Below are 57,671 nucleotides of genomic sequence, written 5' to 3' on the forward strand. Positions count from 1 at the left end.
TATTTGTTATGGCATGCAATTAACAACTAAATTGTTAGGCGGGAAAGTTGAACGTGCCAATGAAAGAGAATACGGTAAAGCCGTGATTAATGCTAAAACTGACGAATTATTCTTCGGACTACCTGAAGAACAAAATGTTTGGATGAGTCATTCAGATAAAGTTATTGAAATCCCAGAAGGTTTTGAAGTGATTGCAGACAGTCCAAGTACGAACTATGCAGCAATTGAAGATAAATCACGCCGTATCTACGGTGTCCAATTCCATCCTGAAGTACGTCACACTGAATTTGGTAACGACTTATTACGTAACTTTGTACGTCGCGTGTGTGAATGTACAGGCGAATGGTCAATGGAAAACTTTATAGATATCGAAGTTGAAAAAATTCGCGAACTAGTTGGTGATCGCAGGGTGCTATGTGCAATGAGCGGTGGTGTAGACTCATCTGTTGTTGCAGTATTATTACACAAAGCGATTGGCGACCAATTAACATGTATCTTCGTAGACCATGGCTTACTACGTAAAGGTGAAGGCGACATGGTCATGGAACAATTTGGTGAAGGTTTCAACATGAACATCATTCGTGTCGATGCTCAAGAACGTTTTATGAATAAACTGCAAGGTGTGTCAGATCCGGAACAAAAACGTAAAATCATTGGTAATGAATTCGTTTATGTCTTTGATGATGAAGCATCTAAGCTAAAAGGTGTTGATTTCTTAGCGCAGGGCACATTGTATACAGACGTTATTGAATCAGGTACAAAAACAGCACAAACGATTAAATCACACCATAATGTAGGCGGATTACCTGAAGATATGGAATTCCAATTAATTGAACCTATTAATACATTATTCAAAGATGAGGTGCGTGAATTAGGTATCGAATTAGGTATTCCAGAACACTTAGTATGGAGACAGCCTTTCCCAGGTCCAGGTTTAGGTATTCGTGTGCTGGGTGAAATTACAGAAGATAAACTTGAAATCGTACGCGAATCAGATGCGATTTTAAGACAAGTCATTCGTGAAGAAGGTCTTGAACGTGATATATGGCAGTACTTCACAGTGTTACCTGGTATTCAATCCGTAGGTGTCATGGGAGACTACCGGACATATGACCACACTGTAGGTATTCGCGCAGTGACATCTATTGATGGTATGACAAGTGACTTTGCACGTATTGATTGGGAAGTCTTACAAAAAATTTCAAGCAGAATTGTTAATGAAGTAGACCACGTGAACCGTGTTGTTTATGATATTACATCTAAGCCCCCAAGTACCATAGAGTGGGAATAATAGAATAGAATGATGAACACCCCCTTGAGCATAGGCTTAAGGGGGTGTTTTGTGGGTTTGAGAATTTGAGGGAATGGTTAAACTGGCAGTCTTACGGGTGAGTTAAATTAATTGAAAGTATTTTAGCCAAATAGGACATTTACTTATGTACTTGTCCTATTTTTTTTATGAGTAGACATAAATGACAATTTAACACTTATGATTTTAAATATCTAAAAACTAATGATAAAATACAATTAGATTAAGCTTAATTTGATATGTAAAACGATTAATTAATCATTATTATTGAATTTCAAAAATTATTGGAGTGATTTTCATGGCAAAACCATTATTTGAAACAACTGTAATAAGTAATGGCGGAAGAGATGGAAAAGTTTTTAGTGAAGATAATACATTTTATCAAGACTTAGCTGTTCCAAAAGAAATGGGTGGCAACGGCGTTACTGAGTCAAACCCTGAACAGTTATTTGCAGCTGGTTACAGCGCTTGTTTTAACAATGCACTAATGCATATTTTGAAAGGTGCAGACAAGGGTATGATTGAGCCAGAAGTCCGTGCGACTGCTTACTTATTGCCAGATAAATCTGATGGCGGTGTAAAATTGGCTGCTGAATTAGATGTAACACTTAAAGATCTCAGCCAAGAAGAAGCGGAGATGTTCGTTGAAAAAGCGCATAATTATTGCCCGTACTCGAAAGCACTTAAACACAGTATTGATATTGAAATTACTGTTAACGTTAATTAAAGTGATGCAAAAAGCTAAATAGAATTTTTTGGAATTTTATCAAGCAGTCATATATCTATATAACCGTATCTTAATTAGTGCGGTTATTTTTATAAAACAATATAATCCAACTAAATGTATAAGTACTTTCATTAAGAAAAAAGTATCAATTTGATCATAAACACATTGGTATAAATCAGAAAATATTTTATGGAATTTAGTGCTGTATTTTTAGTGATGGTGATATTGTTACATCATTAAATAATGGGCCACCCTCAGTGGAAGCATCAACATTTGTAACTATAACTTTATAAATTGGAGTGCTTAATATGCCTAAATCACAACAAGTATTGGTTGGTATATGTCTAATATTATTTATTTTTAATTTCATTGCACCTATTATTGGAACAATGATGCATATTGAAATATTAGAATTTAGCTCACCTTTAATTAAAACAGTACAATTCGCATTTGTCATAATTTTTGGTATTTTTACATATAGACAAATTAAACGTAAAGGTTTCTAGCAGTGCAAGAAAAAAACTATACGATCGGAGTTTTAATATGTCTATGTCAAACATAGTCATGCTGATACTTACTATAATAATGCTGTTATTTGTATTTGTTTTTGGTCTATTACTTGATAAACCAGTTATATACATGTTTATTGCATTGTTTGTTCATTCAACGTTTTTATTCATCATTCGTTACTTCTGGCAAGATAAAGAATTTGGAGAAGCTTTTACACATTCTTTTGATTTCATTACCATAACAATAGTTATTATATTTACAATTTTGAAAGTTCAAAAAGCAAAATCAAGTGAATAATACGTTTGAATATACGTATACCTACTATTGATAAAACGAAGAGTAGAACTTTTGTTTAAAAAAACAATTAGAATATACTAATAAAATTTGAAAATCAATGTTATGAAAAATTATAAACACCTGAAATGACATTTTAAAATAATATCGAATAATATTTAATCATATAAAAAGAGTTGGAAAGATTGCTAAGGTGCAGTTTCCAGCTCTTTTTATTTTGATTTGAACATTTTGACAGATTCTATATTACCAATATTTAAATTTAAAACTTGCATATTATTACTATTTTCTATCTATATTTTTACTTAAACGGAAATATTCCCCTAATAAATGACTCCTTGCAATATTATGGTAATTAGTAATGAATCCATAAATATTAATTTTATTTTATTACTTATTTATGATATATCATAAATTATTTTGTAGGGAGTGAATAATGTTGAGGAGTATAAATAAAATAGTGACAAGCATGCTAGTTTTTACTTTATTATTTAGTCATAGTGTGAGTGCGAATGTTTCAGAAAAAGACAATGAAACAGCAGTAACTGATGTAGATTCAGTAGAAGAGCCATCTTCTGGAACTTTAGATTTAAATCAAGACAATTTGCTGCCCATTGAATATACATTAGATAATAAAATTGAAAGAGTAATTGGAACAGATCAACGTATAAAAGTTTCAAACTTTAAGAGTACTCCTTATAAACAAGTGGTGTTATTGAATATGACGTTTCCTAATGGTAAAACTTATACAGGATCAGGAACAATGGTTGGAAGAGACTCAGTACTTACAGCAGGGCACAATATTTATTCAAAAAGCGCAGGTGGTTGGGCAAGCAAGATTGTTGTATATGCAGGAGTAGAAGGCCAAAAGTTTCATATTGGAAAGGCACAATCTAAGAAAATACACACCTTAAATCAATGGATAAATAAAAGGGATTTTCAATATGATTTAGCTATTATTAAATTAAATAATAATTTGGGAGATAAGACTGGAATTTTACCAATAACTTCTAAGGTGAGATTAAATGAGTCAATCGAGACGTCAGGCTTTCCAGCGGATAAGGGGAGTAGTATCCAGTTTAAGTCGAAAGGATTTTTAAATAAAATAGAGGCCAATAATTTGTATTACGATATGGATACAAATCCAGGACAAAGCGGTAGTAGTGTTAGGAATGCTAATAACCAAATAATTGGTGTACATACATTCGGTGGGGAAGATTACAATGGGGCAACCCGACTAAATGAACTTTATATTGATTATATTTTGCATTGGATGGGAAAACCTAAGGCGCACAATTATTATAAAAAAGTAGAAGTCATTCGTTCGAACACTAATTTGTGGAATGATTTGAATTTTAATAGTAAACGAAGCGGAAAAAGTATAAAAATTGGAAGTATATATCATGCAAAATATATGTATAATCATCCAAATGGACAAAAGTATCTATCATTATATGATTCAAAAGATAAATGGATAGGATACTTAAATAAAAATGATTCAAAGGATGTAAAAAATAAGTTAACAGGCGATAAGTATAATAAAAAGGTCTCTATATCGAAAAATAAAATTTGTGTATGGAACGATTTAGATTTTAATAGTAAACGAAGCGTAAAAAATTTAAAAATTGGAAATGTATATCACGCAAAATATAAGTATAATCATCCAAATGGGCAAAAGTACTTATCATTATATGATTCAAATAATAAATGGATAGGATATTTTAACATTAAAGATGTCAAAATATTACAATAACTTGCTTAGAAAGGAAGTTTCGAAATGAAAAAGTTACTATTATCTACAGCTTTATTAATGACAATTGTACAATTTAGCAGTCAAGAGGTAAATGGTGAAGAGATTCCTCATGGTATTTTGCATAAGGATGGAAGCTTTACAGAACCAAATGTGTTTCCGCACAAAGATATAGCAGAGGTTGAAAAACCGATAGAGTTAAAGGATGGTACGAAGAAAATTCCTCATGGTATTTTGCATAAGGATGGAAGTTTTACAGAACCAAATGTGTTTCCGCACAAGGATATAGCAGAGGTTGAAGAGCCGAAAGAATTAGAAGATGCTACGAAAGAATTTAATCATAAATCTAATAGTGAGACGTCATTGCACAATAATGCAGTAAATGAAAAATTAAAAGATGAAGGTGTATTAAACTCTAAAAACCCAGGAGGAGAAAGTGATCGGTTTAATAAAAATCAGAACTTAGATATTTCAAAAAATAATGATTTCTCAAAATTTGAGACTGAAGTAAAAAATTCAAAAAATAGCGTTAATCACAATGCAATAAAAGAATTACCTAATACAGGCATGACTTCAGATAATAGAACACTAATCATTTTTTTAGCGAGTATCTCATTGATTGTGGGTAGTTTATTATTATGTAAACGTGTTAATTTTAAAGTTTTTCAAAAATAAGACATTTTAGGTATTGCTATTGTCGTAATCTTACAGTGATGTCATTCTGAATAAGATTAACAAAAATTTAAATATTATGATGTGGATGAAGTCACAAGCATTTACTTTCCATAAGATATTCAAAGCTGAAACATTATTATGTTTCAGCTTTTGTTTTTATTACAAGTATAGTTGAATTGGGGTATTTTCAATTACAATAAGTTGGATTATTTACAAACAATTCACGTTTTAAAATGTATGATATTATATAAATATAAGTCGAAGTATCTTTTGAACTTGAGCGAATAATAATAAGTTATACAGTACATTTTAGGAGAGGTAAAATGAAAACGGTTGGCATTATTTTAGGGATTTTAGTTATTCTTTCTTGGCTATTTGTAATGAAAGAATACAAAAATGGAAATCAGGGCACTCATAAAGCTCAAAATGTTATGTTATTAGCTTGTTTGTTAACTATAATTATGACCGTTTTACAATTATTTTATTAGTCATTCGTGAATTAAGTTTGTAAATGAACAAATAAGTAATGTTATATAGAAGTCTCAACATATTTCCTTTGATTTTAAACTTAGGACTGAGACTTAACTTTATTGTAAAGAATACCTACGCCACAGTTGCTATATCCTAATTGGTAATCAAATTTAATGATTTCGATATAAGGATTTTCTTCTAAGAATTCATTAACTTTCTTGTTTAAGCCTTTTTCTGTCATAGCTGTTAAATTTACAAATTTCATATGATGACTCCTTTACTATTTTTATTATATTATACAGTATTTTAGAAACATACTTTTTACAGTTCGAGTTTTAATTCAACTATATCATTTCTCATTTATGGTAAAAAGTCACCTTATTTTAAAATGTTTTAGTTGAGATGAATTTTATGTCACTTTTTAATAGTAATGAGGATAAAAGAAAGTAGGAAATTGAACGATGGAAATTATATTAAAAAAAGATTATGAAAAATGGGAAGCGCAATTTGTTAAAGAAAAAGATCTATTGTTAAAAGTAGTTGGTAAAGAAATCATAGAAATGCATCACATTGGCAGTACAGCTATAAAAGATATTTATGCTAAGCCTGTTATTGATATCATGGTAGTCGTAAAAAACATAATGTTTATGGATCGTTACAATAATGCGATGCGACAATTAGGCTATGAACCTCAAGGAGAAAGTGGTATCAGTGGTAGAAGGTTTTATATAAAAGGCGCGGATACTAGAACTTATCATGTCCATATATTTCAATTTGATAACTATGAAAATATTGATAGACATTTAGCGTTTAGAGATTATTTAAATGCTAATAAAGCTATTGCGAAAGAATATGAAAATTTAAAAATCACACTCGCTAACAAGTATTCAAATAATAGAAGTGCGTATTCAAATGGCAAATCGCCTTTTATCAAACGCATAGAGCATCAAGCATTAAAGTGGTATCAAAAGAATCAGGATGGATAGGCTACCTACTGTCTTATTTACATAATAATTAAATCTTTCATCTTATTTTGATTATTACTCAATTCAAATTTATTAAAACAAATTTGAATTGAGTAATAGTAGATAAAAGCCTGTTGCCATAACTGCAAACAAACACCACATAAAGCGGCATTGTTTACCATTCATTGCTGCCGTGCCCTCATTTTCAGCCCGTTTAATAAGCTTGATATGTAAAAGTATTGTTGAATTTGAAGCATATACAAAAACAAAAATAATACCCAAAAGGGTAAGTAAAAATAGTTGCACATTACCCCTCCAACTTTATGATATTTAATCCATAGAATTTTAAAAAAATAACCATATACAATGTTAATTATAAAATAACACATATGTTTTTAGGTTGTAATAAAAATTAAAATTTATTTCAATATTTATTCTTTAAAAAACTTGTGGTACGATGTGGAATAAATCAGATGATATCTTGGAGGGCGAACCATGGCTATTATATTGTTGAGCATTGTTTTAATCGTTAATTTTGTTGAAGCGTTGTATTTAGGAATCAAATTTATTCGGTTGAAAATGCGTAATGCACCAGATCAAGCGTATAAAGATTTAGTGAGTTCTCCGTTTTGGTTAATGTCACTCATTATTTCGATTATATTATTTGTGATTGCATACATATTGAGTTGAAAAATTCTAAGATGTGCTTAAGTGGAATTTTCCATATTTTATAAATAAAAAGTTATTGTATTTGTGACGTCAAATTTTTTAAAACTCTACAACAGACTGTTTTTATTTCTTTTTAAATGAATTTCAGTATAGGAATAATGTAAATTAATATAGCGAAAAGGGAGCAATCCAATGAAACTTTCATCTATATTAATCAGTATTATAACTGGTTTACTTATGTTTTTAGTAACGTTTTATACTAGTAATCATGCTTTGATACCGTCATTAGTTATGGGTGTTGTCGGTTTAGTAACAAATATATGGATTGGCATCGAAGCAAAAAAGCGATTATGAGCGTTTAAATGATAGAAAATATTAGAAGTATTAAAGACTGAGGCAAATGTTGTCTCAGTCTTTACTTTATCATTCAGCGATTTTTATATTTATGGATGCTATTGTTGTGATATTGCTCTCAAAACTTATGAATCTGTTTCATGCATAGTCAATTCAATATGAAATAATGCACTGTTAGTCAATATCATCTTATACCCAAAGAATATAATGCATTATAATAGTATAAAATAATGAAATGTTTTGAAAAATTTTTAAAAGGATAGATATAAAAGAGATTCATTATAAGGGGATGAGGTATATGGTTTCGGTGTTTTTAGAGGCGATATAGAAAATCGGTGTCATATTATCGATTTTCTATATCGTTTTATTAAATTATAAGTATAAATAAGAATTATCTAAATCAAAGTTTAAAATATAATTTCAGGGTATAGATGTAATATATAACTTTTGGAGTAATTTTATTTTATTGTAGGTGGTACGACTTGATTTATTGTATTAAGTTTAGTGTCAAAAAGTTAACTTGTTAGCATGTAGTCTTAATTTGAGATGGATTTGGTGAATGAAATGGGGGATCAGAATGGTTAATAATTACAATAAAGATATAAAAATAGATAGAACTGATGAAATGCGTTCAGATGAAATTTCTAAAATGATTGAAGAGGGTGGACTTGGTGCTGACCAGTATTATGTTATAGATAAATATCAGCCCAACCATAAGAGATTAGTAGAAAATATTGATCAATTTCGACAAGAATTAGTTCAAATGAATAATGATGATTTAGTAGACATTTTGATTATTAACACTCAAGAAAATACAAGTTCTAAGTACAGCCAAGCATTAATGATTATTAAGCATGAAATAGTCAAAAGAATGAATAACTAAGTCGTAGTTGCAGAATCATTACAAACAAAGCGCGCAAGTTAGAAAGTTATATTTTGCAAATAAATATTTCTAACTTGCGCGTTTATTATATTATTAGCACATTAAAATAACATTGTTATTAAGTGGATTATTTTAAATAATCAGGTGATTATTGAAGTTGATTTAATGCTTTTTTGGGTACTTTATTTTTAGCTACTTCTTCATAACTTTGTACATGACCAAGTTCGGTATCTAATTTTAAGAAATAATCTGTTTTTAAGGGTTTTTCACCAAAACCATTGAAATCTAAGTGTTTTTTTTCACCTTTTTTATTATATCCATCTTGCTTATAATTATATGTGACAAAGGCTTCTCCATTATCATCTTTATTGTGCTCAACTTTTGTTGGCTTTTGAGTTTTTACGTAATATGTTTCATTAGTAATGAGTGGGTTTAATTTGGCAAAACTAACGATATCAGTATTGTCTGAGTTTTTTTCTGCGTAAACTTTCCAGCCAAAAAGGCCGATAAGAACAATGATAATGATAATAAAGATGCTTAGAAGTACTTTTATTAATCTGTTCATATTTATTACCTCCTTAAAGTAACTATCTATAATGTAAAAGTTATTTGATTCGTTTGCTATATTTTTAAGTTACAAAAAAGCATTTTAATATAACGATTTTGTCATTTTTTCAAATGTGATTAAATGATATATATTCACCAATGGATTATATTACTAAAAATAAAGTGCAAAATATATTTTTTTGAAAATAGGGGTATACAAAAGTCGAATTATTCGTTATACTAGGTATTAAGTAATTTAGTTCGTGAAATTGATTTGTAGTTTTATTCTTTTGAATTTACTCCTTTTGATTTTTTAGACAGATTACAAATTTTTGTGCAAAAGCACTTGGAGGATTTTTATTATGAATAACGGTACAGTTAAATGGTTTAACTCAGAAAAAGGTTTTGGTTTTATCGAAGTAGAAGGCGGAAACGATGTATTCGTACACTTCTCAGCAATTAACCAAGACGGCTACAAATCATTAGAAGAAGGACAAGCTGTTGAATTCGAAATCGTTGAAGGCGATCGCGGACCTCAAGCAGCTAACGTTATTAAATTATAATAACGCATAAAAAAGACGAGCAACGCTCGTCTTTTTTTATTTGTCTTAAAATCAATAATTGAAATTATATGTGTGTATTCACTTTTAAAGGTGCAAATTCAAAGTCAGCTTGCTAGTTATGACTCGGGATTTGCACCTATTTTTTTGTTTTTTATTACCAATAAAATATTAACGACCTGTGAAAGGTTGTTTAGCATTAATACATCATTTGAAGCTAAGCTTATAAAAGAATGGTAATAGCCACTAACAGCAACATAAAAATTAATTTTGGGTGTATGCATGTAGAATAATTTTTAACATCATTTTGGGTTGAAATAGAGCCTTGTTTTAAAGTGCTTCAATGAGAAATTACATATGAATACGTTGTATTTTGGCGAGACGCTTGAGGGAACAGGACAAGCTGAAGACTATAGACTGAAGCTGTCCCCTAAGAAAGTGAGCCAACAATACGAAATATTGAATAATAAAATAGCTATGAAGAAATCTATCGCCATAGATTTCTTCATAGCTAATCTTAAGTATGTTCTTTACACCGTTCAAGTTGTTGAAGCGTTGCTACTTTCACTTAAATAGATTTAATATTATACTTCACGCGTATTTTCCGCTTTATTTTTTGTTTTTATCAGTAGTGTTAATATAAAACCAATAATTAATAAAAGCGTAGTGAATGCAAATGCTGCGTCAACACCTTGTACGGTCGCTTGTTGTGCAATGTCTGTTTTGGATTGATTTTCACTTGGAACATAATTTGTACGAACAATTGCCATAATTGTAATCATAATGGCGGTACCAATCGCGCCTGCAATAATTCTTAAAGAGTTAATAATCGCAGTACCGTGTGAAATATTTTTGCTTTCTAATGCGTTAATACCAATTGTATTCAGTGGCATTATAATCAATGCTACAGCAAACATTCTTATTGCGTAAATGATGACAATATACCAATAAGGCGTTTCTGATGTTAAGAAACAATGTAGTATTGTCATAAAAATTAACAGTACAAATCCAGGAATCGCCAATACTTTCAAGCCATATTTATCATATATTTTCCCTGTATAGACGGACATGAATGCGTTGACTACTGCACCTGGTAAGATAACAAGACCTGACAGAATTGCAGATAGACCTAAGCCTGATTGGACATAAATTGGAATCAATAATGCTGGGCCTACAATTCCGATAAATAATACCATAGATGCAAATGCAGATAGTGAAAATGTACGATTTGTAAATACGCGCATATTTAATAGCGGATTATCGATTCTAATTTGTCTTGTTACGAAAATGGTAACAATTAAGATTCCCACAATAAGTGAAATAATAACGATTGGTGATGTGAAACCTAAGTTGCCTGCGCTACTAAAGCCGTAAAGCATTAAACCAAAGCCTAATGTTGAATATATAACAGAGGTTTTGTCTAATTGTGTATGTTTGGTTTCGTTATTACTTTCTACAAATATCGCACCTACAATAAATGCGATAATCGCAATAAAAGCTACCACAATAAATGGTGCTCGCCAGCTAAATGTATCAATTAAAAACCCAGTTAAGGTTGGTCCGATTGCTGGTGCTGATTGTGCTACTATACCGGTAAGTCCCATTGCAAATCCACGTTTCTCAGAAGGGAACAGTGTGAAAACAGTGAATTGCATAAGCGGTAAGAGTATACCTGCGCCAATAGCTTGAATCACACGTGCAAACATGAGTAAGCCAAATGTAGGCGAAAGTGCTGCGATGATCGAACCAATTAGGAACGCACTCATAGAAAAAATATAGAGTGGTCTTGTATGAAATCGATCCATGAGAAAGGCTGTTAGTGGAATCATGATGCCATTCACTAACATAAAACCTGTAATTAACCATTGAGCAGTTGTATCAGTTATTTCTAATCCCGTAATAATTGCTGGTAGTGCGGTATTAAGCAATGTTTGATTTAGCATTGCTACAAAAGCACTACTTAGCATAACTAATATAATCGTATTTCTTTTTTTATTAGATATAACATTCTCCGACATTATAAACGCATCTCCTTTTTATAACATCCCATCGATAAATTTTAATTATTTTAAGTTAGCAAAGCAAACCATTCGGTTTAAAAAATTAATATTTTTTACAAAGGATTTCTAGAAAAAAATAATGGATAGATGATATAGGTCGGAATACATCGTTTTAAAGGTGGCACAAGTCAGTGTTGTTCAATTAATGAAAAAGCTACGCTGCTTGCACAACCATGCAAACAACGTAGCTTTTTGAAATAGATTGAGCACTTAATCGAAACTAATCATTTCAGATACATATAAAGCAATACGTATATTTAAAGAATGAACAGGATCTTCAATATTTGTGCCAATCATATTACTACATTTATTGATTCTATATTTCACTGTATTTCTGTGTATAAATATTTTATCTGCCGTTTTAGTTATATCGCATTGATTATCCATGTACACTTTTAAAGTTTGTTTTAATTCTAAATCTTTTTTTTGTTTTGGATAACTCAGCGGGCCCAAAGTATGTTTAACGAAAGGTAATAACTTTTCTTGAGGGATAAGCTGTAATAATTCTTGGATATCTTTGGAATGATATTGTGAGATAAATGCTTTTGCGTTATTTAACAATTCATTTTCAAAGGCTTCATTTGCTTCAAAAAAGGAAGATGGTAACTGTGTGAATTCTGTTACTTCATTTCCAATGCCAAATGAAATCGTATCATCAAAGTACTCGCTATAACTTTGCTGTATTTTTTTAAGGTATTCAAAGTAATATTCGTGACGATTTTGGATGAGTATCGCAAAACGATTGTTACTAGGTAATTTATAAACACTTATATAAGAATCAATATCAGTTAATTTATGCTTTAACCAAAGGAATGTGAGATGGTGCCGTTCATTTAGGTAATAACTATTTTCTAAATTATTTTTAGTATCAATACCGCAAATGATAATTTGATAATAGTCAGAAGGATAAATATAATATTGTCTTAATAAATCAGCATGCTTTTTAATCGAAAGGGTTTGATCATTTTGATTATTGACCAATGATTCGAAAAATCGATTAATATCATTTTCTTCGGCCTCTTGTATTTTGGTGTTTTTGTATAAGGCGAAACTCAACACACTGACTACTTGTTCCAGTGTTAATAAGCTAAATGGATAGGAAAGCTTATTAACTTGAGAAACCATTAAATAGTAAGGGAAGTATGTGTAGCCTAATACTTTGAAGATTACATGGTCTTTATTTTCAAAGACGAGGTTATTTTTATCATATGTTAGCGCATCTTGATAATGGTTCATGAAATATTTGGTGTGTTCAGTCATTAAGGCATTACCTTGTCTATAATGACGACTGTATGCTTCAGGTGCCTTGAATGGGTCAAATAGGATGATAGGTACGCCTAGTAACTTGCTCATGCGATCAATCATTGTATCAATACTGAAACCTTTGATTAATAATTGGTTTAATTCTTGTTGTACTTGTAATGCGTAATTTAGCTTTCCTGTTTCAGAATCTGAAATAAATGAAGAAATCTCATGTGTAATTTCACCTAGATTCCAACTTTCTGGTATTTCAATTAAAGGGAATTCAATAGCATCCGCAAAATCAATGACATCTTGATTGATTTCATGTAAAAATCTTGAAACTTTGATGCCAAGTCCAGCAGTGTGTATATCATTCAAATCTTTAATTAACTTTTTCAAGTTATCTTGATTATCTTGAAATAAGACACCAGTTGTTAAGATAAATGAATTATTTGAAGTGAAATGCTTAATATCATTATTCTCAGTAATGTCCAAATTTGTCACTTCTGCTGATAAATCTCCGTTGCTGTTTAATAATTTTAAGCCTTTAAATTGGGGAACGGATAAAATTTCGTTTAGAGTAGTCATAATTATGTCCTCCGCTTCTAATTTACACAATCACTCGTTATGAAAATGCATAAAAATATATATAATAATAAATTCTATTTGTCTGTATTTATCTTAAAAAGTAGTGTTTTTGTCGATTTGTGATAACGATTGTTCAAAGTGCTCAAAAAATTTAATGTATATCGTTAATTATACACTTATTTTGTCCGATTCCTATAATTTTATCGTATAGAAATGTCATTAATAACAAAGAAAAACGCTTACACTCATACTACACTTATAACTGAGGATTATACATTTAGTTATTAGCTTATTAAAGTAAAGGAGATATAAATAGAATGGGAAGACAGGAAAACAATGCGGCATTATCACAAGCGGTTTTCGAAAAGCGCGGTTATAATAAAGATATAATGCCAAAGACACCGGCACAAAGAAATAACTCCGCATTCAACTTTTTTACACTATGGATGGGCGCTGTACATAATATACCTAACTATACTGCAGTTGGGGGATTTTTATTAATAGGACTATCGCCATTACAAGTAATATTTGCATTAATATTAAGTTCTTTTGTAATCGCTTTATTATTGGTAGGTAATGGTTATGCTGGCTCGAAATATGGTATTCCATTTGCCATGCAATTACGTCATACATATGGTGATGTAGGAGCGAAGCTACCTGGTATCCTACGTGGTGTTGTAGCAGGTATTGCTTGGTTTGGTCTACAAACATTTGCTGGATCACAAGCATTATTAATATTATTAAATAAAATATTCCCAGGCTTTGCTGACATTGGACAAGGTATATCAATACTTGGTATCTCTGTTCCAGGTCTCATTGCATTTTTAATATTTTGGGCTATTAGTTTTGCGATTGGATTTGGCGGTGGCGATATTTTAAATAAATTCACAGCTATATTAAATCCACTTATTTATATTGTATTTGGTGGTATGGCTATCTGGGGCGTTATGGCTGCTGGTGGCGTTGGAAATATATTAAATTATGAAATTTCTACAAAATCAAATGGTATCATTTACCCAGCGATTTTATCCTTTATTTTAATATTCAACTCGCTTTTAGGCGTGTGGGCAGGGCCAGGTGCAAGTGTCTCTGATTTTACACAAAACGCAAAATCTACTAAAACACAGGTGATTGGTCAAATTTCAGGTATCGTTGTTGCGCACATTTTATTCGCGATTGCGAGTGTGTTTATCATTATTGGTGGTTCGATTTATCTCGGGCATCAAGAATGGAACATCTTAACAATTATTAATGAGTGGAGCAACTTCTGGGCGATTCTGATATCTACTGGTGTGTTATTGATGACGACGATTTCTACAAATGCGACAAGTAATATCATTCCAGCAGCATATCAACTCACTGCACTTTTACCCAAATGGATTAATTACCGTCGCGGTGTAATTATTGCCTCAGTATTGAGTGTAGTCATTATGCCGTGGAAGATGATGGAAGAGGAGGACAGTATTTTCTTATTCCTAAACGCGATTGGTGCTATACTTGGCCCGGTAGCAGGTGTAATGATTGTTCATTTCTATATTGTGTCTAAATGTCACATTGATATAGATAAGTTGTATTTTGACTTAAAAGATAAAGAACAAAAAATACCACGTATTAATGTTTCTGCATACATCGGAACGATTGCTGGTGTCATTGTTTCAATATTAGGCTTTTTACCAGCATTCACAGTGATATCAGACTTTTCTTGGTTTATAGGCTTTATCATTGCCGGTGGTGTTTACTTAATTTTACATTATGTATTCCATGCAGATAAAAGTAAAAAAGGAGGAGCAGAATATAATGAAGTATGATTTGATTATTAAAAATGGTTTAGTCATTTTAGAAGATGGGGAGCAACAAGTTGAAGTTGGTGTTAAAAACGGTAAAATTGCCGCAATTGGTCAAACATTGGTAGAGGCTGAGCAAGTCATTGACGCACAAAATCAAATTGTTTCACCTGGAATGGTGGATGCACATGTGCATATTACTGAACCAGGTGGTGGTTATCGTGACGGTTGGGAAGGTTATGTTACAGGAACAAATGCTGCTGCTAAAGGTGGCGTAACTTCATTTGTGGAAATGCCATTAAACCAAGTTCCAGCTACAACTGACAAAGCGTCTATCCAAGCTAAATTTGACGCTGGGAAAGATGAATTATCAGTGGATGTCGCAAGTTATGGTGGTTTAGTACCATATAACTTAAACGGCGGTATTCAAGAATTAGATGAAGCGGGTGTTGTGGCTTATAAAGCTTTCTTAGCTACTTGTGGTGACCGTTCTATCGAAGGTGACTTTGAAAATGTTGACGATTATTCATTATATGAAGGTATGAAGCAAATTGCTAAGACTGGTAAAATTTTATCAATTCATTCTGAAAATGCGACAATCACTGATCGATTAGGTGAAATCGCAAAAGAAAATGGTGAAACGACATTAAGCGCTTACGTGGATAGTCGTCCAGTATTTACAGAAGTTGAACCAATTCGCAAAATTATTTTATTTGCTAAAGAAACGGGTTGTCGTGTGCACATCGTACACGTGGCTTGTGAAGAAGGCGTTGATGAAGTCATCAAAGCACAACAAGAAGGCGTAGACATTACTTGTGAGACATGTACACACTACTTGTACTTCTACAAAGAAGAATTAGATGACATTGGACCAGTTGTTAAATGTTCTCCACCAATCCGTGAACAATCTCGCTTAGAAGGAATGTGGGATCGTGTATTAAACGGTGATATTAGTTTTGTAACATCTGATCATTCACCTTGTACGCCAGACTTAAAAGATACTGACAATGCATTTGAAGCATGGGGAGGTATCGCTGGATTACAAAACAACGTAGATATTTTATTCGATGAAGGTGTTCAAAAACGCCAAATGTCATTAACAAAATTTGCTGACATTATTGCGACAGCACCTGCTAAACGCTTTGGCTTAGATACAAAAGGCAGTATTGCAATTGGTAAAGATGCTGACTTCGTATTTATTAAACCTGACGCACCGTATACATTAAAAGCTGAAGATTTAGCTTATCGTAACAAAATGAGTCCATATATTGGGCGTGAAATTGGTGCCCAAGTAACACGTACAATTTTAAGAGGGCAAGAAATTTATAGTGATGAAGCAGGTATTTCAGATAAACGTATTGGACGCTTTATCTAAAAATTTCTTGAAAAAGCTTGAAGTTAAGGATATTGGGACATAAAAACAAGATCAAAAAGGACTAATCCATTTATTAAATGAATTAGTCTAGACTGTCGACAGAGTCTCCGACTTTGTTGGCAGTTTTTTTATGCACGCTTTCCGCGGGCATTGCTTTAGCCTGTAGTCTTCGGCTAGTGCTATTCCCGCAGGAGTCGGCATAAACCGCTGATAACATTACTGCCAAAATATTATAATATATAAATTAAATAGCAGTGGTGTTTGTTATATTGAATAAATCAATTGATAAAAGAGATCAATATGAAATAATTTCTATCTCTGAATTAGTTCCTAATAATCATTTATTGCGTAAAGTTGTTGCGGTATTAGATTTAAATTTTGTATATGAGTTTGTTGAAGGAAAATATTGACTTGATAACGGTAGACCATCAATAGATCCAGTTGTTTTAGTGAAAATATTGCTTGTTCAAAGACTATTTGTGATCAAATCAATGAGGCAAACGATTAAAGAAATAGAAACAAATGTAGCATACCATTATATTTAGAATATAGCTGAAGATTTAAGGTTTGTTAATACTGTAAAGAAACAAAAAAACTAATCCATTTATTAACTGGATTAGTTTTTTTGTTTTCATAAGCTCTAAACTCGGTTTGAGTGAGCAACTCTAGGGAATAATATTACATATTACATTTATTTAGTGTCTACATAGCTCATTTTTATAGCGTTTTGTGATTAAAGACATAAGATTTTTATCACAACAGATGGTTAGATGCTTTAAAAACAAAGGGGTTGTAATATTTGGAAAAATTAATTTCTTTTTCGGATTGGTTATGGGGGTATCCACTTGTACTTCTACTTTTGTTTGCAAGTGTATTTTTGACAGTCTATTTAAATTTTATTCAATTTCGTCATTTTTTCTATATGCTCAAACAAACATTTGGAAGTGTTAATAAAAAACCTAAAGGGGAAGGGACGATTACACCTCGTCAGGCTTTGACTTCTGCACTATCTTCAACTGTAGGTGCAGCTAATATTGTTGGGGTGCCTACAGCGATTATGATGGGTGGACCTGGCGCGGTATTTTGGATGATGGTTATTGCTTTTTTAGGCATGGCTTTAAAATTTAGTGAGAATGTCTTAGGTGTCCACTATCGTGAGAAAAATAAAAAAGGTGAGTTTGTGGGCGGCCCGACTTATTACATGAAAAAAGGTTTTAAAAATAAGAAGTTAGGTACAATTTTTTCTTTGATATTTGCCTTTGCATTGATGATTGAAATTATTCCAAGTATTATGGTTCAAGGTCATTCTGCAGCGAGCACTATGAAAGATACGTTTAATGTACCTATGGCAGTTTCTGGCATTATATTAGCTTTTCTTGCTGCGCTCGTCGTTTTTGGTGGTGTGAAACGTATCGCATCATTTGCTGAAAAAATTGTGCCAATCATGGTTGGTCTTTACTGTTTTTTTGGTTTTTTAATCATTTTGATGAATATTGGACATGTGCCTAACGTTATTTGGTTAGTGGTAGAACAGGCATTTAATCCTACGGCAGCTGTTGGAGGTACATTTGGTGCAGCGTTAGCTACCACAATTCGTTGGGGCTTTGCTAGAGGGATTTATTCTAATGAAGCTGGTCTCGGTACATCATCTATCGCGCACGCAGCCGCAAAAACGGATCATCCAGTTCGCCAAGCATTCTGGGGTATCAGTGAAATCGTAGTAGATACGTTAATTATTTGTAGCACGACTGGTTTTGTGGTCTTAGTTTCAGGTGTTTGGAAGGCGGGTGATGCGAAAACGCAGTCTGCAGCACTAACAGCCAGAGCGTTTGAAAATTCTTTTGGTCAATTTGGAAGTATGATGGTCTCTATTTCAATGATGTTTTTTGTATTTTCGACCGTTGTGGTAGTTATTTTCTACGGATCGAGAATGGCAGAGTTTTTATTTGGACTTACGGCAGGTTGGGTGATGAAAACAATATATGTGCTTTCAATGATAGTGGGTGCGTTAGGTGCTGCACAACAATTGTGGGACTTGCTTGATTTGGCACTTGCTGCCGTATTGATTCCAAACGTTATCGCAGTGATAATGTTATCGCCAAAAGTGAAATCGTTAACTACAGATTTCTTTAAAAATTATAAGTAAAGTTAGTGAATATAAAAAGTACCAAACCTCATACTTGTCATTACTAAAAGGAAAATATTGAGTTTAACTTTTAGTATGATGAATCATGGATGAGTGTTATGGTACTTTTATTTGTTAGTAAATAGTTATGATTTCGGGTTCTGGGCTGGTAAGTGATGTGTCGTATTATAGTCTAGGATATGCGTGTGGTTGTTGTTAATTTCTAAAGTGCTGAAACTACCATTAGTAAGTCTAGTAACACCTGTGCCGACTGTCCCATTAGAAAAATAGTGAAATATAGCATTAATTAAAGCACCATGAGAGACAATCAAAATATTTTTATTTGTGTAATTCTGATGTACAGTACGAATCCCCTTTAAAAAACGTTCAGTAACCATTGCTTCAGTTTCTTTGTTTGGATAATCGCGATTAGGAAAACGCACATCTCGTTCGTAATAAGTAAGACCTTCTGCATCTCCAAATGCAACTTCAATAAACGACGTCATTTCATGAAGCGGTATGTTTAATTTTTGTTGAATAATTTTTCCAGTTTCTTTAGCTCTTAATAAAGGGCTTGTAATAATAAGATCCCATTCATTTTGAAGTAAGGAAACGCCACAGGATTGTGCTTGTTTTATGCCAGATTCATTCAGTGGGATGTCTGTTCTACCCTGTAATTTACCAGCAATATTCCAGTCTGTTTCTCCATGTCTAATAAAGCATATTTTTGTCATTATATATCAACCTTTACAGTGATGTAGTGATGTGTATTCAGTAACATCTCTATTATATCGCTAACAATTTTCGATTCATATAGTATTGCATAATTTGACTTGGCATCTATCTAAAGATGAAAGTTACACACATGTTGGTGTTAAATAATAAAACGCATATCATTAAGCATTGGTCCCGAAAGCAAGTGCTTATGAAATGATAATAATGGATGTGACTATGCTAAAAGTTTCACCTTCATAATAGCAATTGATTGGTCAAAAGCTAATGTGCATTATGTGTCCAATACTGTGTCAACTTTTGCTAATTCAATCGTCGTTGCTATCATCACATTAATACCTTTTTCGATTTGGCTTTCAGTTACAGATTCTTTTGGGGAGTGACTAATGCCATTTTTACACGGGATAAAAATCATACTCGTAGGGCAAATGGGTGCGAAATTCATAGCATCATGACCAGCACCACTATACATATAGCGATATTGGTATGCTAGTGTCTTACAACTGTGTTCAGAAATCTCAGCAATTGTTTGATTGAATTTACGTGGTTGATCCTGACCTAAATCTTCTAATTCATAATCTGCTTGACGATTTGTTGTAATAGTTTCGATGTGTGCTTTTATCTCTTCGACTACTTTTTCACGAATAGCTTCATCTTTACCTCGAATATCGATGAGTAGTGTGACCTCACCAGGGATTGCATTCATTGTATTAGGATAAACGTTAGCATAACCCACAGTCGTTACTATCCCCTTATCATGGTAAGCCTGGCCTAAGGCTTCGATTTTTAAAATGATTTCAGCAGCAGTAGTCAATGCATCTGTGCGCATCGGCATAGGTGTTGACCCTGAGTGACTTGTAACGCCAGCTATTTGTAACTTGAAACGGTGTGGTGCAGCAATGTCTGTGACGATGCCAATATCCTTTTGATTATTTTCAAGAATAGGCCCCTGTTCAATATGTAACTCTAAAAATGCTTTGATTTTGTTTCTTTCAAATAATGCTATTTTACCGTTCATATCTTGAGCTAAAGGTGCAACGATATCATAAAGTACGTTGCCATCATTATCTTTGATGAATTTCATATCGTCTTTTGTCATTTTGCCAGTAAGATATTTACTACCTAAAGTTGCTTCGTTGAAACGTGTAGATTCTTCACAAGCAAAAGCAATAATAATAATTGGATGATCTGTTTCTATTTGATGTGCGTTTAAATGTTCGACAACTTCAAGTGCACCAAGGACACCTAAAAGACCATCATATTGTCCACCATCTTTTACTGTATCGATATGTGACCCCAACACAATTGGCTTTAAAGAAGGCTGCTTTCCCTCTCTACGTGCGATAACGTTACCAAAGAAATCAAAGTAAACATCTAGACCTGCCTTTTGACATAACATTGAAAATTTTAAAGCCGCGACACGTTCTGGATGACTAAAAGCAATACGGTTAATACCGCCATTCTTAGGATTTCGGGCAAAATTATTAAACGTTTGAAAATTTTCTATTACATTTTGTAAGTTCATCATTTATCCCCTTCAATATTTAGTGTAATTTGATTCAAGAATTGAATCGCTTGTTCATATATTGCTTTACTAGTGGGGCTAACCTCACGATCAAAATCATGGCTGTTCTGGTCTAGACATTCAAAGTGACTCGTTTCAACTAATCTATCAATATATTCACTTTCACTATAAGGTACATCAGGGTCTCCTGTACAGTGTACAATGAACATAGGAGGGAAACATTTCAATTCTTTTGGCGAAATATTATAAGCACTTTGTGTTGATGATTCAATGCCTAAATATGATAGCCAATGCGCTTGGCCACGAGCATATAGGTAAATAGGATATCTTGTTTGCAATGGCCCAGATGTTAGTGGTTTAGGTTGAATAAGTTGATTTAATATCTTCGGCGTGATTTGTGTAGATAATGCTTGATATTGCTTATTTGGTTTCAAAAATGAAGGTACATGTACACGGGAATAACCATAGAAATCAATGATACCATCAACTTTACGATGACGTGCGACAAGCATCGCTAAAAATGAACCGGCTGAGCGTCCAAAAGTAATCAAAGGTAACGAAGGATAAAGCGATTTTAAATGATCATAATTACTAAGTGCATCCTCAATAATCGTATCAATATGACTTTCTGGAGCAAGTCGATAGGAAACCATTATTAAATGATATGATTCCGATAAAATATCAATATAATCTTGTGGTAAATCGTTTGGCTGACCAAAAATTAGCCCACCACCATGAAAATATATAATGATGCCTTTGGGGTTTTGATTTTTAGCTTTTATCATTGAATAAGGTAATGGAAATCCATCTTTTGATAGACAAGTAGCTTTTTGTTGAGTCAAAATGACCTAGCCTCCTGTTAGATATATTTTGCTAAATATAGTATCTCAAATAAAAAATACCGCGTATTTGTATAAATCGAATAAAAGTAAAGTGCATTATTGTTAGAATTGTGAATGATAAGTAATATGTAAACGCTTATAATTGTATGTGAAATGAAAAAGGAGTTGAATTACATGGACATCCGATCTTCTTTTGAGGCTCTAGACAAAAAATTCACTGCGTTTGGCGGTTTGGCAGGTGGGGGCATTACGCGTCTACTTTATTCTAAAGAATGGTCAAATGCTGTTCAAGCGTTGAAAGAAACACTAGAAAAAGATGGATTTGAAACAGAATTCGATAGCATCGGCAACTTGAAAGGACGTATTGAAGGTAGCAAATACCCTGAAGAAACAATTATGTCCGGTTCTCATATTGACACAGTTGTTGAAGGTGGTCATTTAGATGGTCAATTTGGTGTGTTAGCAGCTGTCGTTGCGATGCAGTCACTTAAGGCTGAATATGGTCAACCATTGCGTTCATTAGAAATTTTAGCTTTAGCGGAAGAGGAAGGTAGCCGTTTCCCATTTGCTTTCTGGGGAAGCAAAAACTTCTTCAACTTAGCCGATAAAGCTGATGTAGATTCAATAGCTGATGGTGAGGGTGTTGCTTTTAAAGAAGCAATGCGTGAATGTGGTTTTGATTATCGAACAGCAGATAATGATTATAGCTACATAAAATCATTTATCGAAGTGCATATTGAACAGGGTAAAGTATTAGAAACTGAAAACAAATCAATTGGTGTCGTTAACGGTATCGTGGGTCAAAAGCGTTATACAATCAACTTAAAAGGTGAAGCAAACCATGCAGGTACAACACCGATGGGCTTGAGAAATGATGCAGTTGTAGCTTTCAGCAAAATTGCTAACCAATTAACAGATCGTGCGCGAGAAATAGGGGATCCATTAGTCATTACATTTGGCCGCGTAGATCCAGTGCCAAATACAGTTAATGTGGTTCCAGGAGAAGTTACGTTCTCTATTGATTGTCGTCATATTAATCAAGAAGAGTTAAATCAATTCGCAGAAGAAATTGATGCATGTATTAAACGTGTATCTGAAGAAGAGGGCGTTCAATGTGACATCGATCTATGGATGGATGAAGCACCAACATTGATGGATGAACGCTTGGTTAAAGAAGTTCAGAATGCTGCTGAAACTGTAGTGGGTGAATCAGAGTGGAAATTAATGCCTTCTGGTGCAGGTCACGATTCTCAAATTTTTGCTAAATATGTACCAACATCAATGTTGTTTGTACCATCCATTAACGGTGTGAGTCACAACGTTGAAGAAGAGACAAATGTAGAAGATTTAGTTAAAGGTATAGAAGTGTTAAAACAAGTATTATATAAACTTGCTTATAAAGAATAATACTTGGACATAGACAACTAGAACAACATTATTGAGCTATATAAATAAACATGGTTCAACAAACTTTTTATAGAGATAAGCATAAAAGATTTTAAATACAGATAAAGAAAAGGAGCATTTTATTTATGGGTTATATTAATCATAATCAAGGATATAGAGAAGGTTTATTAGAAACACGTTCAGTAATTAAAAAAGATAACTACGCAGTCATCACACCAGACGGTTTAGTAAATAACGTTGTACCTGGTTTTGAAGATTGTGACGTAACGATTCTAGGTTCACCGAGACTTGGTGCACGCTTTGTAGACTACCTTGTAACATTGAAAAATCAAGGTGGTAATAGACAAGGATTTGGTGGAGATGGTGTTCAGACATTCATCTATGTTGAATACGGAAACATCAATGCGTATGCAGATGATAAAAAATATGAATTGAGCGCAGGTGGTTATTTATATGTACCATCTCATCAAGTAATGACATTTGAAAATAACAACCAAAATAAAGACAGTCGCGTGTTCTTATATAAAAAACGTTACCAACCTTTAGAAGGTTATACGCCAGAAGTTGTAACTGGAAATGTTAATGATATGGTACAAGAACCATACGAAGGCATGGAAGAAGTGAAAATTCTTGATTTGCTACCAAAAGAATTAGCATATGATATGAATATTCATATCTTGTCATTTAAACCAGGTGCTTCACACGGTTATATTGAAACACACGTTCAAGAACATGGGGCTTATGTATTAAGTGGACGTGGCATGTACAACTTAGACAACGAATGGCAACCAGTTGATAAAGGTGATTACATCTTTATGGGTGCTTATGCGCCACAAGCAACTTATGCTGTTGGTTTAGACGAACCATTCGCTTACATCTATTCCAAGGATGCAAATAGAGATATAGAAATTTAAGGAAGGTTGTTAGTCATGGAAGAGGGAGCATTAATATACGTCGAACGTGGTAAACTACGCCAATTATTTAAAGAGAAATTAACACATGCAGGTTTACCTGACGCGCAAGCTGAAAAAACAGCAGATCTCATGATATTTGCTGACGAGCGAGGCATTCATTCACATGGCTCAGTTCGAATGCAGTATTATGCAGAACGAATTGCTAAAAAAGGCTTTAATTTGGAACCAGATTTGAAATTTACGAAGACTGGTCCTTCAGCAGGCACATATTTCGGCGATAATGCTGTTGGCCATTATGTTGCATATCAAGCGATGGAAGAAGCGATTAATTTAGCAAAATCCAGTGGTATCGGCATGGTAGGTATTCAAGAGATGGGTCATAGTGGTGCCATTGGTTATTTTGCAGAACAAGCTGCAAAACAAGGCATGGTTGCATTAACAGTATGCCAATCTGACCCAATGGTCGTACCATTTGGTGGTACAGAGCCTTATTTTGGTACGAATCCAATCGCCTTTGCATCACCACAAAAAAATGGTGAGCCCATATTGTTTGATATGGCAACAACGGTACAAGCGTGGGGGAAAATATTAGATGCACGCTCAAAACACAAATCGATACCTAATACATGGGCAGTGGACAAACAGGGTGAACCTACTACAAATCCTTTTGAAGTAGCTGCTTTATTACCTGTAGCCGGACCAAAAGGTTACGGCTTGATGATGATGGTAGATACATTAGCAGGCAGCTTATTAGGTTTGCCATTTGGTAAGCATGTCACTTCGATGTATGAAGATTTAAGTCAATATCGTAGATTAGGACAATTTCATATCGTGATTAATCCAGCATATTTTGGTGATGAAACACAGTTTTTAACACAAGTTTCTGACATGGTAGATGAGTTACACGGTGTTAAACCAACCAAAGGTTTTGATCAAGTGTATTACCCAGGTGAGATTCAAGAAGAAGTTAAAAAGCAATATGCAGAGCATGGTATTCCAGTTGCTCAAGAAATTTATGATTATTTAATATCTAATGACATATATTAGGAAGTAATAAAAAGAAGTGAACGAGATAATTTAATGTAATAAATGGTGACTTACGACATTTAGCATGGTGCGTCTTTAGTAACTTCTTTTTTTACTGCTTGAAAACACATTTTTTAGTGAAATAAAACACAATAATAGTAATAAGGAGGTTGTAATATGCGCGTTTCTAAAAATGATTTGTTTGATTTAATGAAAAATAAACTTGTTAAAGCTGGATTAAATGAAGATGCTGCAAAGGATGTCGCTGATGTTTTGACTTTTGCAGACCATCGCGGTATTCATTCTCATGGTGCAGTCAGAGTAGAATATTATGCGGAACGTATTGCTAAGGGAGGTATTACTGCTAACCCTGAGTATCAATTTGAGCAAACGGGTCCTTCGACAGGTGTTTTTGAAGGGGATAATGGCCCTGGACATCAAGCTGCAAAACAAGCAATGGAAAAAGCTATTGAAATGGCCAAAATAAATGGCGTGGCGGTTGTAGGTGTGAAACATATTTCTCATAGTGGTGCCTTAGGTTATTTCGTGGAAATGGCATCTAAAGCAAATATGGTTGGTTTAAGTATGTGTCAATCTGATCCAATGGTTGTACCTTTTGGTGGTACAGAGCCTTATTTCGGTACAAACCCAATTGCATTTAGTGCACCGTCAAATGATGAGCGTATCATTACATTTGATATGGCTACAACAGTACAAGCGTGGGGGAAAGTACTTGATGCTAGAGCTAAACATCAATCTATTCCAGATACATGGTCAGTAGATGCAAATGGTGAGCCAACAACAAATGCCAGAGATGTTCATGCACTTGTTCCAGTGGCGGGGCCGAAAGGTTACGGTTTGATGATGATGGTAGATATCTTGTCAGGAAGTCTGCTAGGTGTGCCACATGGTGTGCATGTTTCATCTATGTACAAAGATTTAACCAAAGGCCGTGATCTTGGACAATTACACATTGTCATTAACCCTGCATTCTTTACAGACTTAGATCAATTTAAATCACGTATTTCAACGATGTTGGATGAATTGAAAGCTCAACCAGCTGCTGAAGGATATGGAGAGATATTCTATCCAGGTGAACGTGGACGCTTACGTAGTGAAAAATACGATGAAAAAGGCATTGAAATTGTTGATGAAATTTACGATTACTTAGTGTCAGAAGACGTACACTTTGATCGTTATCACGGAAAAAATAGATTTGCAGAATAATAACGGAGGAATAGTATGTTATACACAATAATTAAAGAAAACACGTACCAAGATTCGATTGTCTTAATGTTATTATCGAATAAATTATCTGCTATTGATGGTGTGAACCAAGTATCTATTATGATGGGGACGCCTGCCAATAAAGATATTTTCAAATCATCAGGATTTGATACTGCAGAATTAGACAACGCTAAACCTAACGATATTGTAGTCATCATAGATACAGATGATGAATCAAAAGTTGATGAAGTTAATGAACAAGTAGATGCAGAACTTAAAGGTAAAGGTGAAGAGGATGACAAGTCTAAAAAACAAGACGAAGCTTCAAACTGGAATCGTGCTTTAGAGTTAGCAAACAATCCAAACTTGGCATTAATTTCAATCCCTGGTCAATATGCGGCAATGGAAGCTGAAACTGCTTTAAAAAATAATTTAAACGTATTTATGTTTAGTGATAACGTTGCTAAATCAGACGAAGTGCGTTTAAAACAAATGGCGCATGAAAAAGGATTATTAGTGATGGGACCTGACTGTGGTACAGGTATTATCCATAGCTTACCACTTGCTTTCACTAACACAGTGAACGAAGGTGACATTGGTGTTATTGGTGCTTCTGGTACAGGTATCCAAGAAGTGACAACAATCATTGACCGTGAAGGCAAAGGCGTGACTAACGCAATCGGTACTGGTGGACGTGACCTATCAACTGAAGTTGGTGCAATCACGATGTTAGATAGTATTAAAGCGTTAAATGCAGATCCTAAGGTTAAAGTCATTACTGTTATTTCTAAACCACCAGCTAAAGAAGTCGAAGAAAAAGTATTAAATCTTCTACGTAATATTGAAAAACCTGTTGTTACCTTATTCTTAGGTTCTAAACCAACTTACACTGAAGAAAATATTTACCATGCATATACATTAGAAGAAGCGGCACGCGTATCTGTTCAATTGTCTAATGATGAAACGCCACAATTCAAACCAACATTTAAAGAAAATCTTGGTATTGAATTTGCTGACAATCAAGATGGCATCAAAGGATATTATTCAGGTGGTACTTTAGCTTCAGAAGCAGCTATGTTAGTTAAAGATACTTTAGGTGACGCTTCAGGCGAAGTAACACCAGAAGGTTTCTCATATAAAGGTGGAAACCATGAAATCATCGACTTGGGCGATGACATTTATACACAAGGTAGACCGCATCCAATGATTGATCCATCCAAACGTATTGAAATGTTAGAAACTTCTTCTGATGATCCGTCAACTGCTGTAATTATGTTAGATAATGTCATAGGTTATGGTAGTCATGATGATATGGCTAGCGAACTTGCACCAACAATCAAAACGATTTTAGAAAAAGTTAAAGCTAACGGTCGTTCATTAGCGGTTCTTGCTACAGTTGTTGGTACGCAACATGACCACCAAGGATATGATAGACAAGTTAAAACGTTAATAGAAGCTGGCGCAATTGTTTGTGAAACAAACGATCAAATGGTGCGTACTGCACTTAACTTAGTTGGTAGCAATGTAGCTCAACCAAAATTAACAACGAAATCATTTGAATCAGAACCGGTTGATTTAACTGTCGATGAAAAAGTAATGAATTTAATAAATATGAAACCAAGTGTGATTAACATTGGATTGAAGAGCTTTACTGAAGCAATTCAAGCAAGTGATGCACCAGTCGTTCAATTCAACTGGCGCCCAATTGCAGGTGGAGATGAAAAATTAATGAAAGTACTGCAATTCTTAAACAATTATGAAGGAGAGACGGTATAAAATGGCTTATAAAACAATAGATGAAGCTAACCAAGCAGTCATTGATAAGATGATTGCAGCAGCACCATTTTTAGTAGATGTAGTGCCAGCCAAATCTAAAATTCCTGAACTCAAAGAAAATGTATTATTACATGCTGGTCCACCAATTAAATATGAAAATATGACAGATCCTATGCAAGGTTCTTGTGTCGGTGCGATCCTTTTTGAAGGATGGGCAGATAATGAACAAGATGCACGTAAATTGTTAGAAGAAGGTCAAATTACTTTCATCCCTTGTCACCATGTTAATGCAGTTGGTCCAATGGGTGGTATTACTTCAGCTAACATGCCTGTACTTGTTGTGGAAAACAGAGAGACAGGTAACGAAGCATATTGCCAAATGAACGAAGGTATCGGCGCAGTATTACGTTTCGGTGCTTATAATGATACAGTAGTCAATCGTCTACACTGGATGAAAGATGTTTTAGGACCAGTATTAAGCAAAGCATTACACAAAATGAACGATGGCTTAAATGTTAATGTATTAATCGCTAAAGCAATTGCAATGGGTGATGAATTCCACCAACGTAATATTGCAGCTTCATTAGCTTTCTTAAAAGAAGTTACGCCTATCATCTCCTCATTAGACGATGTTGAAGCAGAAAAACGTACTGAGGTGTTACAATTCTTAGCTGATACAGATCAATTCTTCTTAAACGTAGCGATGGCTACAGGTAAAGCGATGATGGATGCCGCACGTACAATCGAACACGGTACAGTTGTAACAGCTATGTGTCGTAACGGTGAAAACTTCGGTATTCGCATCGCTGGTATGGGTGATGAATGGTTTACTGCACCAGTCAATACGCCTCATGGCTTATTCTTCACAGGCTATTCTGCTGAAGATGCTAATACTGATATCGGTGACTCTGCCATCACTGAAACAATCGGTGTTGGTGGTATGGCAATGATCGCTGCGCCAGCAGTAACTAGATTCGTTGGTACTGGTGGCTTTGATGATGCATTAGATATCAGTAATGAAATGACTGAAATTTGTATCGGTGAGAATCCAAACTTTGCTATTCCTACGTGGAACTTCAAAGGTGCTTGCTTAGGCATTGATGCACGTAAAGTCGTTGAAACAGGTATTACTCCAGTTATTAATACAGGTATTGCACATAAAATTGCTGGTTATGGTCAAATTGGTGCAGGTACAGTTCACCCACCGATTGAATGTTTCGAAAAAGCAATTACTGCATATGCAGAGAAATTAGGCTTTAAAGCGTGATTTTCCACGCAACAGCTATAGGCAATATTGCCAAGGAAATATTAGCAAATCATCAAACTTTTTATGTGCATAGCATATTTAATAAAGGATTCAATATTGTTAACGATGCGCAAGAACTTATATTTATAGGTACCGATGAAAATGGCATGTTTCCATTTGGTATATTAATAGACCAACAGACGAAACGTAGTTTGTTAAATGAGATTTCCTTAAACCAACAAATCACTATAGGTCCTAACACTATTTATATGAGTAAAACATGCCAACTTGTGTGGCATGTTGCATCATTGCCATTTAAAGACTTCGCTGAAAAGGTAAATAATGATGAACTAAAGCAAAATATATCGACATATGACTTTACGATGTACGATGAAGGTGACTTTGACCGCCAAACAATGAGCCGAATTATACATGCACTTAAATATGAAGATGTTGAAACCGTAGAACAATATTACCGCTACCTAATTGGTAGAGGACAAGGGCTTACGCCTTCTGGTGATGACATTCTAACTGGTATGTTGTTTATTCATTTTACTGATCCATATATTAGAAAACCAAATTTAGAAAAATTAAAATACCTACTTAATGAACCATTAACAACACTAGTAGGAGAAACCTTTTTAAAATGCGCACAACAAGGGTTGTTTAGTTCGAAAATATCAGAGTTACAACATGAACCGTCACTGGCAAACATTGATCGACTGCTTAAAGTAGGTTCGTCATCAGGAAGAGACACAGTATATGGCATGTTTGTAGCATTAACTTGAAGGAGTGAAACGTATGAGTAAGCGTGTTGTACTTGCTTTAGGCGGTAACGCTATTTTACAACCTAAACAAGAAGCGTCATACGACAATCAATATAAAAATGTGTTTGCTGCTACACGTAAAATGGCAGAGTTGAAAAAAATTGGACATAACGTTGTCATTACACATGGTAATGGACCACAAGTCGGAAATATTATTGCACAAAATGAAGCAGCAAAAGACGTTGTTGATCCACTTCCAATTAACGCTTGTAATGCTGAATCGCAAGGTTTCATCGGTTATATGATGGAAGAATCTTTGAAAAACCATTTGCATGCGTTAGACATCCAAAGTGATGTGGTAACATTATTAACAATGGTAGAAGTGGATAAAGATGATAAAGCATTTGATAATCCAACAAAACCGATTGGCGTATTTTTTGACGAAATTGAAGCAAAACGCCTAGAAGAAACGCATGGTTTTGTGATGGTAGAAGATGCAGGTAGAGGTTACCGTCGTGTTGTTCCTTCACCAGAACCACTCGTGATTCACGGCGTAAATCAAATCAAAGCATTGATTGACCAAGCAATCGTTATTTCGTCTGGTGGTGGTGGTATACCAGTTTACCGTGATGAAAACGGAAGTATTCAAGGTGTTGAAGCGGTTATCGATAAAGACCGCTCTGGTTTGAAACTTGCCCAACAAGTTGAAGCAGATACATTCATGATGTTAACAGACGTCTCAAATGTTTGTGTGAACTTTGGTAAACCGAACGAAGAGAAATTAGCAACGATTTCAGTTGAACAAGCAAAAGCTTATGTTGCAGAAGGACAATTCCCTGCAGGAAGTATGTTACCTAAGATTGAAGCTGCGATTCAATTTTCTGAAATGGGTAAAGAAGCGATTATCTGTTCATTAGATGATGCAGTCGAAGCATTAGAGGGTAAAGCAGGTACACGTATTTTATTAAATGTTGATCAATCATAGATGAGTTCCTTAGAATCAATTATTTGCGAATCGTTCAAATGGCTTTCATTTGTTCGATTCGTTGTATTATTATATTAAAGACTTGGAAGAAAGGTGGTATAAGATGACTGAACCCTATCGCATACATAGAATCAAAGAAAATTGGGGCGTAATTTTGGCAATTGTGTTTATTGCTTCTACCTTACGTGCACCACTCACATCAGTAGGGCCTGTAGTTGATGAGATTAAGCATGTAATGGAAATTAATAACAGTGTTGCTGGCATCTTAACTACTATACCGCTCATTATTTTTGCGATTGTGTCTCCATTAGTATCGAGAGTAACATCACGTATAACAATGTCTCGTACAATTTTGTACTCTACAATATTACTGATTATTGGATTGTACTTGCGTGTAGCTGGAGATTTTAGTTTATTCATTATTGGTACATTAATATTAGGTATAGCAATTGCATTTGGTAACGTTGTATTACCAAGTTATGTGAAATGGTATTTCCCGATGCAAATTGGTATAGCTACTGGTATTTATAGTGGGACTATGAACTTTACAGCAGGCTTAGGTGGTGGGTTGAGTTTCCCATTATCTCAAACGCCGCTTGGTTTTAGGTTGTCATTGTCATTTTGGATTATTCTAGGGATTATCGCAATTATTTTATGGATACCGAAAGCACGTAAAGGTGCAAAATTAGAAAAACAAACAATTGATGAAACACAAGTCAAACAACACAAAAAAGTTAATATTGTCAAATCTAAATTAGCTTGGATGGTAGCTTTGACGATGGGCTTCCAATCCATGGTGTTCTATACCGTTGTAGCATGGGTACCATCGATATTAGTGGATAGAGGTGTGGATCCATCTACAGCAGGCTATTTATTAATGCTCAATCAATTTTCTCAAGTACCTATGACATTTTCATTTCCAATAATAGCATCTAAATTGAAAGACCAACGAATATTGGTCGTTATTATCACAATCTTATTCTTGACTGGTTTTGGCTTGTTCTTTACACAGTCATTAGTATTACTTGTTATCGGTATGGTCATTGCTGGTTTAGCAATGGGCGCATGTTTTAGTTTATGTATGACATTCTTTTCCATTCGCGCACGGACAAGTGATGGTAGTATTTCGTTATCAGGGTTTGGCCAATCAGTAGGCTATTTAATCGCAGCAATTGGACCATTTTTAATTGGATACTTACATGATTACACGGGAAATTGGATATCAGGTATTATTGCATTATTGTTAATGTCATTACTATTCTTTATTTTTGGTTACCCAGCAGCTAAAAATAGAGTTGTAGAAGATGAATAGTAGAAAAGACTTAAATTTAAAAAGTAAAATTAAAAAAGGTACGACACCAACGGTTTAGGTTTGGAGTTGTACCTTTTTGATTTATCTAATTAAAAGATGTGTTAAAAAGTTTATGATATTTCATTGTTATCATAGTGATCCACAAGTGTTTTAATCGCAGTTTCTAGATCAAGGTTTTTTATGTGACCTTGGGAAATAAGGTGAGTTGCAAATGCAGCTAAAAACGTTAAGATGTTTTGTTTTTGGACAGCATAACCCATGATTCCGATTCTCCATATTTTACCTTTTAACTCTCCAAAGGAACCTGCAATTTCTATGCCATAATTTTTTAATAAACCATCTCTGAATGCTATATCATCTATACCATCAGGGATATTAACGCATATCACCATTTTCATTTCGTTTGATTCATCGCCATAAATTTCTAGCCCTAGTGCTTTCAAGGCTGATTTTAAACCTTCTTGATGGAATGTATGACGTTGAGCACGTGCTTTTAGACCTTCAGATAGTGCTAACCTTAGACCAGTATGAAGCGCATATATTGAAGTTGTTGCTTCAGTGTGATGATTTAAACTTTTTGGACTCCAATAGTCTTGTAACTGTGTTAAATCTAAATAATTGCTTCTGATAAAATGATTTTGTTCCGTTGTTTCAGTAGAACGAATACCAAGTTCTACACGTTTGCGCGCATTGATGGCATCACTAAATCTATCATTGAAAGTGATTGGGGTAATACCTGAAGGAATAGATAAACATTTTTGAGCGCCACCAATGACTGCGTCTAATTCCCATTCATCTACTGGGATAACCATCCCTTGGTATGTGGCAACAGCATCTACAACAGAATATATCCCTCTTTCTTTACATGCACGACCAAGTTGATCAATTGGTTGCAATCTACCAGTCGACGTTTCACCGTGGACAATAGCAAGTACTTTCGGTTGATATTGATCTAGGGCTTCAATGATTTCTGACTGTTCAAACACCTCTCCCATTGGCTTATAAATGCTGTGGACGATACCACCAGCACGCGTAACCAGTTCAGCGAATAAATAGCCAAAACGTCCAATGACTGGAACTAAAACATCATCACCAGGCTTAACAATACTAGATATTACAGCTTCTAAGCCAGCACGACTTGTGCCATCAATAGGAAATGACCACTGGTTTTTTGTTAAGAATGATTTGCGAATTAGCTCCATCGTTTGATTCATAATGTCTACAAATTCATAGTCAAATTGACCTAAGATAGAGTTTGACATTGCTTGTGAAACGCGGGGGTCTACGCTAACAGGGCCGGGTGTCATAATTAATCTTTTGTTGATTTTTAAATCATCCATATTTATTACCTCGTTTTCTTTAAATTCCTTCATTATATATTATACTTTATTAAAGCTGATATATATTCGTCAAAATCGATAATTATTTAACGATAATTTATCTGAATATTACAAAAATAAAGAAATTTAATAGAAATTATCTTATATACTTGCATGTAGATAAAATGAATTTCCATAACTTCATTATTTATAAATGTTTGAAAGAAGATACATAAAATTGTACACTATATAAGCATGCCAAGGGCATGCACACACTATGGGTCGCTGTGAGCATGCGCTTAGGCATGTTTCCAGACTTCCTCATAGAAGCAAGCTACTTCCTTTAAGGAAGTGGCTTGTATTTTTTTACGATAATCACTTGAACGGTCTTGGTTTTTTATTAATCATATCTCTTTGTATCGTAACGATTTTCTATTACAATGTTTATGGATGTTAAAAGTTGGAGTGACAATGGATGATAAATGTAAAAGAACCTAATCCAATATTTTTGGAAAATGAATCTTCTGAACGTGCTGTATTGTTATTACATTCGTTTACAGGGACGATCAGAGATGTGAAATTATTAGCAACAAAATTAAATAAAGCGGGTTTTACCTGTTATGTTCCTGCTTATAAAGGACATGGTTTATTACTCGAATCATTGATGGCTTATGACGCAGAGGATTGGTGGCAAGATGCGTTAGAAGGGTATCAATTTTTAGAAGATAAGGGCTATTCGAATATAAGTGTATGTGGCATATCTTTAGGTGGTATTTTGTCTTTAAAATTGGCAGAAGAAAAACAAGTTAGTTCTGTTGCAGTCATGTCGACACCATTTAGTAAAGATGATGCAGGACTTGCGAGCAGGCTGGAATTTTATGGCGGACGCATGGGTAATTTAGTAGGTTTGTCTCAAGAAACAATTCAACAACAAATTGACCAAATTGAAACCTATACCACTGGGTTTGATAAATTCAAACAACTTGTTGATAATGTGATGGCGAATTTAAACCGGATTTCTGCTCCTATCGCTATAAAATTTGGCGAACAGGATGAAAAAGCTTATGAAGTTAGTGCAAATTATATTTATGATCAAATTGCACATGAGGATAAAGAAATTCAAGGTTATGCTACCTGTAAACATTTAATGACGTATGGTGAAGGTCATTTAGAAGTAGAACAAGATATTATCGCGTTTTTTGAAGATTATACATAAGCCATGAAAATATTAAAAAGGATGGTTTCTACTAAATGGAGTAGAAGTCATCCTTTTTTGTTTCAATATATTTAAAATTAAGTTCTCCAAAATGTTGTACAATCCGCTTTGTCTTCGATATTGAATTGAATAATGGACTTCAATAATGCATAGTTAACGTCTTGAGTCCATTTAATACGAAATAAATTATTGGTTTGCGAATATCCAGCTGCTTCAATTTGTTCCGTAAATTCAGCCATTCCTTTAGCTTCGGGTGCTACTGAGAAATGCTGTTTGGACTTACTAAAGGCGATTATAAACGTACCGTGATGCGTGTACATCGGTTGATTCCATTTTACAGTTGTTTCGAGTTCAGGAAAAGTTTCAGAAATCCAATTAAAGATAGCTTCCATCGTGGCTGTTTGTTTGTCATTTTCCAGTGACTGTAAAAAGTCATTAAATTCAGTCATACAATATCTCCATCCTTAAAGTGTGAATTTTATTATATAGCGTAAGCGTATTATATCAATTACATGCAAATATATCACTTTATAGGCGAGTGAATTTAATCTAAATTTCCAATTTGAGTGTATAAACAGTTTATGATAATTTCAGAAATCCCTTTTGGCATTTTGCTATTTTACATATAAAAAATACACCCCATATTTGAAGGGATGTATTGATGAGAATAGATATGTGTTGGCATATCGTTTGATTAACAGTACGCACTAACTTAAGTCATTTCAGTTTGCGATTTAGCGTAAAAGAAATCGATAATGATACCGATTAGCAGACATACCATAAATGGTATCAACCATGCTAGTTGGATATTCGCTAATGGGAAATGCGCATATACAACATTAAGTACTTTAATTAAATTAAAATCATTTAATATTTGTAATAAAGAAATAATCAATGTTGCAATCGTTGGTATGATAAAGCTATATTTCATTTCAAATGAGATAAATATACTCAATAACGAAATAAGCACTAATACGATAGATGTTGGATAAATAAATGTAAGTAATGGTACAGCAATTTCCAAAATAAGCTCTAATCCTAATGTAGAAACAATAAAACCTAATATTGAAAAGATAAGTACAAATAATTTATAAGAAATTTTTGGTAATTTTTTCATTGCAAATGCTGAACAAGCATTCACAAGTCCAATACATGTTGTTAAACAAGCTAATATCACAATTATCCCAAAAATTAAGTTTCCTAAAGCACCAAACACACGTAATGAGTTAAAAGTTAAAATATCTGTGCCATCTTTAAAGCCTGTCTGATCGGTTGTTGCGCCAACATAGGCTAAAGCAAAATAAATGATAAATAACAGTACAGCCGAAATAAAACCAGCTTTCACAACATTTTTAACTAATAATTTTGGCTCATTAACACCATGTAATTTAAAACTTTGTACAATTACTACTGAAAAAGCGAGTGCAGCAACGAGATCCATTGTGAAATAACCTTCTAAGATACCTGACACAAGTGGAGTTTGCGCAAAGTCGCCACCAGATTTACCAATTGAACCTTCAGGATTGATAATCACTAAAATACATAAAATAGCGATAATGCATATTAAAATAGGTGTTAGGTATTTACCTAAATTATCTATGATTCGATTTGGATAAAGTGCAATCAAGTAAACAACTAAGAAAAAGACTGCTGAAAATATAATTAAAGTTAATTGATTATGTACAGGTAAAACATTTTTTGTACCAATTTCATAAGCGACATTTGCAGCACGTGGAATCCCGTATAATGCGCCAATAGACGCGTAAATACAGATTGCAAAAATCGTACCGAATACTGGATGGACTTTGTTACCAATACTTTCAACGCCACCATTCATATAAGCTACTACGATGACTGTTAAATATGGCAATAAAATACCGGTGATTGAAAATCCTATCATTGAAACCCACATATTTTCTTGAGCTGTATATCCTAACATAGGTGGAAATATTAGATTTCCGGCTCCAAAGAAAAATGAGAATAACATAAGACCGGAAATCAGTATGAGTCTATTCATTTTAATACCTCTATTATTTTTAAAGTTATTTGTTGCAAAACATACATTAATATAACACAAAAGTTATATGAATTCAATGAAATTTCAGAAAATTAAACCATGTAAGATGTTTAATTAAATTGATTTATTAATGTCATAATAGTAAAGAAAACTGTAATATCAAGTGTTTTAAACAATTAACTATTGAGCTCAATTCAAAAAAATGTTATAGTAGTTTTCTATGTTACATGAACGCTTTAACGTAATGAAGAATAATAGGGTGTAAAGGATGTATGAACGATGCACAATGAATCACAATGGAAGTCCTCGCTCGGTTTCATATTGGCAAGTGCTGGATCCGCAATAGGACTAGGCGCAATGTGGAAATTCCCATATATGGCAGGTATATATGGTGGTGGTGCTTTCTTATTAATGTTTTTAATATTCACACTGCTTGTAGGATTGCCATTATTAATGATGGAATTTACAGTAGGTAAAATGGGCAAAACGTATACTACTAAAATATATGAAAAATTAACAAATAAAAAATGGTTAAATATTATAGGTTGGAATGGTAATTTAGCTGTATTTATCTTATTTGGATTTTATAGTGTTATCGGTGGTTGGATTATCATATATATATTCAATGTATTACTTCAAATATTCTCGCTTAATGGTGATAAATTAGGCCACATAGCATTTGAATCAATTATTAGTAATCCATGGTTGACCATTACAGGTCAAGGAATATTCATCTTGTTAACGATGTTCATCGTAATGATGGGGGTTGAAAAAGGATTAGAAAAAGCATCTAAATTTATGATGCCGTTACTATTTATCTTCCTTATTATTATTGTTTTTAAATCGTTATCTTTAGATGGATCATTAGAAGGTTTGAAATATATATTACAACCACGAATAGAAGATATTTCAATAGAGGGTATTTTATTTGCCCTAGGCCAATCATTTTTCACACTTTCATTAGGAACAACAGGTATGATTACATATGCTAGTTATGCACCTAAAGAAATGACGATTAAAACTTCGGCTGTTTCGATTGTAGCGATGAATATTCTAGTATCTGTGTTGGCAGGTTTAGCAATATTCCCTGCGATTTCAGCTTTTGGCTATAGTCCGACTGAAGGTCCAGGTTTACTATTTAAAGTGTTACCAAAAGTATTTGATCAAATGGCATATGGTCCAGGTTTCTATTTTATTTTCTTAATATTATTTTTATTTGCAGCACTTACTTCTTCAATTTCGTTACTTGAACTCAATGTGTCCAACTTTACTAAAAATGATAATTCGAAACGTAAATCTGTATCGTTTTATATAAGTATCCTTGTTTTTATCATAAGTATTCCCGCAACACTGTCTTTTGGAAGCTTAAGTCATATAAAATTTGCAGCAGGAACTATTTTTGATAATATGGATTTTTTAGTTTCTAATATTTTAATGCCGTTAGGTGCGTTAGGAACAACACTTGTTGTAGGACAATTGCTCGATAAACAAGCATTAAAAGAACATTTTGGAAAAGATAAATTAAGATTGTTTATACCTTGGTATTATCTCATCAAATTTATCTTGCCAATCGTTATTATATTAATATTTGTCGTACAATTTTTATAGAAATTAAATAACATTAATCATTCACCCCTTATCATATCAATGTAAAAATTGGTTGTTGATAAGGGGTTTTTTAAATAATTTGTAAAGTATAAATTAAGTTATTATATTTTTATTTATATTGTTGACTATTTTTTATTTGTTTAGTTAAGTCAAATTAAATTATTTATTTAAAAAATTTGTTGTGTTGTATCAATTGTTTTAAATAGATAATTTAATTTTTATAATTATTTGAAAACGTTTTCTGAAAGGAGTGGTAGTTTATGAAAGAGGTTTTTGGTAAATTTTTCGAATTAGTGCCACGTTTTATTTTAAATTTATTCATTTAGCAAAAGAAAGTTTGTTATTTATTAAATTCTATTAACCAAGAGGTGTCTAGTATGGAACAGAAAAAAAACAAATATAGTATTCGTAAATTCACTTTTGGCGCATCATCTATATTGATTGGCTCTTTACTATTTATAGGTGTAGACAGTGCGCAAGCTGCAGAAACAGAAAAACAAACAAGTGAAATGAACTATCAAGACATTGGGGAAAATGTTGGGGAAACAAATAGTGATAACGCTACTGGGGATAGTGGTGTACCGGTTAATAAGAATGATAAACAAACTTCAGATAATCAAAGCTTACATAATGATAGATTTACGACTGAAGCAGAAAACGAAAATAATGAAAAATTAGACGTAGAAAATAATAATAATCAAACAAAAAACGAGGGATCAGAAGAAGTAGATCCGGAATATAACGAACAAGACAAAACAAAGGATGAGACATCAGAAGAAGTAGATCCAGAATACAACGAGCAAGATAAAGCGAAAAATGAGACATCAAAAGAAGTAGATCCAGAATACAACGAGCAAGACAAAGCGAAAAATGAGACATCAGAAGAAGTAGACCCAGAATACAATGAGCAAGACAAAACAAAGGATGAAACATCAGAAGAAGTAGATCCAGAATACAATGAACAAGATAAAGCGAAAAATGAGACATCAAAAGAAGTAGATCCAGAATACAACGAGCAAGATAAAACAAAAGATGAGACATCAAAAGAAGTAGATCCGGAATACAATGAACAAGATAAAGCGAAAAATGAGACATCAAAAGAAGTAGATCCAGAATACAACGAGCAAGACAAAGCGAAAAATGAGACATCAGAAGAAGTAGATCCCGAATACAATGAACAAGATAAAACAAAAGATGAAACATCAAAAGAAGTAGATCCGGAATACAATGAGCAAGATAAAGCAAAAGAGATGAAAGTAAATGCAGATTCATCGCAATCAGAAGTTCAAAATGATGTTGAATTTGGACAATTGAAAAATGATGATTTAGTTAATGAAGATCGTCAAAGCAATCAAAAGAACAACGATCAAGATAAAAGTTTAGCTTTACTTAAGAAAAATGCTGTTGCTACAACAAATAATAAAGTGAATCAACAGAACGTTGAGAAAACTCAAACACAACCTACAAAAAAAGCGAAACAAAGTCAATATAAAAACCAAGATCCCATTATCTTAGTGCATGGTTTTAATGGTTTTACAGATGATATTAAACCATCTGTTTTACCTCATTATTGGGGTGGAGACAAATTAAATATTCAACAAGACTTAGAACAAAAGGGTTACAATGCATATGAAGCAAGTATTGGTGCATTAAGTAGTAATCATGATAGAGCAGTTGAATTATATTATTACATTAAAGGTGGCACAGTAGATTACGGTGCTGCACATGCTGAAAAATATGGACATGACCGTTATGGTAAGACATATGAAGGTGTATATAAAGATTGGCAACCAGGTCAAAAAGTTCATTTAGTTGGTCATAGCATGGGTGGACAAACCATTAGACAACTAGAAGAATATTTACGAAATGGTGATCCAGAAGAAATAGAATATCAAAAACAACATGGTGGCGATATATCTCCAGTATTTCAAGGTAATAACGATAATATGATTAGTTCAATTACTACCTTAGCAACACCTCATAATGGTACACATGCAGCTGATCAACTAGGTAATGAAACGCTTATCAGACAAGTTGCATTTGATTATGCGAAACTAAAAGGTAATAAAAATTCTAAAGTTAGCTTTGGCTTGGAGCAATGGGGTTTAAAACAAAAAGACGATGAAACATATAATCAATATGTTGAACGATTGAAAGATAGTAAATTATGGACGACAGATGATAATGGATTTTACGATTTAACAAGAGCAGGCGCAACTGAATTAAATAAAAAAACATCGTTAAATCCAAATATAGTTTATAAAACATATACTGGAGAATCTACAAGAGATGGTTTATTTGGTAGACAAAAATCAGATATTAACATGTATTTACCTATGGGAATAACAGGTAATGTGATTGGAAAAGCTCCGGAAAAAGAGTGGCGTGTCAATGATGGACTTGTTTCAACAATTTCAGCATTACATCCATTTAATCAAGCATATGTAGCAGCATCGAATCAGGTTCAAAAAGGTGTTTGGCAAGTAACACCAATTATGCACGATTGGGATCATGCAGATTTTGTTGGCCAAGATAGTAATGATACGAAGCGTTCACAAGCAGAGTTAAGCCGATTTTATGAAGGTATTGCCTCGGATTTAGTAAGAACTGAAAGTGCTGAAGCATAGTTTAAACGCTACGATTATATTTTATGAAGGTGAGGGAAAATGATGAGTGGAGACTTTTTTGATTTAGTAGGTTCATTATTCAATATATTGAAAACTTTATTTTCGTAAGTAATCAGAAATTGATAAACAAGACAATAACGTTTAACTATTAATATATACTGAGTATGGTTTAAGCCAATTCAGAGCGAGGATAATTAATCAAAAGTTACACTTTGGTTTTATCTTCGCTCATTTTTAGTTGAGTAAAATGCAGTGTGTTCTATTTTCTTGAAAACAATATTTGTCTAACGAAGAAGGATGAAATGTGAATGATATGATTGAAAAGGCGAAGAAAGTGAAACAAGATGCTAAATTTGGATGGGAATAATATCAATGAATCGTAATGTGCAGCTATTGATTATGTTGTATGTCAAAAAGAGACTGATACATGTTGTATCAGTCTCTTTAAAGAGGTTAGAAATTATTTGCCTGTGAATAAACCAACGATTTTTTTGATGATATCAATGATAAAGTCCATGTCCTTCACCTCACTTTAATTTGTTAACTTCACTATAAAAGAATTGTGCTAAATTTTGTTTAAAATTCCCTAAATAGTAATAAATTATTCCAAAATGGAAATTAATAAAAAAATATAACAATAGCGCATTCAAAAGTGTATGAAAAGTGGTTACATAATCATTTAAATTATAGAATTTTGCTTTCAAAGAAAAGTAACAGTTTCATTAATACAAAATTTCCGTAGAAACAAAGCAAACGTCAATTTCTATAAAATTCTATAGAAACTGACGTTTATTCATTAATTAAAGCTATTGTTGTTATAGATACACATATTTTAAAGTATTACTCCATAAAATTTGTTTGAGACTGGTAAATTTTAAAAATCTAAATAGTTGTATAAAAGTGGCAAAGTGAATGAATTCAAATAGATTTTATATTAAACAACTTAAACGAATGTTACTCATTAGTCAGTGATTGCGCCTTTTGAAGCAGATGATACGAGTTTGGCATATTTTGCTAATGTACCACGTGTTTCTTTTAGTGGCGGGGCTTGCCATGCATTACGACGACGTTCTAACTCTTCATCAGAAATATCAAAACTAATTTCTAAATTTTCAGCATCAATAGTAATGATGTCGTCTTCTTGAAGTAATGCCATTGGGCCACCTGCTTGAGATTCTGGAGCGGCATGACCTACTACTAGACCATGTGAACCACCTGAAAAACGTCCATCTGTTAACAATGCAACAGATTCACCTAATCCTTTTCCTACCAAAATAGAAGAAGCTGATAGCATTTCTGGCATACCAGGCGCTCCTTTTGGTCCAGCATAGCGAATCACCACGACATCTCCAGGTTGAATATCGTCATTGAGTATTGCTTTTGTCGCTGCAGGTTCCGAATCAAAAACTTTCGCAGGTCCTTTAATATAAGTAACGCTTAAACCTGAAATTTTTGCTACTGCGCCCTCAGGTGCTAGATTACCTTTTAAAATAACAAGTGGACCTGTAGGATGTTTAGGCTGATCAAAATTAATGATTGTTTTATCATCAGAAAGACTTGGTTGTTGAGCTAAGTTTTCTGCAACGGTTTTACCAGTAACTGTTAAACAGTCACCATGGATTAACCCTTTTTCATGTAATAGTTTCATTACGCCTGGCACGCCTCCGACTTCATCAAGATGTGCCATTACGTATTTGCCGCTAGGTCTTAAATCTGCAATATGCGGTACGCGTTTACGTATTTTTTCAAAATCATCAAGTGTTAAATCTACATCAATTGTATGCGCAATAGCTAGTAAATGTAAGATTGCATTTGTAGAGCCACCTAACGCCATGACAACAGTAATCGCATTTTCAAATGCTTCTTTGGTCATGATATCTTTAGGATATATACCTTGCTCTAATAAATGATAAACAGCTTTGCCCGCTGCGCGACTATCTTTTGATTTGTTTGTTGATACAGCTGGGTGAGAAGCGCTTCCAGGCAAACTCATTCCCATAGCTTCAATAGCAGAGGACATTGTATTAGCAGTAAACATCCCACCACAAGCTCCGGCACCGGGGCAAGCAGAGCACTCTACTTTATGTAATGCTTCTTTATCTATTTCTCCATTGTTGTATTGTCCAACACCTTCAAAAGCAGATACAGCATCCAAATCTTTGCCATTCAATTTCCCAGGTAATATAGTCCCGCCATATACAAAGACAGCTGGTAAATTAAGACGAGCGATACCAATCATACAACCTGACATGTTTTTGTCACAGCCACCGATTGCTACAACACCATCTAAATTTTCAGCACTGACTACGGACTCAATTGAATCAGCAATGATTTCACGGCTTGGTAGTGAGAAGCGCATACCGTCAGTGCCCATGGAAATACCATCTGAAACTGTAATCGTATTAAAAATCAATGGTGAACCTCCAGCTTCGCTTATACCGCGTTTAGATGCACGAGCGAGACCGTCGATGTGCATATTACATGGTGTAACTTCACTCCATGTACTAGCAACGCCAATCATAGGTTTTTCAAAATCTTCGTCTTCAAAACCAAGTGCACGTAAATAAGATCGGTTAGGTGTACGGCTTACACCTTCACTAATCACTTTGCTGCGGATTCGTAAATCGTTTGGTTTTTGATTTTGCGACTGTTCCTTGCTCAAATAATCCCCTCCAAAATAAAAAATCACATTATATTAAGAATAATCTGAAAATTTTAAAATAATAAGTACCTGATGTCATGACACCTAAGTGTTCGTACATTTCACTGAATCGTAAAGTGACTTCGATACTTTTGAAATATAGTAAATTAGCTATACAAATGTATAGGTATACACAATATCTATTTATTTAATTGATGTCAATATCAAAAGATTGTCTATAATCATTATTACCCTTTATCATATAAATTAACAGAACATGTTTAAGAAATTCTTGCATAACTTAAAATAGTTATATTTTTATTGTTTAAAGTGAATGAACGAGGTTGATCAGTTATAAGTTGTCACTGACAATTGCGCTAATGCATCGTGATGCGTATAGGACTTATTTTACAGCTATAGAGAAATGGAGGAGTTATATGACTGATTTTGAAATATTAGAAAATTATTTAGCGATAGATACACATACATATCATGACAATCATTTAGAAACATTGAACTATTATATTGAAAAGTATGTATTGAACGTTCCATTTGAAAATATTAATGTGCAGAATGGACAACCTATTGCTTTAGATAATCCATCAATGATAGATAAAATTGTAAACGAACATAGAGGGGGCTATTGTTATGAACAAAACAGATTGTTTTGCGCATATTTAACAAGTAAAGGGTATAACGTGTATATGGTATCTGCGACAATTTATAATGGCTCAGGTTGGGCCATGGAAGGGTCGCATATGGCATTAATCGTTACATTAAATCAGAAAAAATACTTAGTTGATGTCGGTTATGCGGATATACCTAAAGCAGCCATGCCAATCACACATGATGAGGAAATTGTTTATGATGTAAACGGTGAGTTTAAAGTAAGCAAAATAAGTGACAATACATTTGAAATGAAGAAGAAAGTTGATCATAAATGGCAGACGCAATATCAATATAGGGATGAACCTAAGGTGTTGTCAGATTTTGAACAAGGCATAGCGTTTAATCAAAATAATGAAGCATCCATTTTTGTTCAACAACTTTTAATTAGTAAAGCAACGACTTTCGGTAGAGTAACGATGTCGAACAATCATTTAACAATTACTGATCATGGTCAAAAAGAAAAGAAAAATATAACATCTGAAAACTATAAATATTTTTTGCATCGCTATTTTGGTATTAAAGATATAAATATAAAAACTTTTGACTGAAATATACAGTATTCAACGTTATGTTTCATTGAAATAACAAAAGGTTTACTTTGTAATAATAATGTCATATAAATTATATACAAAAGTATTAAATTAAATTGTATAATAGTAAACGTGATGGAAACGAAATGTATCGGATTTATATTGGGAGGTTTACATAAGTGCATAAAAAAATAATAGCAACTGTAATTGGGACAAGTGCGCTAGCAGCTATTAATTCTGCAAATGCAGATGCAGCTACAACTTACAAAGTCAAAAGTGGCGATTCTCTTTGGTCAATAGCGAATAAATATAATATTTCAATAGCAAAATTGAAATCATTAAACAATTTAACATCGAATGTGATTTTTCCAAATCAAACATTGAAAGTATCAGGGACTACAAGTTCAAGAACTTCAACAAGCAGCTCAAGTGCGACAACGTATACAGTGAAATCGGGTGATTCATTGTCATCAATTGCAGCTAAGCATGGGACGACATACCAAAAAATTATGAGTTTAAATGGACTCTCTAATTTTACAATTTATCCAGGACAGAAATTAAAAGTATCTGGCTCAACTTCAACAGGTGGTTCAACTACATCTGGTAAAACGACAACATATACAGTGAAATCAGGCGATTCATTATCTGCGATTGCTGCTAAATATGGGACGACATATCAAAAAATCATGAGCTTGAATGGTCTTAAAAATTTCAATATTTATCCAGGGCAAAAATTAAAAGTATCTGGTTCAGCATCATCAGGTGGCTCAACAGGTTCAACAGGTTCAACTGGTTATAAAACGCCAGTATTTAACCATTCAAATTTGTATGACTGGGGTCAGTGTACATGGCATGTCTTTAATAAGCGTGCTCAAATTGGGAAAGGTATTAGTACTTATTGGTGGAATGCTAATAATTGGGACAATGCCGCACCAGGAGATGGATACACAGTAGATCATAGAGCTACTGTAGGGTCAATCTTACAAAGTGATCTTGGATATTATGGACACGTAGCATTTGTGGAGTCTGTCAATTCAAATGGTAGCATTACTGTTTCTGAAATGAACTACAGTGCTTCGCCTGGAATCGCGACATATAGAACGATTCCAGCATCGCAAGTGAGTTCATATAAATATATCCATTAAGCGTGCCTAAGGCAAAAATATCTTTGACTAACGCATAAACGTCAATTTCTATTAAATCATATAGAAATTGACGTTTATTTTGCTTTTATGAAATTTTATAGCTCGTTGCTAGACGTTTCATGTTTATGGTTCCTGACGTAATGATTTTATACGCTTGGCAGTTGAGAATAACGTACTTGCCAAAGTGAATGTTGAAAATATTTTAGCAAACTTTTTTGGTGATTTTAAGGCAGTATAGAAATCTAAGACTGCACCTACACTTGTAATAGCCATACTTGTGTAAAGTAATTTTTTATTTTTTGATTGATATGCATACCAATTAAAACCTTCTACGGCAATGCCTATGAAGTTAATTGTATTTGAAATGCGATTAATTTTTGTTTTTTTAGCCATGAATGAAATCCTCCATTTTATAAAATCCGCTTTATTATTATAACATTAATTAGATTAAACTCTATTGTGAGAGAGAAAAAAACAAAATGTGTTCAAGGGATGGATTATGATAACATAAGCGTTGAAAGTATAAAAATAGTTTGCTTTGGGGAGTGGAGATGATAGTTATGATTAGATGTGTATGCTTGGTAGTTGAATTAGACGACAAATTATTATTGGTGCAGGCTAGAAACAGAAAAAAATACTATTTTCCTGGTGGAAAAATAGATCAAGGAGAGTCTCTAAAACAAGCTTTGCGAAGAGAATTGCAAGAAGAATTACAGTTGGATATTTCGGAACAAACTTTTAAATATTTAGGTACTGTTGTTGGAGATGCTTATCCTCAAAAAAATACTAAGACGGAGTTGAATTGTTTTTCAACATCTTTAGATATTGATTGGTCATCGGTTAAACCAGCACAAGAAATTACTGATATAAAATGGATCACAAAAAATGAAACGGAAAAAATTGCGCCCGCTGTGCTTACATGGATTAAATATGCTAAACAACAAAGTGAGTCATCTAAACCAGTGAAATTAAGCCCGTATCACGCATCGTTATATGCTGATTTAGTGAATTTTACGCTGTCGACAGAAGACCGGAAATTCACCAAAACCCCTTTAGAAAATATTGATTTGGCCAATCGAGATCAAGAACGTCACCCTACATTAGTGTATGATGGCAAGGGGCAGTGTGTTGGCTTTTTTACATTACATGAAGGTGAAGGAGTCAAACCTTATTCTGCAAATGCAAACGCAATATTTTTCAGATCCTTTAGTGTAGATAGTCACTATAGAGGCTTCGGTTATGGTAAAAAAGTGATGTGTATTTTACCTCAATATGTCAAACAGTATTATCCCACAATCAATGAAATTTATTTAGCGGTAAATACAGACAACCATTTGGCAATGAAACTTTATAGTCAAAGTGATTATGAAATTGTAGGCGAAACGTTATTAGAAAATAAACCTGTATACATAATGAAGCAAAGTTGTTGAAATCAATGATTGCGTCGTTAAAGCTAACAAAGTTTGTTAGCTTTAACGACGCTTTTTTTGCGTGAAGTGAACTTGATGAAAGTGGTTGTGCAATAGAAGTATCAGCTGAAAATACATATAAGCATAAATAAAATAAATATAATGAAAGTCTATGATTTTAAAAGAAAATCAAAAATATATTAGAATTATTTAAATTCAAATGAATCAATTATGTTTGTTTAAATATGAAAATCTGTTATGGTTGGATATTAAATGTTAAATATATAAATAATAAAAAAATTAAGGATATGATTATTTTGAATGTATAAGTTATTAAACTGAATTGTTGATGCATTGATTGGATTGAATAGGCAATGAGGATGGAAAATTTTTATTTGAACCATTGATGTGCAGTTTAGTTTATGAAAATAATTTTTGAATCGTTAAGAATGGCTTTTGCAGGTGCTTCGCATATGAGATTGTACGTAGAGCTTAATAGATATTATGGTTGAAAGTATTTTATTAATGTTATCTGCTGTAATGAGTTTGGATGATACTTTGTAAAAGTTTAATTTTTGAAACTTTAGCATGCCATAAATAGTAGAATTATTTCATTTTTAATAATTATTAATCTTAAGTTGAAAAATAAATATCAGCTTTGGCACTTCACATTTGATGTGGGGTGTTTTTCTATGTGTGTCGGAAGCAACAATTGCGATAGCCAAATATTATGATGAATAACAATTTAATAGGAGGTTATTCCATGCTTACAAAGCGTAACAGTATGAGTCCGTTTAATATTATTTGTAAAAGTTTTTATGAGGAAATAAAACCTTTTACATATCAAAGATTAGTAGATTTTGGGGAATGTTATTATTATTTGAGAGGTACATCATTAGACTATGTTTCAACAAGTGTTATTACTAGATATGAAAATGAAGATCACCATACATTTAAATCTAGATTTGACCATTTTGGTGAAACTGAAAAGGTGTGTATTGAAAAATTAGAAGTTGCACCTCCTTTCGAAAATAAAGGTATTATGACGATTATGTTTTGTGACATAATGTTAGCGCTATTAACGAGAAGTTTAGCGAATGAAAACCATATAGAGATTAAATTTATAAATACCTCAGATTTAATTAAAGATGGGGAAATCGTAAATGTGTATCATAGTGTGATGCCTAAATACGAATTATCATTAGCACAACCTAGTAGTTCGAGAATCGTGTTGGAGGGTAGGCGCACGAAAGCTAATATTGATTTTTATCAAGATGTTTACTATATATTTCCACTAGAAACGCGAGCAGAGGATATCGCATATTATACAAAGTTACGAGAACGTAAAATGCAATTATTAAATGAAAAACTGAAAGAACTTTAAATGATTTAGCTTAGTTGAAAAACGTTTGGAAATTTTGAACACACTCTTAAAATAGCGAATCATATTTCTGTTATTGTGAGATGTTAAAAATTTTGATTAAAAATTAGGTATGTATGCATCATATAATCATACAGATTCACAAAGAGAGTAGGACAGAAATCTAATTTTATTAACAAGATTTCGTCGTCCCGTCCTGACAAAGATTGTAAAAATGTAAAATGGTTACCTGAGCAGTAGCTCATGCATAAGTCCCACTATCTCAATAAATTGAGATGTGGGACTTTGATTTTTTAATGTGAAGATTGATGCGTGTGTTTTGAGTGACGCTCTTTTTGATGTTTAATTAATAGTGCTGTTATCCATGCAGTAATCGGGATGCTAATGGCAACAGCGATGCCTCCTAGCAGGATAGATATAAATTCTTGTGCAAAGATTTTAGAATTGATGATATGTCCAAAAGAATAATTCAACCTAAAAAACCAAAAGAATAATGTCAATTGTCCTCCGAAATAGGCTAGATAAATTGTGTTTGCCGAAGTAGCTAAAATTTCACGTCCTACACGCATGCCAGATTGAAATAATGCTTTGCTTGTTAAGTTCGAATTGGTTTCGTATAACTCATACATTGGTGAACTGATTGTGATTGCTAAATCAATAACCGCAGCTATGACTGCAAGTACTACTGTAAACACCATGAATTTCACCATATCAATGCCGATATTCATAGAAAAAATATACGTTTCATCTTGTTGTTCGGTTGTGAAACCTTGTAAATGTCCGATGGATACTGATAAATAAATACCAATAATCAAGCACAAAGTAGTAATGACCGTTGCACAGAATGCTGCTTTTGTTTTTGTATTGTAACTATTTAAAACAAATAAATTACATGCTGCAATAACGATACAAAATATAAGTGTTACGAGATAAATAGGTGCGCCGAGCATAATTATAATGACAGTGATTAATAATATGACAAAATTCAAAAACAGTGTTAAATATGAGATGATACCTTTTTTTCCTCCAAAAATGGCCATTAATAGGAAAAGTAGAAGACCTAAGATTGTTATGACGCTCACTGATTAACACCTCGCATTTTAAACCATAATTGCATTAATAAAATAGTGATTGGAATCGTTAAAACAATACCAATACCACCAGTAATTGCCCGGGAAATTTCTAATGACCAATTCATGGAAATGGTATAGGTTACTGTATTTGCATTTTTAAGGTAAATAAGAAACATCGGAAGACTACCAGATAAATATGAAAATAATAAGATGTTCGTCATTGTCCCCATAATATCTTGACCAATATGACGCCCTGCGAGCGCCCATCGAGTCATACTTATATTAGGTGTTCTGCGCAATATTTCTGCCATACCACTTGCTATTGTGATAGCTACATCCATGACAGCACCAAGTGTTCCAATCATAACAGAAGCAAGGAAAACATCCTTAGGAGGCAAAGTTAAGAAACTCATTGTTTCAAATTTTAAGCCCGCACCATCTGTTAACGTAATCACTAATTGGGTGGCGCCAACACAAATAAAAGTGCCTAATAGTGTGCTTGCTATCGTAATTGACGTTCGCCATCGCCAACCGGTAACTAAGAGCAAAGTAAATACCGTAGTAAAAATGACGCCGATACTCATAAGTGCAAATAAATTTAAATCAGGAAATTTATTATGTAAATAGATAGCTAAAAGCACAACGATTGTATTGAAAACTAAAGAAAGAATCGATTGTAAACCGATTTTACGTCCTACTAGTAAAACAGTTAATAAAAATATTCCAGTTATCATAACGACGAGGCTATCTCGCTTCTTTTCTATGATATAAGCATCATCTAGATGTTTGCCGATGTGTAACAAAACTTTGTTATGTTTTGAGAATGCTTCACTATCAGCTTGTGATGCTATGTAATGATGAGGAATCTTCGTCGTTTGTCCCTCGAATTTTCCGTTTAAAATTTTAAGTGTTAGGGTTTGATTGTATTTAGTATCTTTATTATGGTTATCATCTGTAATGTGTGATGTAGATTTATTTTCGATCTTTGTAATTTGGCCGATTGGTGTATCGTAAAATCTGGCATTGAAAAATGTGAAAATAAATACAGCCACAAATAAGATGATAAATATCAAGATGACCCAATCAAAAGGGCGTTTAAATAACGTTTTAAAAGGCATTGTTTTGTTTCAGTCCTCCCTATATAGACAATGCGATTATACGCTCCTAGCGATTTGAATTCAAAAGTTTTATGCATGTGATTAATGATAAGTCGTGCTTCTACTTAATAATTTATCGATAATTTCTAATAAAAATTGTAAATCATGTTTTCGATTGTCTAGCCGAACAACTTGGCAAATGGTTCTTTTCAATGCTGTATGTTCTAATGATACTTCTCGCCATTTTTGCGGATTTTTTGAAAGCAAATGATAAGAAGGTGTGACGATGTAGCCACGCCCTTTGCTTAAGATATATTCAGCCAGTTGAGGATGTGTAATCGTTTGTATAGGTGTTTTGGTTGTTTTTACTAATGTTTGTCTAATCTTGGTTGGTAATGGATATAATTCGTAAATAGATTTATTCGAAAATTGTACTAAAGGTGGATTCGTAGCCATTGTGATCGGATCATCTTTAGGTGCATAGACATGGAAAGTTTCTTCAAATAAAGGGCTTACCTTTAAAGAACGGTGCTGTTTGAGTTCATCTGACATAGCAGTGAAAGCAATATCAATTTTATCTGTGAGCAAAGCTGAAAAAATGTCTTCTTCTTCCATTAAAATGGGTTGAATGATGGATGTGCTTTCGTTTTCAAAGGATTGCATTAATAATGTAAGTACCTGTGTTATATAACTTTCAACATAACCAACACGTATAATATAATGCTCTGTTTCAGATTGGTTATGAAATAAACGTACTGTGTTATCAAGCTGTTCGATAATCTTTGTTGCTTCAGAAAATAATTGTTGCCCTTCTTCAGTAATGTGTATGTTGCGCCCTTCTCTGTTAAACAACGTCACTTGTAATTCCTTTTCCAATAGTGTGATTTGCCTACTTATAGCAGATTGAGCAATGTTAAGTTCTAGAGCAGCGTCTGATAAATGTTCTCTTTTTGCAACTTCTATAAAATATTTCAATTGTTTAATTTCCATATGACCATTCCCAACATATTAATATTATTCGAATTATTAGAATAATATCATCTATTTTATATATTGAATAGATTAATGTATTACTATATAGTTTACTATACTTATTTAATATTCAGAATTTTCGAAAAAGAGGTGAGGGTTATGTTCGAATATGGTAAGCAATTAGGATTATATGATAGTCGTGAAGAGCATGATGCATGTGGTATTGGATTTTATGCCAATATGAATAATGGGAGATCACACGATATCGTTGAAAAATCACTGGAAATGCTACGTAGGTTAGATCACCGTGGAGGAATTGGTGCAGATGGCATGACAGGTGATGGTGCCGGTATTATGACAGAAATTCCTTTTGATTATTTTTCTAAACAAACAGATTTTGAATTACCGAAAGAGGGTCATTATGCAGTAGGTATGTTTTTTTCGAATGTGAAGATAAAAAATTCAGAGCATGAAGCAACGTTCAATCGTTATTTTGAAAGCGAAGGATTAAATGTTATTGGTTATAGAGATGTGCCAGTAGATGTCGATGCCATTGCCGAACATGTAGCCCAAACGATGCCATATATACAACAAGTATTCATCGCATTAAATGATGATGTTCACATAGAAAAAGCGTTATTTTTAGCACGTAAACAAATTGAATTATATGCTAAAAAGCAGCAAGTAGATTTATATTTCACAAGTTTATCTCATAAAACAATCGTCTATAAAGGATGGTTGCGTTCTGATCAAATTAAGAAGCTCTTTCAAGATTTAAATGATGAACGCTATATATCAAAGCTAGGACTCGTGCATTCTCGTTTTAGTACAAATACATTTCCGAGCTGGAAGCGCGCACACCCTAATAGATTATTAATGCATAATGGAGAGATTAATACTATTAAGGGTAACGTTAATTGGATGCGTGCAAGACAAAATGATTTGATTGAAACTATTTTTGGTGAAGACAAACATAAAGTAGAGGAAATTATTGATGAAGACGGTAGTGACTCAGCTATTGTAGACAACGCTTTAGAATTTTTATCTTTAGCTATGGAACCAGAGAGAGCAGCAATGTTAATGATACCAGAACCTTGGCTTTATAATACGGCGAATGACAGTAACGTCCGTGCTTTTTATGAATACTATAGTTACTTGATGGAACCGTGGGATGGTCCAACAATGATTTCATTTTGTAATGGAGAAAAAATTGGCGCGCTAACTGATAGAAATGGCTTGCGACCAGGACGTTATACAATCACTAAAGATAATTACATTGTTTTTTCATCAGAAGTGGGTGTTGTAGATGTACCTGAGGAACAAGTTGCTTTTAAAGGTCAACTAAATCCAGGGAAATTACTATTAGTTGATTTTCAACAGCAAAAAGTAGTTGATAATAATGAATTAAAATCACGTATCGCTGATGAATTACCATATGAGAATTGGCTAAATCAATTTAAAGTAGACTTAGATTTAGACAATGTAAAAGTGGTCCCATCCAATTGGGATGAAGCAACTTTAGCTAGATTACAAAAGCAATTTGTTTATACGAATGAAGAAATCGACAAATATATGACAGAATTAATTGAAAGTAAGAAAGACCCAATTGGCGCTATGGGGTATGATGTTCCGATTGCTGTTTTAAATGAAAAAGATGAATCGTTATTCAATTATTTTAAACAACTTTTTGCACAAGTCACTAATCCACCGATTGATGCATATAGAGAAAAAATAGTGACAAGTGAATTGTCTTATTTAGGTTCAGAAGGTAATTTATTAAAACCTAACGAAGATGTATTGAATAGAATTCAATTGAAAAGACCGGTGTTAACTGAGGCACAATTAAAAGCGATTGACGATAGTAGGTTCAAAGTTAAGCATTTATCAACGCTATATCACGAAAACTTAGAAACGGCGTTAGACAATTTAGGGGAACAAGCAATTCAATCCGTGAAAGATGGCTATGAAATTATTGTATTAGATGATCGAGTACTAGTTGAAGCGCAAGGCTATGCATTGCCAATATTGCTTGCGGTAAGTCATGTACATCAATTATTAATTAGAGAAGGTTTGCGCATGCGTACAAGTATCATCGCACTTTCTGGTGAAACGAGAGAGGTGCACCATGTAGCGTGTTTATTAGGGTATGGTGCTAATGCAGTCGTACCATATTTAGCGCAGCATACAATAGAAAACTTAGTGGAGAAAGGACGCTTAAACGGAAATATTGCCGAAAACGTTCAAACATATACGGATACATTATCAGAAGGTGTCATAAAAGTTATGGCTAAAATGGGGATTTCTACCGTTCAAAGCTACCAAGGGGCTCAAATTTTTGAAGCGGTAGGTTTGTCACAAGAAGTTGTTGACCGGTATTTTACAGGGACACAAACAAAACTATCTGGTATCGATATAAACTTGATAGATAAAGAAAATAAAGCGAGACAGTCATCTGAGAGCGAGTACCTTGAATCTGGTAGTACGTTTCAATGGCGTAAACAAGGCCAACATCACGCATTTAACCCGACGTCAATTCACTTACTACAACATGCGTGTCGTTTAAATGATTATGAACAGTTCAAAACGTTTTCAAATGAAGTCAATCACCAACGTACAGATCATATTCGTCACTTAATGGAATTTAAAAACCAAGATTCAATTGATATCAATGAAGTAGAACCAACGAGTGAAATCGTAAAACGTTTTAATACAGGTGCAATGAGTTATGGTTCTATTTCTGAAGAAGCCCATCAAACACTTGCTGAAGCAATGAATCAAATGGGTGGTAAAAGTAATAGTGGTGAAGGTGGAGAAAATCCTGAACGATTTGTAGTGGATGACGAAGGTCGTAATCGTTCTAGTGCAATCAAACAAGTTGCTTCTGGAAGATTTGGAGTGACGAGTCATTACTTACAACATGCTAAAGAAATACAAATTAAGGTAGCACAGGGTGCTAAACCTGGGGAAGGCGGTCAGCTTCCTGGTTCTAAAGTTTATCCATGGATTGCTGAAGTCAGAGGCTCTACACCAGGTATTGGTTTGATTTCTCCACCACCACATCATGATATTTATTCAATTGAAGACCTAGCACAATTAATTCATGATTTGAAAAATGCTAATAAAAACGCAAATATCACAGTGAAGCTTGTATCTAAAACTGGCGTCGGTACAATCGCAGCAGGTGTAGCTAAAGCTTATGCTGATAAAATTGTGATTAGTGGATATGATGGCGGTACGGGTGCTTCTCCCAAAACAAGTATCCAACACGCAGGTGTACCTTGGGAAATTGGATTAGCGGAGACACATCAAACACTTATGATGAATAATTTGAGATCGAGAGTGATTGTAGAAACAGACGGCAAATTACTCACAGGTAAAGATGTGGCATATGCATGTGCATTAGGAGCGGAAGAATTTGGTTTTGCAACAGCGCCATTAGTCGTCCTTGGATGTGTAATGATGCGGGTTTGCCATAAAGATACATGCCCTGTAGGTATTGCTACACAAAATCAAGATTTACGCGCACTATTTAATGGTAGAGCTGATCATGTGGTCAATTTTATGCATTTTGTTGCTGAGGAATTAAGAGAGATACTAGCCGAACTTGGTTTGCGCACTGTAGATGATTTGGTGGGGCGTACAGACTTATTAAAACGAAAAGATAATTTATCTCAACGAAGACCTAAAGCTGCATCTATGAATGTTGAAGCATTATTATATCAGCACGAAGGTGAAAGATATAAAAAAATAGCGCAAAATCACCATCTTGATGAAGGATTCGATTTAACACAACTATTACCTGATGCTCAAGTAGCAATTGAACAACAGAAGTCATTTACTGGCAATTATGTAGTGAAAAATGAGCAACGAGATGTGGGCGTCATTACTGGTAGTATGATTACTGATATCTACGGTGCTGAAGGTTTGCCTGAAGATAGTATCAATGTCAATACAGTAGGTCATGCTGGTCAAAGTTTAGCTGCTTATATACCTCAAGGATTAACAGTACATCACACAGGTGATGCTAACGATTATGTAGGTAAAGGGCTTTCTGGCGGTAAAGTAATTGTGAAGGCACCGACGCAACAGCGAGAATCAGAAATTATAGTTGGTAATGTCTGTTTCTATGGTGCGTCTTATGGTAAAGCTTTTATTAATGGTAAAGCTGGTGAAAGATTCTGTATTAGAAATAGTGGTGTACAAGTTGTTGTTGAAGGTATTGGTGATCATGGTCTTGAGTATATGACAGGCGGTCGCGTCATTGTGCTTGGAGATGTCGGAAAGAACTTTGGTCAAGGCATGAGTGGTGGTGTTGCTTATATCTTCCCATCTGATATTGAAAAATTTAAAGAAGAACATCAATTAGACAGTTTAGACTTCGACGAAATCACTGTTGCAGCAGAAAAAAATGTTGTGAGAGAGATGCTAGAAGCCCATTTACTTTATACAAATAGTACTAAAGCAAAAAATATATTAGATAATTTTGAAGAAATGGCTAATAAAGTAGTGAAAGTCATTCCGAAAGATTATAAATTGATGATGCAAAAAATTGAATTACAAAAGCGTGAATCTAACCAGCAAGATGAAGCGTTACTGAATGCTTTTAATGACAAGAGAACACATCTAGAACCAGCGCAACAATTAACGGCTGTGTATTAATTTGAAGGGGGACTAAGTATGGGAGAATTCAAAGGATTTATGAATTATGATAAACAACCTTTGCATGAATTGTCTTTAGTAGAACGTTTGAAAGGACACGCACCCTTTCAGCAAAGGTTTACAAAAGAAGAAGCCTCGGAACAAGGTGCGAGATGCATGGATTGTGGCACACCTTTTTGTCAAACAGGTGAACCATATGGTAGAGAAACAATTGGTTGTCCCATTGGGAACTATATTCCAGAATGGAATGATTTAGTGTACCAAAAAGACTTCGAAACGGCATATAAACGCTTGAATGAAACGAATAACTTCCCGGAATTTACTGGACGTGTATGTCCGGCTCCGTGTGAACAATCGTGTGTGATGAAGATAAATAGAGAATCTGTTGCGATTAAAGGTATTGAACGTACTATTATTGATGAAGCTTTTGAAAATGGCTGGGTTAAACCAACGATTCCCAATGAGCGTAAAGCAGCATCAGTAGCTATAGTAGGAAGCGGCCCAGCTGGTTTAACGGCTGCAGATGAATTAAACAAATTAGGTTATCGCCTAACTGTATATGAACGTGCACATGAAGCAGGTGGATTATTAATGTATGGTATACCTAATATGAAATTAGATAAAGACGTAGTGCGACGTAGAATCAAACTAATGGAACAATC

Annotated in this window: 51 protein-coding genes (2 of these 51 only partly in view); 35 read left to right on the plus strand and 16 right to left on the minus strand. The window is 33.7% G+C overall.

Going from position 1 to position 57,671, the window contains the following annotated elements; all coding sequences use genetic code 11:
• The 7 genes from guaA to FYJ81_RS13035 all read left to right on the plus strand — a co-directional run.
• Positions 1-1,291 carry the 3' portion of a glutamine-hydrolyzing GMP synthase gene (gene guaA, locus FYJ81_RS09945; protein ID WP_107383872.1) on the plus strand. The gene continues 251 nt to the left of window position 1, outside the view, so 1,291 of the gene's 1,542 nt are visible here — the last part of the coding sequence; its start codon lies beyond the left edge, outside the window; it ends in the stop codon at positions 1,289-1,291.
• A gap of 316 nt (positions 1,292-1,607) precedes the next feature.
• Positions 1,608-2,036 carry an organic hydroperoxide resistance protein gene (locus tag FYJ81_RS09950; protein WP_107383873.1) on the plus strand — a complete coding sequence of 143 codons (429 nt, stop codon included), beginning with the start codon at positions 1,608-1,610 and terminating at the stop codon, positions 2,034-2,036.
• Positions 2,037-2,344: 308 nt separating this feature from the next.
• Positions 2,345-2,542, plus strand: coding sequence for a hypothetical protein (locus FYJ81_RS09955; RefSeq protein ID WP_107383874.1), 198 nt, complete (start codon positions 2,345-2,347; stop codon positions 2,540-2,542).
• 37 nt (positions 2,543-2,579) lie between these two features.
• On the plus strand, positions 2,580-2,843 hold the full coding sequence (locus tag FYJ81_RS09960) for a hypothetical protein (protein WP_226956045.1): 264 nt from the start codon (positions 2,580-2,582) through the stop codon (positions 2,841-2,843).
• Between the two features lie 433 nt (positions 2,844-3,276).
• Positions 3,277-4,593 (plus strand): trypsin-like serine peptidase, encoded by a 1,317-nt coding sequence (locus FYJ81_RS09965; RefSeq protein ID WP_107383875.1) that lies wholly within the window; start codon positions 3,277-3,279, stop codon positions 4,591-4,593.
• Positions 4,594-4,617: 24 nt separating this feature from the next.
• Positions 4,618-5,265, plus strand: a complete 648-nt coding sequence (locus FYJ81_RS09970; protein WP_107383876.1) for an LPXTG cell wall anchor domain-containing protein — start codon at positions 4,618-4,620, stop codon at positions 5,263-5,265.
• Between the two features lie 323 nt (positions 5,266-5,588).
• Positions 5,589-5,753, plus strand: a complete 165-nt coding sequence (locus FYJ81_RS13035) for a hypothetical protein (protein WP_181187402.1) — start codon at positions 5,589-5,591, stop codon at positions 5,751-5,753.
• 80 nt (positions 5,754-5,833) lie between these two features.
• Here FYJ81_RS13035 and FYJ81_RS13040 read toward each other — a convergent pair whose 3' ends face one another.
• Positions 5,834-6,001 (minus strand): hypothetical protein, encoded by a 168-nt coding sequence (locus FYJ81_RS13040; protein ID WP_181187401.1) that lies wholly within the window; start codon positions 5,999-6,001, stop codon positions 5,834-5,836.
• Between the two features lie 196 nt (positions 6,002-6,197).
• Here FYJ81_RS13040 and FYJ81_RS09975 point away from each other — a divergent pair, with 196 nt between their 5' ends.
• The gene (locus tag FYJ81_RS09975; protein WP_107383877.1) at positions 6,198-6,722 is read left to right on the plus strand and encodes a GrpB family protein; all 525 of its coding nucleotides are present in this window, start codon (positions 6,198-6,200) and stop codon (positions 6,720-6,722) included.
• A 72-nt stretch (positions 6,723-6,794) separates the two neighbouring features.
• Here the strand turns inward: FYJ81_RS09975 and FYJ81_RS09980 are convergent, their stop codons facing one another.
• Positions 6,795-7,007, minus strand: coding sequence for a hypothetical protein (locus FYJ81_RS09980; RefSeq protein ID WP_107383878.1), 213 nt, complete (start codon positions 7,005-7,007; stop codon positions 6,795-6,797).
• A 189-nt stretch (positions 7,008-7,196) separates the two neighbouring features.
• On the opposite strand from FYJ81_RS09980, the gene FYJ81_RS09985 reads away from it, so the two are divergent.
• The 3 genes from FYJ81_RS09985 to FYJ81_RS09995 all read left to right on the plus strand — a co-directional run bounded on the left by FYJ81_RS09985 (position 7,197) and on the right by FYJ81_RS09995 (position 8,607).
• Positions 7,197-7,391 (plus strand): hypothetical protein, encoded by a 195-nt coding sequence (locus tag FYJ81_RS09985; RefSeq protein ID WP_019469922.1) that lies wholly within the window; start codon positions 7,197-7,199, stop codon positions 7,389-7,391.
• A 171-nt stretch (positions 7,392-7,562) separates the two neighbouring features.
• Positions 7,563-7,724 (plus strand): hypothetical protein, encoded by a 162-nt coding sequence (locus tag FYJ81_RS09990; RefSeq protein WP_154409607.1) that lies wholly within the window; start codon positions 7,563-7,565, stop codon positions 7,722-7,724.
• Positions 7,725-8,301: 577 nt separating this feature from the next.
• Complete coding sequence (locus FYJ81_RS09995) at positions 8,302-8,607, plus strand: hypothetical protein (protein ID WP_107383879.1); 306 nt, start codon at positions 8,302-8,304, stop codon at positions 8,605-8,607.
• Between the two features lie 148 nt (positions 8,608-8,755).
• Here FYJ81_RS09995 and FYJ81_RS10000 read toward each other — a convergent pair whose 3' ends face one another.
• Complete coding sequence (locus FYJ81_RS10000; RefSeq protein WP_107383880.1) at positions 8,756-9,172, minus strand: YxeA family protein; 417 nt, start codon at positions 9,170-9,172, stop codon at positions 8,756-8,758.
• Between the two features lie 343 nt (positions 9,173-9,515).
• Between FYJ81_RS10000 and cspD the strand changes: the two genes are divergently transcribed.
• Complete coding sequence (gene cspD, locus FYJ81_RS10005) at positions 9,516-9,716, plus strand: cold-shock protein CspD (protein ID WP_019469926.1); 201 nt, start codon at positions 9,516-9,518, stop codon at positions 9,714-9,716.
• Positions 9,717-10,297: 581 nt separating this feature from the next.
• Here cspD and FYJ81_RS10015 read toward each other — a convergent pair.
• Both FYJ81_RS10015 and FYJ81_RS10020 read right to left on the minus strand, forming a co-directional pair.
• A complete protein-coding gene (locus FYJ81_RS10015; protein ID WP_107385110.1) occupies positions 10,298-11,731 on the minus strand; it encodes an MDR family MFS transporter in 1,434 nt (477 codons plus the stop codon).
• Between the two features lie 252 nt (positions 11,732-11,983).
• Positions 11,984-13,603 carry a PucR family transcriptional regulator gene (locus FYJ81_RS10020; protein WP_119537844.1) on the minus strand — a complete coding sequence of 540 codons (1,620 nt, stop codon included), beginning with the start codon at positions 13,601-13,603 and terminating at the stop codon, positions 11,984-11,986.
• Between the two features lie 317 nt (positions 13,604-13,920).
• On the opposite strand from FYJ81_RS10020, the gene allW reads away from it, so the two are divergent.
• The 5 genes from allW (at position 13,921) to FYJ81_RS10040 (ending at position 18,908) form a co-directional block, all read left to right on the plus strand.
• Entirely contained in the window at positions 13,921-15,411 is a 1,491-nt protein-coding gene (gene allW / locus FYJ81_RS10025) for an allantoin permease (RefSeq protein WP_107385108.1), read from the plus strand.
• A complete protein-coding gene (gene allB, locus FYJ81_RS10030; protein ID WP_154409609.1) occupies positions 15,401-16,762 on the plus strand; it encodes an allantoinase AllB in 1,362 nt (453 codons plus the stop codon). The genes allW and allB overlap by 11 nt, the downstream gene beginning before the upstream one ends.
• Positions 16,763-17,031: 269 nt before the next feature.
• Positions 17,032-17,172 (plus strand): hypothetical protein, encoded by a 141-nt coding sequence (locus tag FYJ81_RS13145; protein ID WP_226956214.1) that lies wholly within the window; start codon positions 17,032-17,034, stop codon positions 17,170-17,172.
• A 21-nt stretch (positions 17,173-17,193) separates the two neighbouring features.
• Positions 17,194-17,307: a transposase gene (locus tag FYJ81_RS13150; protein ID WP_259339128.1), complete on the plus strand. Its 114-nt coding sequence runs from the start codon at positions 17,194-17,196 to the stop codon at positions 17,305-17,307.
• A gap of 254 nt (positions 17,308-17,561) precedes the next feature.
• The gene (locus tag FYJ81_RS10040; protein ID WP_154409610.1) at positions 17,562-18,908 is read left to right on the plus strand and encodes an alanine/glycine:cation symporter family protein; all 1,347 of its coding nucleotides are present in this window, start codon (positions 17,562-17,564) and stop codon (positions 18,906-18,908) included.
• A gap of 125 nt (positions 18,909-19,033) precedes the next feature.
• Here the strand turns inward: FYJ81_RS10040 and FYJ81_RS10045 are convergent, their stop codons facing one another.
• From FYJ81_RS10045 to FYJ81_RS10055, 3 genes are all read right to left on the minus strand, one after another.
• Positions 19,034-19,621 (minus strand): histidine phosphatase family protein, encoded by a 588-nt coding sequence (locus tag FYJ81_RS10045; RefSeq protein ID WP_119517676.1) that lies wholly within the window; start codon positions 19,619-19,621, stop codon positions 19,034-19,036.
• A gap of 272 nt (positions 19,622-19,893) precedes the next feature.
• Entirely contained in the window at positions 19,894-21,144 is a 1,251-nt protein-coding gene (locus FYJ81_RS10050; RefSeq protein WP_107383767.1) for a M20 family metallo-hydrolase, read from the minus strand.
• Complete coding sequence (locus FYJ81_RS10055; RefSeq protein WP_119517678.1) at positions 21,144-21,986, minus strand: alpha/beta hydrolase; 843 nt, start codon at positions 21,984-21,986, stop codon at positions 21,144-21,146. The genes FYJ81_RS10050 and FYJ81_RS10055 overlap by 1 nt, the downstream gene beginning before the upstream one ends.
• A 174-nt stretch (positions 21,987-22,160) precedes the next feature.
• Here FYJ81_RS10055 and allC point away from each other — a divergent pair, with 174 nt between their 5' ends.
• The 9 genes from allC (at position 22,161) to FYJ81_RS10100 (ending at position 32,646) form a co-directional block, all read left to right on the plus strand.
• A complete protein-coding gene (gene allC / locus FYJ81_RS10060) occupies positions 22,161-23,393 on the plus strand; it encodes an allantoate deiminase (RefSeq protein WP_107383765.1) in 1,233 nt (410 codons plus the stop codon).
• Between the two features lie 125 nt (positions 23,394-23,518).
• A complete protein-coding gene (allE, locus tag FYJ81_RS10065) occupies positions 23,519-24,307 on the plus strand; it encodes a (S)-ureidoglycine aminohydrolase (RefSeq protein ID WP_119517679.1) in 789 nt (262 codons plus the stop codon).
• A gap of 15 nt (positions 24,308-24,322) precedes the next feature.
• Complete coding sequence (gene allD / locus FYJ81_RS10070; RefSeq protein ID WP_119517680.1) at positions 24,323-25,354, plus strand: ureidoglycolate dehydrogenase; 1,032 nt, start codon at positions 24,323-24,325, stop codon at positions 25,352-25,354.
• Positions 25,355-25,510: 156 nt separating this feature from the next.
• Entirely contained in the window at positions 25,511-26,560 is a 1,050-nt protein-coding gene (allD, locus tag FYJ81_RS10075; RefSeq protein WP_154409611.1) for an ureidoglycolate dehydrogenase, read from the plus strand.
• Positions 26,561-26,575: 15 nt separating this feature from the next.
• Entirely contained in the window at positions 26,576-28,336 is a 1,761-nt protein-coding gene (locus FYJ81_RS10080; RefSeq protein WP_119517682.1) for an acyl-CoA synthetase FdrA, read from the plus strand.
• Position 28,337: 1 nt separating this feature from the next.
• A complete protein-coding gene (locus FYJ81_RS10085; protein ID WP_107385675.1) occupies positions 28,338-29,603 on the plus strand; it encodes a DUF1116 domain-containing protein in 1,266 nt (421 codons plus the stop codon).
• A complete protein-coding gene (locus FYJ81_RS13280; RefSeq protein WP_119517684.1) occupies positions 29,600-30,370 on the plus strand; it encodes a DUF2877 domain-containing protein in 771 nt (256 codons plus the stop codon). Before FYJ81_RS10085 ends, FYJ81_RS13280 begins: the two co-directional genes overlap by 4 nt.
• Positions 30,371-30,383: 13 nt before the next feature.
• A complete protein-coding gene (gene arcC, locus FYJ81_RS10095; protein WP_119517685.1) occupies positions 30,384-31,334 on the plus strand; it encodes a carbamate kinase in 951 nt (316 codons plus the stop codon).
• 103 nt (positions 31,335-31,437) lie between these two features.
• Entirely contained in the window at positions 31,438-32,646 is a 1,209-nt protein-coding gene (locus FYJ81_RS10100) for a CynX/NimT family MFS transporter (protein ID WP_119517686.1), read from the plus strand.
• Between the two features lie 110 nt (positions 32,647-32,756).
• Here the strand turns inward: FYJ81_RS10100 and FYJ81_RS10105 are convergent, their stop codons facing one another.
• Positions 32,757-33,986, minus strand: a complete 1,230-nt coding sequence (locus FYJ81_RS10105) for a pyridoxal-phosphate-dependent aminotransferase family protein (protein ID WP_154409612.1) — start codon at positions 33,984-33,986, stop codon at positions 32,757-32,759.
• A gap of 454 nt (positions 33,987-34,440) precedes the next feature.
• Between FYJ81_RS10105 and FYJ81_RS10110 the strand changes: the two genes are divergently transcribed.
• A complete protein-coding gene (locus FYJ81_RS10110) occupies positions 34,441-35,181 on the plus strand; it encodes an alpha/beta hydrolase (RefSeq protein ID WP_107383755.1) in 741 nt (246 codons plus the stop codon).
• Between the two features lie 77 nt (positions 35,182-35,258).
• Here FYJ81_RS10110 and FYJ81_RS10115 read toward each other — a convergent pair whose 3' ends face one another.
• Positions 35,259-35,630 carry an iron chaperone gene (locus tag FYJ81_RS10115; RefSeq protein WP_107385678.1) on the minus strand — a complete coding sequence of 124 codons (372 nt, stop codon included), beginning with the start codon at positions 35,628-35,630 and terminating at the stop codon, positions 35,259-35,261.
• A 263-nt stretch (positions 35,631-35,893) separates the two neighbouring features.
• Positions 35,894-37,198 carry a branched-chain amino acid transport system II carrier protein gene (gene brnQ, locus FYJ81_RS10120; RefSeq protein WP_119517687.1) on the minus strand — a complete coding sequence of 435 codons (1,305 nt, stop codon included), beginning with the start codon at positions 37,196-37,198 and terminating at the stop codon, positions 35,894-35,896.
• 279 nt (positions 37,199-37,477) lie between these two features.
• Between brnQ and FYJ81_RS10125 the strand changes: the two genes are divergently transcribed.
• Positions 37,478-38,806, plus strand: coding sequence for a sodium-dependent transporter (locus FYJ81_RS10125; protein WP_119517688.1), 1,329 nt, complete (start codon positions 37,478-37,480; stop codon positions 38,804-38,806).
• Between the two features lie 377 nt (positions 38,807-39,183).
• Complete coding sequence (gene lip / locus FYJ81_RS10130; protein ID WP_119537843.1) at positions 39,184-41,433, plus strand: YSIRK-targeted triacylglycerol lipase; 2,250 nt, start codon at positions 39,184-39,186, stop codon at positions 41,431-41,433.
• A gap of 961 nt (positions 41,434-42,394) precedes the next feature.
• On the opposite strand, the gene ilvD is transcribed toward lip, so the two are convergent.
• Positions 42,395-44,095, minus strand: a complete 1,701-nt coding sequence (ilvD, locus tag FYJ81_RS10135; protein ID WP_154409613.1) for a dihydroxy-acid dehydratase — start codon at positions 44,093-44,095, stop codon at positions 42,395-42,397.
• Positions 44,096-44,511: 416 nt separating this feature from the next.
• Here ilvD and FYJ81_RS10140 point away from each other — a divergent pair, with 416 nt between their 5' ends.
• A complete protein-coding gene (locus FYJ81_RS10140; protein WP_107383749.1) occupies positions 44,512-45,291 on the plus strand; it encodes an arylamine N-acetyltransferase family protein in 780 nt (259 codons plus the stop codon).
• A gap of 161 nt (positions 45,292-45,452) precedes the next feature.
• Positions 45,453-46,418: a LysM peptidoglycan-binding domain-containing protein gene (locus FYJ81_RS10145; RefSeq protein ID WP_107385682.1), complete on the plus strand. Its 966-nt coding sequence runs from the start codon at positions 45,453-45,455 to the stop codon at positions 46,416-46,418.
• Positions 46,419-46,541: 123 nt separating this feature from the next.
• Here FYJ81_RS10145 and FYJ81_RS10150 read toward each other — a convergent pair whose 3' ends face one another.
• The gene (locus FYJ81_RS10150) at positions 46,542-46,811 is read right to left on the minus strand and encodes a hypothetical protein (RefSeq protein WP_019467864.1); all 270 of its coding nucleotides are present in this window, start codon (positions 46,809-46,811) and stop codon (positions 46,542-46,544) included.
• A gap of 167 nt (positions 46,812-46,978) precedes the next feature.
• Here FYJ81_RS10150 and FYJ81_RS10155 point away from each other — a divergent pair, with 167 nt between their 5' ends.
• Complete coding sequence (locus FYJ81_RS10155; protein ID WP_107505264.1) at positions 46,979-47,848, plus strand: GNAT family N-acetyltransferase; 870 nt, start codon at positions 46,979-46,981, stop codon at positions 47,846-47,848.
• Between the two features lie 742 nt (positions 47,849-48,590).
• Positions 48,591-49,211 (plus strand): hypothetical protein, encoded by a 621-nt coding sequence (locus FYJ81_RS10160; RefSeq protein ID WP_119537842.1) that lies wholly within the window; start codon positions 48,591-48,593, stop codon positions 49,209-49,211.
• Positions 49,212-49,501: 290 nt separating this feature from the next.
• On the opposite strand, the gene FYJ81_RS10165 is transcribed toward FYJ81_RS10160, so the two are convergent.
• The 3 genes from FYJ81_RS10165 to gltC all read right to left on the minus strand — a co-directional run bounded on the left by FYJ81_RS10165 (position 49,502) and on the right by gltC (position 52,368).
• Positions 49,502-50,248: a YibE/F family protein gene (locus FYJ81_RS10165; protein WP_154409622.1), complete on the minus strand. Its 747-nt coding sequence runs from the start codon at positions 50,246-50,248 to the stop codon at positions 49,502-49,504.
• Positions 50,249-50,286: 38 nt separating this feature from the next.
• Positions 50,287-51,399 carry a YibE/F family protein gene (locus FYJ81_RS10170; protein ID WP_107383744.1) on the minus strand — a complete coding sequence of 371 codons (1,113 nt, stop codon included), beginning with the start codon at positions 51,397-51,399 and terminating at the stop codon, positions 50,287-50,289.
• Positions 51,400-51,480: 81 nt separating this feature from the next.
• A complete protein-coding gene (gene gltC / locus FYJ81_RS10175; RefSeq protein WP_107383743.1) occupies positions 51,481-52,368 on the minus strand; it encodes a glutamate biosynthesis transcriptional regulator GltC in 888 nt (295 codons plus the stop codon).
• 141 nt (positions 52,369-52,509) lie between these two features.
• On the opposite strand from gltC, the gene gltB reads away from it, so the two are divergent.
• Both gltB and FYJ81_RS10185 read left to right on the plus strand, forming a co-directional pair.
• Positions 52,510-57,009, plus strand: a complete 4,500-nt coding sequence (gltB, locus tag FYJ81_RS10180) for a glutamate synthase large subunit (RefSeq protein WP_154409614.1) — start codon at positions 52,510-52,512, stop codon at positions 57,007-57,009.
• Positions 57,010-57,027: 18 nt separating this feature from the next.
• Positions 57,028-57,671, plus strand: the beginning of a protein-coding gene (locus FYJ81_RS10185; protein WP_154409615.1) for a glutamate synthase subunit beta. 820 nt of this gene lie beyond the right edge of the window; only the first 644 of its 1,464 coding nucleotides appear in the window; it begins with the start codon at positions 57,028-57,030; its stop codon lies beyond the right edge, outside the window.

Origin of the sequence: Staphylococcus sp. McC-251-APC-3A2 (genome assembly GCF_009695665.1) — a bacterium.
GTDB classification, from domain to species: Bacteria; Bacillota; Bacilli; order Staphylococcales; family Staphylococcaceae; genus Staphylococcus; species Staphylococcus cohnii.

Excerpts from the sequence above, each read along its gene's own strand:
- FYJ81_RS09985 (WP_019469922.1), top strand. The coding sequence starts at position 7,197 with ATGGCTATTATATTGTTGAGCATTGTTTTAATCGTTAATTTTGTTGAA.
- lip (WP_119537843.1), top strand. The coding sequence starts at position 39,184 with ATGGAACAGAAAAAAAACAAATATAGTATTCGTAAATTCACTTTTGGC.
- allE (WP_119517679.1), top strand. The coding sequence starts at position 23,519 with ATGGGTTATATTAATCATAATCAAGGATATAGAGAAGGTTTATTAGAA.
- FYJ81_RS10080 (WP_119517682.1), top strand. The coding sequence starts at position 26,576 with ATGTTATACACAATAATTAAAGAAAACACGTACCAAGATTCGATTGTC.
- cspD (WP_019469926.1), top strand. The coding sequence starts at position 9,516 with ATGAATAACGGTACAGTTAAATGGTTTAACTCAGAAAAAGGTTTTGGT.
- FYJ81_RS09970 (WP_107383876.1), top strand. The coding sequence starts at position 4,618 with ATGAAAAAGTTACTATTATCTACAGCTTTATTAATGACAATTGTACAA.
- FYJ81_RS09975 (WP_107383877.1), top strand. The coding sequence starts at position 6,198 with ATGGAAATTATATTAAAAAAAGATTATGAAAAATGGGAAGCGCAATTT.
- FYJ81_RS09990 (WP_154409607.1), top strand. The coding sequence starts at position 7,563 with ATGAAACTTTCATCTATATTAATCAGTATTATAACTGGTTTACTTATG.
- FYJ81_RS09960 (WP_226956045.1), top strand. The coding sequence starts at position 2,580 with ATGTCTATGTCAAACATAGTCATGCTGATACTTACTATAATAATGCTG.
- FYJ81_RS09965 (WP_107383875.1), top strand. The coding sequence starts at position 3,277 with ATGTTGAGGAGTATAAATAAAATAGTGACAAGCATGCTAGTTTTTACT.
- FYJ81_RS10110 (WP_107383755.1), top strand. The coding sequence starts at position 34,441 with ATGATAAATGTAAAAGAACCTAATCCAATATTTTTGGAAAATGAATCT.
- FYJ81_RS10170 (WP_107383744.1), bottom strand. The coding sequence starts at position 51,399 with ATGCCTTTTAAAACGTTATTTAAACGCCCTTTTGATTGGGTCATCTTG.
- FYJ81_RS09950 (WP_107383873.1), top strand. The coding sequence starts at position 1,608 with ATGGCAAAACCATTATTTGAAACAACTGTAATAAGTAATGGCGGAAGA.
- FYJ81_RS10125 (WP_119517688.1), top strand. The coding sequence starts at position 37,478 with ATGCACAATGAATCACAATGGAAGTCCTCGCTCGGTTTCATATTGGCA.
- FYJ81_RS10115 (WP_107385678.1), bottom strand. The coding sequence starts at position 35,630 with ATGACTGAATTTAATGACTTTTTACAGTCACTGGAAAATGACAAACAA.
- FYJ81_RS10085 (WP_107385675.1), top strand. The coding sequence starts at position 28,338 with ATGGCTTATAAAACAATAGATGAAGCTAACCAAGCAGTCATTGATAAG.
- FYJ81_RS13035 (WP_181187402.1), top strand. The coding sequence starts at position 5,589 with ATGAAAACGGTTGGCATTATTTTAGGGATTTTAGTTATTCTTTCTTGG.
- FYJ81_RS09955 (WP_107383874.1), top strand. The coding sequence starts at position 2,345 with ATGCCTAAATCACAACAAGTATTGGTTGGTATATGTCTAATATTATTT.
- FYJ81_RS10000 (WP_107383880.1), bottom strand. The coding sequence starts at position 9,172 with ATGAACAGATTAATAAAAGTACTTCTAAGCATCTTTATTATCATTATC.
- FYJ81_RS10100 (WP_119517686.1), top strand. The coding sequence starts at position 31,438 with ATGACTGAACCCTATCGCATACATAGAATCAAAGAAAATTGGGGCGTA.
- gltB (WP_154409614.1), top strand. The coding sequence starts at position 52,510 with ATGTTCGAATATGGTAAGCAATTAGGATTATATGATAGTCGTGAAGAG.
- FYJ81_RS10015 (WP_107385110.1), bottom strand. The coding sequence starts at position 11,731 with ATGTCGGAGAATGTTATATCTAATAAAAAAAGAAATACGATTATATTA.
- FYJ81_RS10045 (WP_119517676.1), bottom strand. The coding sequence starts at position 19,621 with ATGACAAAAATATGCTTTATTAGACATGGAGAAACAGACTGGAATATT.
- brnQ (WP_119517687.1), bottom strand. The coding sequence starts at position 37,198 with ATGAATAGACTCATACTGATTTCCGGTCTTATGTTATTCTCATTTTTC.
- FYJ81_RS10050 (WP_107383767.1), bottom strand. The coding sequence starts at position 21,144 with ATGAACTTACAAAATGTAATAGAAAATTTTCAAACGTTTAATAATTTT.
- FYJ81_RS13040 (WP_181187401.1), bottom strand. The coding sequence starts at position 6,001 with ATGAAATTTGTAAATTTAACAGCTATGACAGAAAAAGGCTTAAACAAG.
- allB (WP_154409609.1), top strand. The coding sequence starts at position 15,401 with ATGAAGTATGATTTGATTATTAAAAATGGTTTAGTCATTTTAGAAGAT.
- allD (WP_119517680.1), top strand. The coding sequence starts at position 24,323 with ATGGAAGAGGGAGCATTAATATACGTCGAACGTGGTAAACTACGCCAA.
- FYJ81_RS10160 (WP_119537842.1), top strand. The coding sequence starts at position 48,591 with ATGCTTACAAAGCGTAACAGTATGAGTCCGTTTAATATTATTTGTAAA.
- FYJ81_RS10155 (WP_107505264.1), top strand. The coding sequence starts at position 46,979 with ATGATTAGATGTGTATGCTTGGTAGTTGAATTAGACGACAAATTATTA.
- arcC (WP_119517685.1), top strand. The coding sequence starts at position 30,384 with ATGAGTAAGCGTGTTGTACTTGCTTTAGGCGGTAACGCTATTTTACAA.
- allC (WP_107383765.1), top strand. The coding sequence starts at position 22,161 with ATGGACATCCGATCTTCTTTTGAGGCTCTAGACAAAAAATTCACTGCG.
- FYJ81_RS10105 (WP_154409612.1), bottom strand. The coding sequence starts at position 33,986 with ATGGATGATTTAAAAATCAACAAAAGATTAATTATGACACCCGGCCCT.
- FYJ81_RS10150 (WP_019467864.1), bottom strand. The coding sequence starts at position 46,811 with ATGGCTAAAAAAACAAAAATTAATCGCATTTCAAATACAATTAACTTC.
- FYJ81_RS10165 (WP_154409622.1), bottom strand. The coding sequence starts at position 50,248 with ATGGCCATTTTTGGAGGAAAAAAAGGTATCATCTCATATTTAACACTG.
- FYJ81_RS09995 (WP_107383879.1), top strand. The coding sequence starts at position 8,302 with ATGGTTAATAATTACAATAAAGATATAAAAATAGATAGAACTGATGAA.
- allW (WP_107385108.1), top strand. The coding sequence starts at position 13,921 with ATGGGAAGACAGGAAAACAATGCGGCATTATCACAAGCGGTTTTCGAA.
- FYJ81_RS10140 (WP_107383749.1), top strand. The coding sequence starts at position 44,512 with ATGACTGATTTTGAAATATTAGAAAATTATTTAGCGATAGATACACAT.
- gltC (WP_107383743.1), bottom strand. The coding sequence starts at position 52,368 with ATGGAAATTAAACAATTGAAATATTTTATAGAAGTTGCAAAAAGAGAA.
- allD (WP_154409611.1), top strand. The coding sequence starts at position 25,511 with ATGCGCGTTTCTAAAAATGATTTGTTTGATTTAATGAAAAATAAACTT.
- FYJ81_RS10020 (WP_119537844.1), bottom strand. The coding sequence starts at position 13,603 with ATGACTACTCTAAACGAAATTTTATCCGTTCCCCAATTTAAAGGCTTA.